The organism is Brevundimonas lenta (genome assembly GCF_014196335.1).
Lineage (GTDB): Bacteria > Pseudomonadota > Alphaproteobacteria > Caulobacterales > Caulobacteraceae > Brevundimonas > Brevundimonas lenta.
This window is the reverse complement of sequence record NZ_JACIDM010000001.1, coordinates 1,218,195-1,274,423: the sequence shown is the minus strand read 5'-3', so window position 1 is coordinate 1,274,423 and position 56,229 is coordinate 1,218,195. Positions and strand designations below refer to the sequence as shown.

The following is a 56,229-nucleotide window of genomic DNA, read 5'->3' as shown; positions in this document are numbered from 1 at the left end:
AAACGGGGGGTCGGGGAGAGCGCCGGCGCGGCGGTCCGCGAGGAGGACCTGCGCTTCGACACCTATGTGAACGACGCCCGGGCATGGGCGGGCGCGACGGCCGCCCGGACGGGTCAGGACTGCGTCTGGCTGATCGGGCATTCGGAAGGCGCACAGATCGCGGTGAAGGCGGCGGAGACACGCAGAGACGGCATCTGCGGCCTGATCCTGCTGTCGGGTCTGGGCCAGCCGGCCAGCGCGGGGCTGCGGCTGCAGCTGGAGGCGGCGCCGATGCCGGAGGCCCTGCGGGAACAGGCGCTGACGGCGTTGGCCGAGCTGTCGGCCGGGCGGCCCACCACGTCCCCGGCGGGGCTGGAGTCGCTGTTCCGACCGTCGGTGCAGCCCTACCTGATTTCGTGGCTGCCGCTGGATCCGGCGGCGGCGATCCGGGGCTGGCGGGGGCCGGTGTTCATCGGTCAGGGCTCGACCGACATCCAGACCAGCGTCGCGGACGCCGAAGCCCTGGCGGCGGCCCAGCCGAACGCGAAACTGGTGATCTGGGACGGCGTGAACCACCTGCTGAAGATCGCGCCGGCGGACCGGACGGCCAACGCGGCCACCTATGCCGATCCGACCCTGCCGCTGGCCCCCGGCGTCGTCGACGACGTGGCCGGGTTCATTCTGCAGGCGCGCTAGACCAGCGTCTCCTGGAAGCGCACCGGGCGGCCGTGGGCCGTGCCCTGGAGTTCGCCGTCGCGCATGACGATGCGGCCGCGGACGATGGTGGCCATGGCCTTGCCGGTGGCCTCGAAGCCGTCGAACGGGGTCCAGCCCGAGCGGGTGGCCATGTCCGCGTGCCTGAGCACGTGCTTCTTCTTCAGGTCGACGATGGTCAGGTCGCCGTCGTAGCCCTCGGCCATGCGGCCCTTGCCGGCGATGCCGAAGACGCGGTTGGCGCCGTGCGAGGCCAGGTCGATGAAGCGGTCCAGCGTCAGGCGGCCGTTGGCGACGTGGGTCAGCATGACCGGCACCAGGGTCTGGACGCCCGGCATGCCCGAGGGCGAGGCCGGATAGGGCCGCGCCTTCTCTTCCAGCGTATGCGGGGCGTGGTCGGAGCCGAGGACGTCGGCGATGCCCTGTTCGATGCCGCGCCACAGGCCGGCGATGTGCGGCGCGTTGCGGATCGGCGGGTTCATCTGGGCAAGGCCCTTGAGCCGCTCGTAGGCCTCGTCGCCGTCCAGGGTCAGGTGCTGGGGCGTGACCTCGACGGTTGCGACGTCCTTGTGGTGGGCGAGGAAATCGATCTCATCCGCCGTGGTGACGTGCAGGACGTGGATGCGGGCGCCGGTCTCGCGCGCCAGGCGGACCAGGCGGCGGGTCGACATGATGGCGCTCTCGGGATCGCGGACCTCCGGGTGGCTGGTCCAGTCTCCGGTGCGGGCGAGCGGGCGGCGCTCGACGAGGCGGTATTCGTCTTCCGAGTGGAAGGTGGCGCGGCGCTTCACATGACGCAGCACTTCGCGCACGCCGTCGTCGTCGGCGACCAGCAGGGTGCCGGTCGAGGCGCCCATGAAGACCTTCACGCCGCAGCAGCCCGGCAGGCGCTCCAGCTCGGCCAGGTATTTCGCGTTCTCGTGGGTGCCGCCGATGTAGAAGGCGTGGTCGGTCCACATGCGGTCGCGGGCGCGCTCCAGCTTGTCGGCGAGCGTGTCGGGGTCGGTGGTGTTGGGCTCGGTGTTCGGCATTTCGAACACGGCGGTGACCCCGCCCAGGGCGGCGGCGCGGGATCCGGTCTCCAGATCTTCCTTCCACTCGAGACCCGGCTCACGGAAGTGGACCTGGGTGTCGATGACGCCCGGCAGCACAGTCAGGCCCGTGGCGTCGAAGCTTTCGCCAGCGCTGTGGCGCGACAGATCGCCGATGAAGGCGATCTTGCCGTCGATGATGCCGACGTCGGCGAGGCCGCGTCCGGCGTGGTTGGCCACCTCGCCGCCACGGACAATCAGGTCAAAGGTCTGGTGCACGGAAGACTGGGTCATGGGGCGTCTGAATAGTCCGAAAGCTGGCCGCTGACAGGATCGGAGAGCAAAAAAACAGTCTCACGAGTCTCGAGTCTCACCGCCGCCCGTCGACAGGACGCATCCTGCCACGCCGGTACGTCAGTTGCGGACGTAGATCAGGCCCGTTCAGCCAGCAGCTTGAGGGCCGCCTTCAGCATGCGGTCCGCCGAGACCTCGTTCATGTGCTGGATGGCCTGGTTGAGGCCGGGGTCGATCTTGCGGAACTCCTCGACCGAGCGGGGGCCGCGCACGGCGATGCCGTTCCAGGGGCCGCGGACAGTGTCGTCGGACGGGCCGAAGGCGGCCACGACGGGCGTCCCCACGGCCGTCGCCAGGTGGGTCCAGACCGAGTCCCCGCCCAGGTACAGGCTGGCATGGCTGAGCAGGGCGGCGGCCTGCAGCTTCGTCAGCTTGCCCTGCAGTTCGACGGTGCGGTTGCGCGGCAGGGCGAGGCGGATGGTGTGGGCGGCGTCACGGTCGGCGTCCTCGCCGATGACGACGACGCGACCGCCGGCCAGCGGACCATCGGCGGCGGTCAGGGTGGAGGCGATCTTGGCGTAGCGCTCGGCGGGCCACTCCTTGCCCATCCAGTCGGCGCCGGGAGCGACCGCGAGGATGGGGCCTTCGCCCGGAGGCAGCAGGGCCTCGGCGCGGGAGACGGTCATGTCGGACACGAAGATGCGCGGCGGCGGGACCTCGTCCAGCTGCAGGACGCGGGCGGCCAGCTCGACCTTGTGGACCCCGGCCTCGTCCTTCGAGCGGATGGCGCGCTTCTGGCGGCTGAGCTTGCCGGAGAAGGTGGTGCCGCGCATGTCGACGACCAGGCCCCATTTGATCGCCCGGACCTGGTTCCACAGGCCCAGCCATTCCAGCCGGCCCTCGCGGTCGAGGACGATCAGGCGATCCAGACGGGGCGTGTCGGCGAACAGGGGCGCGGTCACGGGCGAGCCGACGACCGTGAAGGACGCCTGGGGCATGGCCTCGACCAGGTAGGCGAGCACGCCCGACGACAGCAGCGCGTCCTCGGCGTCCGCCTCGGCGAGGTACAGAATGGGGAAAGGTCCCGCCATGGGACGAACCGTATACGGATTCTCGGCGGGTGAAGGGGCGCAACCCCGGTGGAGGCGGGTTTTCGCAACCAGGTTGTGGACGGTCTCGCTTCCGCGACACGTTGACGTTCGATGCGGTTTCCTGGAGGGGTCCCGGATGTCCCTCCCCCTCCTGCCCGGTCGCGAATGCGGCGGCTGCGTCGAGTGCTGCCGGGTGATCCCGCTGAACCTGCCGGAGCTGGCCAAGCCGACCGGCCAGCTATGCGCCTATTGCGTCGACGGCGCGGGGTGCGGGGTGCACGCGATCCGGCCGCAGACGTGCCGGACCTGGTTCTGTCTGTGGCGCGTGGTCGAGCTGTCGGACGACTGGCGGCCGGACCGGTGCAGGATCGTGGTGCGTCCCGACGGGATCGAGGACGGGGTGATCACCCTGTTCGTGGTCCGGCGCAGCGACTTCCTGGCCTCGCTGGAGCTGTTCGGGGTCGTGGCCGGCTGGCTGGCCGAGGGGATCGAGGTGGCGCTGAGCGTGCCCGGTCCGGTCGGGACCTATCCGGCGAGGGCGGTGGTGACGGAATGGCTGCGGCCGGCGGTGGAGGCCGGTGATCCCGAGGACTTCGCCCGGCGGGTGATCCAGTCGCTCGACCGGCTCGAGCAGCACGACTGGCAGTCGGACGGGATCACCGCGCGGTATGCGGTCGAGGAACATCCGTTCACGCCGCCGGAGCCCTGACCCGGCGGGCATGCACCGGCTCTGCACCGCTTTCCCTCTGCAACTCCACGAGACCTGACGGCCGCGCCGGCGCACATCCCATGCGGGATGAAGCATCAGCCGAGAGATGAGATGAAGGGCCGCGGTGTCGTGATCTGGGTGCTGGTCATTGGGCTCGCCCTGTGCGCCGGCTGGTCGGCGAGAACCTTCCTCGCCATGTACGACTGTCTCGACGCCGGTGGACGATGGTCCGCGCGCGATCAGTGCGAGAGCGTGTTCAGCGAGATGTAGGGCGGCGAGAGCCCGCCTTGGCCGTTCGCGGGAACGCACCCTATGTAGGCGCCATGACCACCCGCATCGCCCGCCTGCCCTCCCGCGCCCTGATCCGGGTCGCCGGGCCCGACGCCCGGCCGTTCCTGCACAATCTTCTGACCCAGGACGTCGAGACGCTGGCGGAGGGCGAGCTACGGTTCGGGGCGCTGCTGTCGCCGCCGGGGCGGCTGCTGTTCGACCTGTTCTTCCAGGGCGAGGCGGACGGCGTGCTGCTGGATGTGGCGGCGGACCGGCGCGACGCGCTGATGCAGCGGCTCTCGATGTACCGGCTGCGGGCGCAGGTGACGGTCGAGGCCGACGACGCTGCCGTGTTCGTGTGCTGGGACGGACCGGCCGAAGGCTTCGCGCCCGATCCGCGGACGCCCGTTCTGGGCAGGCGACGCTATGGCGGGGCGGTCGAGACCAATGCGGACGAGGACGACTGGCAGGCGCACCGGCTGGCCGTCGGCGTGCCCGATCCCGCGGCCGACGCGCCGTCGGACAAGACCTATCCGATCGAGGCCGATTTCGACCTGCTGAATGGCATCGACTTCGCCAAGGGCTGTTTCATCGGCCAGGAGACGACGTCGCGGATGAAGCGCCGGGGTTCGATCAAGAATCGCATGCTGCCGCTGGAATTCGAAGGCGCTCCGCCGCCGTTCGGGGCCGAGGTGCTGAACGGCGAACTGCGTGCGGGCGAGGTGCTGACAGGCCGCGACGGCGCAGCCATGGCGCTGGTGCGGCTTGACCGGCTGGAGGGCGATCTGACCGTCGACGGGCGTTCTGTGCGGGTGCGGCGGCCGGACTGGCTTCCCGCCGCAGACTGATTGTGCAGTGCGGCATGCGGTCTTGCGCGGGACTGTGAAAGGGACGATCTAGCGGCCGAACGTTTTCTTTCTGGATTGTCTCTCCATGTCCGATCCCGTCGTCATCTGCTCCTTCGCCCGCACGCCCATGGGCGGCTTCCAGGGCGCCCTGTCGGGCGTGAAGGCCACTGAACTGGGCGCCACGGCGGTGAAGGCCGCCGTCGAGCGCGCCGGCGTCGCTCCCGAGAAGGTCGAACAGATCTACATGGGCTGCGTCCTGCCCGCCGGCCTGGGCCAGGCTCCGGCCCGTCAGGCGGCCATCGGCGCCGGCCTCGGCAAACACGTCGAGGCGACGACCGTGAACAAGATGTGCGGCTCGGGCCTGCAGGCGGCCATGATGGCGCACGACGCCCTGGTCGCGGGCACCGCCGACATCATCGTCGCGGGCGGCATGGAGTCGATGACCGGCGCGCCGTACCTGATGAACAAGCACCGCGGCGGGGCCCGGATCGGCCACGACGTGATCTCGGACAGCATGTACCTGGACGGGCTGGAGGACGCCTACACGCCCGGCAAGCTGATGGGCGCATTCGCCGAGGACTCGGCCGGGACCTACCAGTTCACCCGCGAGCAGCAGGACGAATACGCCATCGAGAGCCTGAACCGGGCCCGCAAGGCGATCGAGAGCGGCGCCTTCGTCAGGGAGATCGTCCCGGTCGAGGTGACCACCCGCAAGGGCGTCGAGACGGTCAGCCAGGACGAGCAACCCGGCAAGGCTATGCCGGAAAAGATCCCGACCCTGAAGCCCGCCTTCTCGAAGGACGGGACGATCACGGCCGCCAACGCCAGCTCGATCTCGGACGGCGCCGCCGCCCTGGTGATGACGCGCGAGAGCGTGGCCAAGGCCATGGGCCTGCCGATCGTCGCCCGCGTGGTCAGCCACGCCGCCCACGCCCACGAGCCGGGCCTGTTCACCACCGCCCCGGTGCCGGCGATGAAGAAGGCCCTGGCCAAGGCCGGCTGGTCGGTCGAGGACGTCGACCTGTGGGAGGTCAACGAGGCCTTCGCCGTCGTCGCCATGATCGCCATGCAGGAGCTGGGCATCGACCGGGCGAAGCTGAACGTCAACGGCGGCGCGACGGCCCTGGGTCACCCGATCGGCGCCTCGGGCGCGCGGGTCCTGACCACCCTGCTGGCGGCGCTGGAAGCGCGCGGCGGCAAGAAGGGCGTGGCCAGCCTGTGCATCGGCGGCGGCGAAGCCGTGGCGATGGCGGTGGAGCTGGCCTGACCCGCCCGCTCAGGCCGCTACCGCGCCCTCTGCAAACATCTGATCCAGGCGAGCGTAGCCGGCTTCCATGCCGCTGCTCATGCCCGACACCTTGACCGCGCCGTCGCGGGCTTCCTGCGACGCATAGAGGATGTGCGTCCGCAGCAGCGTGCCGCCGTCGACGTCGTGCAGGGTCTGGGTGACCAGGGTCTCGCCGCCGGTCCAGTCCTCGTCGAACAGCTCGGTGGCGACCATGCGCTCGTCGGGGACCAGCTCCTTGAACACGCTGGTCAGGCCCATGACGCGGCCGTCCTCATGGGCCCATTCGTACCGCAGCCGGCCGCCGACGCGCAGGTCGACCGTGCACACCGGCATCGACCAGCCGGGCGGGCCCAGCATCCAGCGCTGCATCAGTTCGGCCTCGCTGATCGCCCGCCAGACCTGGGCGCGGCTGGCGTCGAAGCGGCGCTCGATCACGACCTCGCGGTCGCCGGACGTGGTCATCTTCAGCGGTTCGGGCATCGGTCGTCTCCTCTCCATCACGCGCCGGGGGCCTTGGCCCCGGTCGTCTTGAGCTCTTCCAGCACCGCGTCGAGCGCGGCGTAGCGGGCCTCGAACAGGGTGCGCAGTTCGATCAGAAAGTCGTTGGCGATCACGAGAGCCTCCGGTTCCAGCTTGCGCGGGCGCCGCTGGGCGTCCTGGCCGGTCGAGATCAGGCCTGCGCGCTCCAGCACCTTCAGATGTTTGGAGATGGCGGGCTGGCTCATGTCGAAGGGCGCCGCCAGTTCGCTGACCGAAGCCTCGCCCTGGGCCAGGCGGCGCAGGATGGCGCGCCGGGTCGGGTCGGCCAGGGCGGCGAAGGTCTCGTCCAGTTTGAGGGCGGCGGCGGGCATGGTCGATAACCTCAGTGTTGTATAACTGTTTGGTTATTTTCCGTGCGATTGTCAAGCGGCTAGCCTTCCTCGCAGGAGGGCCTTCCATGATCCTGAACCGCAGAGGCGCGCTGGGCCTCGCCGCAGCCGTCACGACGCCGCTTCCGGCGCTGGCGATGACACCGGTGTCGCAAGTCGCACCGGCCGATCCGGCGGAGACGATCCGGCTGTGGCCGGCCGGGGCGCCCGGCGGCGAGCGGGTGACGGTGACGCCGAAGGTGGTCGAGTGCTCGACCGATCCCGCCTTCCACGACCGCTTCGCCCAGTACACGACCGATCCGATCCTGACGGTGATGCGGCCCGAGCGGCCGAACGGGGCGTCGCTGCTGCTGATCCCGGGCGGCGGCTACAGATGGGCGGTGGTGGACAAGGAGGGCCTGGACGTCGCGCGGGTGTTCGCGGCGGCGGGAGTGACCTGTTTCGTGCTGCGCTATCGCCTGCCGGGCGACGGCTGGGCGGCCGGGCCGGATGCGCCGCTGCAGGACGCGCAGCGGGCGCTGCGGCTGGTGCGGGCCCAGGCGCCCGATCCGGCGCGGGTGGCGGTGCTGGGGGCCTCGGCCGGCGGACACCTGGCGGGGATGCTGACGGCGCGGACGGACGCGACCTATACGCCGGTCGATGCGGCGGACTCAGGCTCGTTCCGGCCGGACCTGTCGTTCCTGATGTATCCGGTGGCGACCATGGCGGATCCACACGTGCATGCGGGGTCGCGCAAGGAGATGCTGGGCGAGACGCCGTCGGCTGAGATGATCGCGCGCTATTCGCTGGAGCGGATGGACTGGGCGGGCCGGCCGCTGGTGTTCCTGCTGCACGCCATGGATGACGCGGCGGTGCCGGTGGAGAACAGCCTGCAGCTGCTGACGGCGCTGAAGGCGGCCGGCGTACCGACGGAGGCGCATCTCTTCCAGGAGGGCGGGCACGGCTTCGGCATCCGCCTGATCGCCGGCAAGCCCGCAGCCGTGTGGCCGGAGCTGGCCCTGGCCTGGGCCGCGCGGCACGGGTGGATCACCCGGCCGTAGGCAGCCGTCAGTTTGCGGGCCGGGAGTCGTTGGCGGCGGGGCGGGCCTGGAGGTCCCTGACCTGCGATACGGTCTGTCTACTGACGGGATGTTGCGAAGGTTCGTCCCGCCGCATGAGGCGTGCCAGGGATGCGGGGCCTGTGGTCAGCACGATCATGGCCGACTCCTGCAATTGCGAACCGTTAGCAGGTTTGCGCAACTCGCCCGGACTGGCAAGCCCCGATATGGTGGGAACAGCCAAGGGAGCATCAGCAATGCGTGACGACGGAAAACTGGATTATCTGGAGCTTCCCGGCGGGGATCTGGCCGCCAGCAAGGCCTTCTACGGCGCGGCGTTCGGCTGGACCTTCCAGGACTATGGGCCGGAGTACGCCGCCTTCGATCAGGGGCTGGACGGCGGCTTCGACGCCCAGGCGGACGCCACGCGCACGCCCCTGCCCGTGCTCTACGCCCACGACCTGGAGGCCATGGTGGCGAAGGTCGAGGCGGCGGGCGGCGCGATCGTAAAGCCGATCTTCGACTTCCCCGGCGGGCGGCGGTTCCATTTCCGCGACCCGGCCGGGAACGAGCTGGCCGTCTGGTCCGAGGGCTGATCCGCTAGCGGATGTCGACCGACTGGGCGATGCGCTCGGCGAGCGCCCGGTCGGCGCCGTCCAGCGTCATGGTCCAGATGTGGATTTCGCGCGGGGCGTCCGGACGCTGGAACAGGTGTTCGAGCGCGTGCCGCTGGCCGTCCTCGGTGGCGACGACGCTGGCGCGGCCGCCGGCCTCGATCATCTCGCCGGTGTAGATCGGAAACTGCGAGGCGGGCCCGGCGTAGACCATGACGAACGAGCGCCCGTCGCGGCGGATCGTATAGATCCGGAAGTCCGGGCCGGGGCGGCCGGTGACGATCTCGAAGCCGCTGGGCAGGTCGACCGTGAAGGGCAGCTGGGCCCGCGCGGCGGCGTCCAGCACCGTCGTGGTCGTGGCTGAGGGCGGCGGAGGCGCAGCGGTCGCGGGCGTGGCCGGCGCGGCGGTCGTCCCTGCGGCCGGAGCCGGCGTCTCGCGGCGCACAGGCGGCGGCGCGGCGGGCGGCGGAGACGTGGTTCCCGGCGCGGGCCGGGGCGCCGGGATGGGCGAGGCGCCGATCGGCGCGATGGGCGCGGGGCCCGTGGGCGCAGGCGCGGCGGCGGCCGGACCGGTTCTGGACGGCGCGGCGGTCGAGGGCGCGGCGGCCGGCGGACGGGTCGCCGTAGCGCCTGACGCCGACGAAGGCGCAGCCGTGGAAGGTGCGGCGACGGGCGGACGAGGCGTCGAGGCGCCCGGAGCCGTGGCGCGTGCGCCGGTCGCCGGGGTCGGGCTGCTGGGGAGCGGCACGGGCGGCGGCGGAGTCGACGGCGCGGGCGGCGTGGATCGCGGCGTACTGGCGCCGATGGGCGGCGAGGTCGAGGGGCGCGCGGTCGACGGCGCGGCGGCTCCCGCGGCCGGACGCTGCGGGGTGGCGGCGGGCGGCGGGGCCGAGGTCGAGGGACGCGCGGTCGAGGGCGCGGCGGCTCCGGCGGCCGGACGCTGCGTGGAGGCGGCCGGCGGCGGGGCGGCGGAGGTGCGGGGCGCGGCGGCCGGGGCGGCCGATGATGCAGCGGGCGGCTGGGTCGCAGCGGGCGCGGGCGGCGGGGCGAGATACTGGGCCGGGCGCGGCGGTCCGCTGTTCAGGTCGCGCGTCAGGTCGCTGGCGGGCTCCTGGGCGGCGGGCGGCGGCGTGGTGCGCGCCGGAGGCGGCGTCGTCTGGGCGACGGCGGAACCTGCGATCAGGAAAGCGACTGTAGTCAGGGCGACGGTTTTCATGAGGCGAAGCTTCGTCCCTCAGCCCGCGAACGGCAAGGCCCTGAGCGTATAAGCGACCACCGCGGTGAGCGCCGAGGCGGCGACGGCCAGGCCCGCGAACCAGAGCAGGCGCTTCCACAGCGGGCCAGGGGCCTCGCCAGGCTCCGGCGGGGGGACGGGTCTAATGATGATAGCCGGACTCCTCGTCGACCTTGCCGCGGAACACCCAGTAGACCCAGCCCGAGTAGATCAGGATGAGCGGCAGGATGACCGCCGTGCCGACCAGCATGAGGCCCAGGGCGTTGTCAGGCGCCGCGGCCTGCCGGAAGTTCAGCGCATAGGGCACGACATAGGGCGTGAAGCTGGCGGCGAGCCCCAGGTAGCCGGACAGGAAGACCACGAGCGCCCCGACGAAGGGCCAGCCGTGGGAGCCCTTGCGCGCCATGACGAACACCAGGCCCAGACCGACGAGGCCGAGCGCGGGGATGAGCAGCAGGGGCGCCAGGGTGCCGAAATCGACCGAGGAGCCGGCGCTGAGGTCGAAGCCCCAGCGGTGAGCGATGCGCGGATGGATCAGCAGGGTCGCCACGCTGACCGCCGCCAACAGGACTGTGACGAGAGCCCCCGAAATGAGGGTCCAGCGCTTCGCGTCGCCGTGGAGATTGTCCTTGGTCTTCAGCATCAGCCAGGCCCCGCCCAGCAGGGCGTAGCCGGCGACCAGACCGGCCGCGACCAGAAGGGTGTAGGGCGTGAGCCAGTCGAAGGGGCCGCCGGCGAAGCGGTCGTCGCGGACGGTGACGCCCTGGATGAATCCGCCGAGGATCAGCCCTTGCGCCACGGCGGTCAGGATGGAGCCGCCGGTGAACATCTGGGTCCAGAATTTGCGGCCCCGGTTGCGGGCGCGGAAGCGGAACTCGAAGGCCACGCCGCGCAGGATCAGCCCGGCCAGCATCAGCAGCACCGGCAGGTAGAGGGCGGGCATCAGGACCGAATAGGCGGTCGGGAAGGCCGCCAGCAGGCCGCCGCCGCCCAGCACCAGCCAGGTCTCGTTGCCGTCCCAGACCGGGGCGACGGTGTTCATCATCACGTCCCGCTCTTCCTTCGACTTCGCGAAGGGGAACAGGATGCCGACGCCGAGGTCGAAGCCGTCGAGGACGACGTAGAGCAGGACGGCCGTGGCGATCAGCCCGGCCCAGATCAGCGGCAGGTCCAGCATCACGCGCCCTCCCCGTCATTCGAGCCCGGCGTCGTGTCCTCGGGCGCCCTGGCCAGGGCCGAACCGGGCGCGCGGTCCTGACGCGGAGCGGGTTCGGCCAGGGCCGCGACCGGCCCCTCGGCCATCAGGCGCAGGATGAAGATGGCCCCGGCGGTGAACACCACGGCGTAGACGAGGATGTAGGCCAGCAGACTGGTCGCCACCTCGCCCGTGGTGACCGGGGAGACCGCGTCGCGGGTGCGCAGGACGCCGTAGACGACCCAGGGCTGGCGACCGACCTCCGTGACCATCCAGCCGGCGAGGACGGCGATGAAGCCGGTCGGCCCCATGGCGACGCAGAAGCGCAGAAACCAGCCGGTGTCGAACAGCCGTTTGCGCCAGTGGAGGATCACGCCCGCCGTCCCCAGGACGATCATCAGCAAGCCCAGACCCGCCATGATGCGGAAGGCGAAGAAGGGGATGAAGGGCGGCGGCTGGTCCTCCTTGGGCCAGGCGTCGAGACCCTGGATGACCTCGTCCTTCGGGACGTTCTGGACGAGGTTGCCGACGCCGGGGACCGAGAGCTCGTAGTGGTTCTTTTGCGCGTCGCGGTCCGGGATGCCGAAGATGTGGAACGGCTGGTCCGAGCGCGTGGTCCAGTAGGCCTCGATCGCGGCCGTCTTCGACGGTTGGTAGTGGTGCGCGACCTCGCCCGACCAGTGCCCGGCCAACAGTTGCAGCGGGGCGAGGACGGCGATCAGGCCGAGCGCCATGACCAGGGAGATGCGGCTTTCGGTCCAGCCCTGGACTGCGCCCTTCCTGCGCTCCTTCAGCACCCGGTAGGCCGATGCGCCGCCGACGACGAGACCGGTGGTCAGGAAGGCCGCCAGCAACATGTGGACCAGGCGCGAGGGGAAGCTGGGGTTGAAGATGACGGCCATGAAGTCCGTCGCCTGCATGCGGCCGTCGGGCAGGAATTCGAAGCCCTGGGGCGTCTGCATCCAGCTGTTGGCCGACAGGATCCAGAAGGCGGAGATGGTGGTGCCGACGGCGACCAGCACGGTGGCGAGGAAATGCAGCCGGTTGCCGACCTTCTTCCACCCGAACAGCATGACGCCGAGGAAGGAGGCCTCCAGGAAGAAGGCCGTCAGGACCTCATAGGCCAGCAGCGGCCCGATGACGCCGCCGGTGATGCGGATGAACTCGGACCAGTTGGTGCCGAACTGGTAGCTGAGCACGATGCCGGAGACGACGCCCATGCCAAAGCTGAGGGCGAAGATCTTGACCCAGAACAGGTACAGGACCTTGAAGGCGTCCCGCTTGGTCCAGAGCCAGAGCCCCTCGAGAACGGCGAGGAAGGCGGCCAGGCCGATCGTGAAGGCCGGGAACAGAATATGGAATGAGATGGTGAAAGCGAACTGCAGTCGCGACAGCAGCAGCGCGTCGAGTTCCACGGCCGGCCCCTTAGAATAGCCCTACGATGCCTGAGGGCTTATGCCTGCGGCGACGCTTGGTCGAATACGCATCCCGCCGCGCGTCGGAACGCCGCACACGCGAAAAGGGTCCGTCAGGCCGAGGGCAACTCGACCCAGAAGGTGGCGCCTTCGCCCGGCGTGGAGATCACGCCGATGGAGCCGCCCTGCAGTTCGACCAGGCGTTTGGCCAGGGCCAGACCGATGCCGTGGCCCTCGACAGCCGAGCGTTCGAGGCCCAGGCGGTTGAACGGTTCGAACAGCTGGGCCTGCTTTTCGGGCGTGAGGCCGGGGCCGCGGTCGATGACCTCGATCCGGACGCCGTCGTGGATGCGGCAGGCGCGCATGATGACCACGCCGCCCTCACCGCCGTATTTGACGGCGTTGGAGGCGAGGTTGCCGACCACCTGGACCAGCCGCTGGGAGTCGGCCAGGGCGATCAGGCCGTCGCCTTCGTTGACGACTTCCATGCGGATGTTCTGGGCCTCGGGCCGGAGCATGGCGGCGCGGCGGACGTCTTCCAGAACACCGGGGACGTCGGTGGGACGCAGCTCGACCTTCACGGCGCCGGACTCGGCCCGGGCGACATCCAGCAGGTCATGGGCCAGCGCCTCGACCTGACGAGCGGTCTTGACCAGCATCTCGGCCATTTCGGCCTGGGTCGGAGTTACCGGACCCAGCTGGCCCGCCTTCCACAGTTCGCCGATGCCGATGACGCCGCCGACCGGGCTCTTGATCTCGTGGGCGACGTTGGCGAGGAGGCGGGACTTGGCCTCGGACGCCCGCTCGGCCCGGATCTGGCCCATGCGGGCGCGATCCGACAGGCGGTCGCGCTCTTCCAGCAGGGCGGCGACGAGCATGATGGGCAGATAGCCGAACAGGACCAGCAGCTGGGCCATCATGGCGCGATCCGGGCCCTGGAACGCCCCTGAGTACGGGCCGTAGCCCGACATGGTCCCGCCGACCGCGAAGATGGTGATGATGACCAGTCCGGCGGTGACGCCGAGCAGGCGCAGACGCACGGCGATAAGCAGCAGCAACGGCAGGGTGACGAAGCCGATGGGGAGGCTCTGGCGCGTGAAGACGGTGATACAGACGGAGGCCAGCAGCAACAGCAGCACGACCGCCTCGATGGCGCGGGTGGGTGAGCGGAAGCGGACCAGCTCGCGCTTCGTGAGCGTCAGGGTGAAGCTGCCGACGACGGCGATGCTGAGGGCGTGGCCGAACCACCAGGTCTGGGCCGCATCGAGGAAGTTCGCCCCGTCCAGCCACATGGCGACGCCGACGAGCAGGGCCGCCGGCAGGGGCGCGGCCACCGCCGCGCTGAGCATGAAGCGGCAGGCGCCCTCGACGCTGGCGAGGTTCAGGGTCGGTGCGAAACGGCGCGCCAGCAGCACCGCGCCGTAGATCTCGAGCATGTTGGCGGCGGTGAACAGCGCCGTCAGCGAAAGCGGATTGCCGGCCAGCAGATTGCCGGCGGCGATGCCGAGGGCGACGAGGCCGCCGAACGAAAGGTCATAAAGGGGGCCGCGCGAGGTCCGCAGCCAAACGGCGACAGCAAGGCCACCCGCTCCCCAGAGCGCAGCGACCATGCCCGCGGAACGGGCGAAGGTCAGCGCCAGCACGGTCAGGACCAGCACCGCGATGGCCGTGAAGAACGGCGACATCGGCTGTCCGATCCCCGTCGTAGCCGGGGCGCGGGCCGCAGCCGCGCGCGCCGGCGTCGGTGCGACGACCTGGTCGGCCTGCGGAGTGTCGAGCGCGCGGCTCATGGGCATGATCGGGTCCGGAACGGCGGGGGTCCCGTCGTTCCTAAACCGGCGCTTCCTAATATCCCCTGAAAGTCAGAAAGCGGCCGCCAGCACCTGATCGAGCTCGCGAACGGCGCCTGCAGGACCTGCCGGATGGGTCCAGACGGCGGCGCTGACGGCGACGAAGTCGGCCCCCGCCCGCGCCAGGTCGGCGGCGTTCCCCGCCGTGATCCCGCCGATGGCGACGCACGGCGTTTCGACCGTCTCCTGCCAAATGGTCAGGATCTCGGGCTCGGGGCGGTGGACGGTTTCCTTGGTCGAGGTCGGGAAGAAGGCCCCGAAGGCGACGTAGTCGGCGCCCGCCTCGGCCGCGTCCATGGCCAGTTCGCGGCTGTCATGACAGGTCACCCCGATCATGGCGTCGGGCCCCATGGTGCGGCGCGCCTCGGCGTAGGAGGCGTCGGACTGGCCGACATGGACACCGTCACAGCCGGAACGGGCGGCGAGGTCGGGCCGGTCGTTGAGGATCACGGCGACACCGCGCGCCTGGGCGACCGGCCGCAGCGCGGCGACCGCGGCGAGGATCGCGGCGTCATCGACGTCCTTGAGCCGGATCTGCAGCGCCGCCACCGGTCCGGCGTCCAGCGCCTCGCCCAGCAGGGACGCGAAGGCGGTCAGGTCCGGGATCGCCGGCGGCGTGATCAGGTACAGCGCACAGGGCGGACGCGGGGGGACGACGGGTTCTCTGGCCATGTGCGGGGAGTGCGACGACCCGGCCGCCAGGTCAATCCTTGTGCGCGCCCGCCACGCCCGGGGCGAAGTCGACGCGGGCGACCTCGCGGATCTGGCCGTCAGCCTCCTGGCCCTCGACCAGTTCGTAGCCGAGCAGGGCGAAGATGCGGCCGTCCATGAAGATCGGACGGGAGTCGCCGTACCAGTCGAGGCAGGAAGCGGTGCAGCCGTCGTTGGCGGCCTGGCCCGGCGCGGATTCCAGCGTGCCCAGTGGTGACAGGGCCCGGTTCTGGCGGCGCAGGAACAGCATGTCGGCGGTCTGATAGAACTGGTCGGTGCGGCCGTTGCCGAGGTCGCGCATGACCGGCAGCCCCATCAGCCCGGTGGCGCCGTCGCGGTTGTCGGCGCGGAAGAAGAAGCCGTGGCTGCGGGTTTCGGTCTCTTCGGCGCCGGGCAGGACATAGCGGCTGCCAAGACGCGGCGGGCCGCGGCTGAGCTCGATGGTGGTGAAGGCGACCGCGTCGTCAGAGCCGACCACCAGGGCGTCGGCTCCGATCTGCTCGATACGGCCGACGGGCTCCTGCAGGTTGAAGACGCGGACGTCGTCGACGGCGATGCGCGAGATGACCAGGACGCCGTCCTCGTCGCTCCCGGCGAACTGGGTGCCGGCGATCAGGACGTGGTCGCCGACGAAGCGGTTGATCAGGTCGATGCTGTGGTTCGGCAGGGCCGGCAGCAGGCGATAGTCACGCGCCAGGGCCTGACGCGTGCCGTCGCCGAAGCGGTCGAACGGCAGGCGCAGCAGGGCGGCGGCGCCGTCGGTGAACTCGGCGTTCCACATCGCGTCGCCATAGCCTTCGGACCAGACGACGACGTTCAGGACGCCCGCGTCGGCGTCCTCACGGAAGGAGAACTGGTCCAGCGGCGCGCCGCGGGTGCGGATCGCCTGCGGACGGCGGCCGTCCAGCGGGATGCGATAGAGGGAGGCGTGGGGGTCGCGGTCGGTCTCTTCCTCGCCGTAGACGGGCCAGCCCTCCTCGGAGGTCCAGAGATAGACGGCCTCTGAAGAGACATAGAAGTTGCGCGACTCCGGCCCCAGCACGCCCGTGGCGTGACAGTCCATGGCGGCGGCGGCGAGGTCGCAGCGGATGACGGTGTGCAGGGCCTCGACCGGCGCGCCGGTGTCGCGCAGATGCGGCGAGACATAGACGTCGGAGGCGCTGACGATGCGGCGGAAGGGCGCCTTCTCGTCACCGGTCCAGCGCCGCAGCGACGGCAGGGAGCGCAGGGCGTCGTCGCCGTAGTTCAGCGTCAGCGGCGTATAGACGATCAACTGGTCGCCGATCAGGCGCGCGGCGTAGTTGCGCGACGAATAGTAGTCGTTGGACCGCAGGTGATAGGCGTCCTCGAAGGTCAGCTGGCCGTCGGGGGACAGGCGGAAGCGGTTGATCTCGGTGCCGCCGCGTCCGTAGCTGTAGCCCAGGACGATGACCCGATCGCCGGCGATCAGCATCTCGTCGTACCAGTCGTCGCTGGCGTCGACGCCGGGCGCGAAGGCGTCGATGGCGTCCACCGGGCGCAGCGAACGGTCGGCGACGGAGACGGTGAACAGCTTGCCGCGCCGCAGGACGACCAGATAGTCGCCCCACCGTTTGACGATGCCGCCCTCGTCGACGCCGGCCTCCTGGGTGTTGGTGATCGAGGGGACGATGCGGCTGCCGGTGACGACGATCTCCTCGACGCAGGCGGGCTCCTCGTCCGCGGTGCAGCCGGCGCCGAAGGCGGCGGGGGCTTCGGCCCGCTCCTCGATGAAGGCCACCAGCGCCTCGTCGGAGGCGAAGGGGGTCAGGCCGGGCTGGGCCGATTGGGCGAGCGCGGGCGTGGCGAGGATCGCCGTCAGCACCGCCGTGGCCATGATCACGCTTACCTTCGCCAGCGTCCTGATCATCCCTCGCCTCCCTCGCCCGGAAGCAATCTTCACCAGAAGAGGGGCCGCGACAACCAATCTCGGCCCAAAGCCTGCGAACGACTTGCATTCGCCCCGCTCAGGCTGATATAGCGAACCATTCTCAGTATCAGGTCGGATCGCCTTGTACGTCTGTAACTGCAACGGTCTTCGCAAGCGTGACGTCGCCTCGGCCATCGAGGCGGGCGCCGTGCGCCCCCGTGACATCTTCGTCCGCAATCAGTGCACCGCCCAGTGCGCCAAATGCGTGTGCGAAATGCGTGAAATGATTCAGGAAAGCCGCCAGGCCTTCGCCCTCGCCGCCGAATAGGCGACCGCCCGTTTGCACGGGAAAATCATTCGCATTTTCAATATGATGAGAAGTGCTCGCAAGTGAACACATCGCGTTCTTTCGTGTTATGACACGGTGGAACGACGGGTGATTCAGGACGTCAGACCGACTCCGCCCCGCCAACGGGAAGAACGACCATGAAGGGCGATCCGGCGATCATCCGCACGCTCAACGCGGTGCTCACCAACGAGCTGACGGCGGTCAACCAGTACTTCCTGCATGCGCGCATGTTCGAAAGCTGGGGCCTGAAGCACCTCGGCCAGATCATCTACGACGAGTCGATCGGCGAGATGAAACACGCCGACAAGCTGATCAAGCGGGTGCTGTACCTCGACGGCCTGCCGAACCTGCAGGACCTGCACAAGCTGAAGATCGGCGAGACGGCGGTCGAATGTCTGGGCGCCGACCTGCAGCTGGAGATCGGCGGACGCGAGACCCTGCTGGGCGGCATCGCCCAGTGCGAGGCGGCCCGCGACTACATCAGCCGACAGATCCTGACCGAAATCCTCGCCGACACCGAGGAGCACATCGACTTCCTCGAGTCGCAGCACTCGCTGATCCAGCAACTGGGCGAGCAGAACTACCTGCAGTCGGCCATGACCGAGATCGCCCCGGACAAGAGCGCGACCGGGAACTGAGGCTAGTCGGAGAAGACCCGCCAGCCGTCGCCGTTCTTGAGGGCGACGTAGCAGTAGTACGGATCATTGGGCGTCTTCGCCCAGACGCTCATTTCCCGCCGAGGCCATTCGGGGGCGTCGTCGACCTTGCTCAGGCATAGGTGAGCTTCTTGCCCGGCCGGCTTGAAGCTCGCCTCCTCAGCAACCAGCACGGCCATGGCTTCCGTGATCGGGCGGTCGTCATAAAGAGCGACGTCGGCGCGATAGGCGGCCTGCACTTCGGTTGAAATGTCGGCCGATGCCAGCGTGAGCGATCCATATCGCCCGTCCAGGACCAGCCCGTCATTGGACATAAGGCGCCTATGAACAGCGCGAACCTGCAGCCCGCTCCAGGTCGTCGCCCGGTCCGTGCACAGGACCTCGTCCTGTATGTCGTCGACCGGCTCCTCGGGAGGCCATGGACGGCGCGTCAGGCAGGATGGGTCGAAGACGCCCTCCGCAGTGATCACTGAAAAGCGAAACGCCTCCTCCATCCCACGCGACACGACGGGCCTGTACCGTGCGTCTGACGGCCCGGCCCGATCCTCCTCGCTCATGAAACTGTCGAACGAGATGCGCAGGCACCGGCGATATTCCTCGGTCGCGGGCGTCATGTCCTCGGGGCAGATCGAGCAGACGAAGCCGTAGCAGGCGTCCACCTGCCCGCGCATGCGCAGGGTTTGGCCGCCGAAGCGCTCGGGATCGGCGAGAACGTCGGCGATGCTGGTCTCAACGACGGCCGACGGGTCGGACAGCGCCAGCGTGGCGGCGATGATATGCAGCATGAAGGCCCCTCCTCCGTGACGATGGCGCGACCTGCGGAGGGCGGCAAGGGAACAGCCGAGCTTTCGTCATCCCGTCGAGCGCGCCCCGGGATGACGAAAGCAGGTTTGCGGAACTGACACCCGCGCCGCCCATTCCGCACCCGACGACTGGAGAACCGGATGGCCGTGATCGAAGACGCCCTGGACGACGCACGCGACGCCGCGACGGGGTTCCTGAACGCCGAGGGGCGAAATCCTGGATATGTGCTGCTGGGCGTGGCGGTGACGGTCGGGTTCGCGCTGGCGGCCACGGTGCTGGCGCGACGGACGATCCGGCCGAACCCGCAGCATCTGGCGGACGACGACGCGCCGATCACCGAGCGCCCGCGCGGACCGTTGAGCCTGATCCTGCCGGCGGTGTTCTCGGTCACCACCCTGTCGGCCGTGCGGGTCTGGAACGCGCCAAAAGCCCCGGAACGCAACCTGGCCATGGGCCTGTGGGCGGCGGCGCAGGCGCTGAACGCGGTGTGGATCGCGATGCGTCCGGCCAGCCGGCACCTGCAGATCGCCGCGGCGATGTCGACGGCGGGCATGGCGGCCGCCTTCGCCCATGAGGCGCGCAAGCTGGATGCGCGCGCCGGCAAGTTGGCTGCCCCGACCGGCGGCGCCGTCCATCTGGCCAATATGGTGCAGGGCAAGTCGGCCGGACATCCGACGGTTCACTGACCGCCCGCCTTGCCTGATCGCCCGGCTTCCTCTAGGGAGAGCGCCCGATTTCGCGCGCGCCGGACAGTCCGTTGTTGCGCGCTCCAAAACTCCGGAATTCCATGAAGATCAACGGCAACACCATCAAGCCCGGCATGGTCCTGCAAGTGAACGGCGGCCTGTGGGTCGTCACCAAGGCCAGCCACGTCAAGCCGGGCAAGGGCGGCGCCTTCGCCAACGTCGAGGCCAAGAACCTCGAGACCGGCAACAAGCTGAACGAACGCTTCCGGTCGGAAGACAAGGTCGAGCGCGTCACGCTGGAACAGCGCGACTACTCCTACCTGTTCGACAACGGCGACAGCCTGGTCTTCATGAGCGACGAGACCTACGAGCAGATCGAACTGCAAAAGGACTGGGTGGGCGAAGAGCGCATTCCGTACCTGCAGGAAGGCATGAAGGTCGTGATCGAGTCCCATGAGGACCGTCCGATCGGCCTCGAGCTGCCGGAACAGGTCACGCTGGAAGTCGTCGAGACCGAGCCGACCGTGAAGGGGCAAACCGCCTCGTCGTCCTACAAGCCGGCCATCGCCAACAACGGCGTGCGCATCATGATCCCGCCGTACATGTCGGCCGGCGAGCGCATCGTGGTCGACACGACCACCGGCGAATACGTCCGCCGCGCGGACTAAGACGAGTGATTAGTGGTTAGTGGTTAGTGGGTCTCGCGGCGACGCTTGAGCCAGCAATCACTAATCACTAGCCACTAACCACTCGGCCCCATCCGGGGCCGTTGAACTTCTCCGCCTATCCGGGCCACAGCGCCTTTTCAGGATAGCCGGACCAGGAGATTCCCGATGGCCCTCGCCTCCGCCCTGCTGCAAGTCATGACCGATGCGGTTCGCAAGACCGCCCGCCCGATGCTGCGCGACTTCGGCGAGGTCGCCCATCTGCAGGTGTCGCGCAAGGGACCGGGCGACTTCGTCACGGCCGCCGACATCAAGGCCGAAGACACCCTCTACGAACTGCTGATGAAGGCCCGCCCGGGCTACGGCTTCCTGGGCGAGGAACGCGGCATGGTCGAGGGGACCGACAAGTCCCACACCTGGATCGTCGACCCGATCGACGGCACCACCAACTTCATGCACGCCATGCCCCACTTCGCCATCACGGTGGGGCTGGAGCGTCGCGCGCCTGACGGCACGTCCGAGATCGTGGCAGGCGTCACCTACAACCCGGTCATGAACGAGATGTTCTGGGCCGAAAAGGGCAAGGGCTGCTATCTGAACGACGCGCGCATCCGCGTCGCGGGGCGCAAGGACCTGTCGGAAAGCCTGATCGCCACGGGCCTGCCGTTCATAGGCAAGACCGGCCATGCGCAGTCGATCAAGGACATCCATGCTGTCGGCCAGCGGGTGGCGGGCATCCGTCGCCTGGGCTCGGCGGCGCTGGACTTCGCCTGGGTCGCGGCGGGCCGTTTCGACGCCTACTACGAGCGCAATCTGAACCCGTGGGACGTGGCGGCGGGCATCCTGTTCGTCACCGAGGCGGGCGGCGTGGTCACGACCATCGACGCCGACGGCGATCCCAAGAACGGCAAGCAGATCCTGGCCGCCAACACCGACGTCCACGGCCAGCTGCGCAAGATCCTCCAGGCGGCGTAGTCTTCGCTCCGGGAAGAAATTTTTCGTCTGTTATCAGATCGTTTTCTGACCGTTTGTCATAAACCAGTCACACGGACTTTACAAAGTCGTCACGTGGCGCATTATCGTCCTAACTCTGACGTTTTTCAGAGTGGGAGGATCATGACTCATGACCAGGAACGCCCTGATCGCCTGCGCCTTGTTCGCCGCGACCGCCGCTCCCTCCTTTGCTTCCGCCGGTGAAGCGCCCCGTCCGGACACAGATGCGCAGGTCGCCGTGACCCTGTGCGAGCGCGACGCCCTGACCCAGGCGGCCTTCCGCCGCAATCACGGTCCCAGCCCCGAATTCGTCACCGCAGCCGACGTGATGAGGGCTCGTGAGGCCGGCGAGCGCTGGGCCGAACCGAAATGCATCTCGGTCCGTCAGCAGCGGGAGCTGAACCGGATGTTGGGCCAGCGCACGTCGCGCTGAGGCGTTCGCCTGTCACCAGGACGTCATCGCCCGGGCCCTATTCAGGAGCCATGGGATCCAACCTCTCTGCGCGCCAATGAGCGCTCCCCTCGTCATCGCTCATCGCGGCGCCTCGGGCGACCGGCCCGAGCACACGCGCAGCGCCTATGAGCGCGCCGTCGAACAGGGCGCCGACGCGATCGAGCCGGACCTGGTGATGACGCGGGACGGCCAACTGGTCGTCCGCCACGAGAACGAGATCGGCGGAACCACCGACGTCGCCGACCATGCCGGATTCGCCGACCGCCGCGTGACCCGCACGGTGGATGGGCAAGCGGTCACCGGCTGGTTCACCGAAGACTTCACACTGTCCGAACTGAAGACGCTACGCGCACGTGAGCGCCTGCCGGCGCTGCGGCCCGGCAATGCAGCCTTCGACGGGCAGGAGCCGATCCTGACCTTTCAGGACGTCATCGACATCGCCCGGGCGGGATCGACGCGAACGGGGCGAACCATCCGGATCGTTCCCGAACTCAAACATCCCGGCCATTTCACCTCCGCCGGCCTGCCCATGCTGCCGCCCTTCCTCGCGGCGGTGCGGGCGAACGGGCTCGACACCGCGGACGCGCCGATCATCGTTCAATGCTTCGAGGTCGGACCGCTGGAGGCGCTGGCCGCCGGGATCGACGCCCCGCTGATGTTGCTGATCGCCAACGGCGGAGCGCCGGCGGATCGACCGGACCTGACCTGCGCGGAGATGACGTCGCCGGAAGGCCTGGGAGGGATTGCGGCCTACGCGGACTGGATCGGCGTGGAGGCCGGATTGATCGAACCGGCCCCTGGTGAACCGACGCGACTGATCACCGACGCCCATACCGCCGGCATCAAGGTCGCCGCCTGGACCTTCCGCGCCGAGAACGTCTTCCTGCTGCCAGCGGACCGCGTAGGTGAGGATCCAGCGGGGCACGGCCGCATGGGCGCGCGCGTGCGCCGCTTCGCCGGCTATGGCGTGGACGCCGTGTTCTCGGATCACCCCTTCCTGGCGCGCGAGGGTCTGGCGCGCGAGGGTCTGGCGGGCGAGGGTCTGGCGGGCGACTAGCCGATCAGGGCCCGGGCGGCGGCGCGCGCTTCGTCGGTGATCGTCGCGCCGGACAGCATGCGGGCGATCTCTTCGCGGCGGTGGGTCTCGTCGAGGGCGTCAACCGTGGTGGTGGTCAGGCCGCCGGCGTCCGACTTGCGGACCTTCCAGTGGGCATGGCCGCGGGCCGCGACCTGCGGGCTGTGGGTCACGACCAGCACCTGGGCCCCGCGCGACAGGCGCTGCAGGCGGGTCCCGACGGCCTCGGCCACGGCGCCGCCGACGCCCTGATCGACTTCATCGAAGATCATGACCGGCTGGCGCTGGTCCTCGCGACCGGCCAGGGCGGCCTTCATGGCCAGGGCGAAGCGCGCGAGTTCGCCGCCCGAGGCGATGGCGTCCAGCGGCCCGAAGGCGGCGCCGGCGTTGGTGGCGATCTCGAAGCGGACGGTCTCGACGCCCAGCGGGCCGCGGCGACCGTCGGCGACAGGCTCGAAGGCGACGCGGAAACGGGCGCGCTCCAGCTTCAGCGGGCCCAGTTCGCCCATCACCGAGGACGTCAGGCGGTCGGCGGCGGCTTCGCGGGCGGAGCTCAGCAGCATGGCGGCGAGGTCGTAGGCCTCGCGCGCGGCGCCGGCCTCGCGCTCGGCGGCGACGATGGCGTCGGCACCGTCCTCGATCAGACGGAGCTGGTCGCGAAAGCGTTCGCGCAGAATGGGCAGGAGCTCGACCGAGGTGTTCAGCTTGCGGGCGGCGGCGCGCAGGGCGAACAGCCGCTCCTCGGCCTTGTCGAGGCGGCCGGGCTCGAAGTCGAAGGCGTTGGCGGCGGCGTCGACACAGGCCAGCGCCTCATCGGCCTCCACCAGGGTGCGGTCGATGGCTTCGGCGGCGGCGGTCAGCTTGATCAGCAGCGGATGGTCCGCCTCGGCCCCCGACTGGGCGGCGCGCTGGCGGGCGTGCTCAACAGCGCGCAGGGCGGCGGACAGGTTGCGGGACAGCTTGTCCCCGCCCAGCGAGGCGCGGGCGTCGGACAGGTCGGCCATGGCCTTTTCGGCCGCGCCCAGCAGGGCGCGTTCGCCCGCAAGCTCGGTCTCCTCGTCGGCGCGCGGATCGAGGGCGTCGAGATCGGCGAGGTTCTGGGTCAGTTCCTCGGCATGGGCGGCGGCGTCGGCGGCGGCGGCGCGCAGGTCGGCGACCTTGCGATCGGCCTCCTTCAGCTTGTCAGACGCAGCGGCGACGCCGGCCAGCTGCGGCTGCAGGCCGCCGTAGTTGTCCAGCAGGGCGCGGTGGGTCTTCCAGTCCAGCAGGCCGACGGTCTCGTGCTGGCCGTGCACCTCGACCAGGGCCTGGCCGATCTCGCGCAGGGCGGTGACGCCGGCGGGCTGGTCGTTGACGAAGGCGCGGCTGCGGCCGTCGACAGCGACGGTGCGGCGCAGGATCAGCTCCTCGCCGGGGGCGACGTCGAAGCCCTTTTCGGCGATCAGCTCGATCAGGGCGGGGTCGTCGGGGGCGGTGAAGACGGCGGTGGCCGAGGCCTGTTTGGCCCCCGCGCGGACCAGGCCCGCGTCGCCGCGCGCGCCGAGGGCGAGGCCGAGGGCGTCGAGGATGATCGACTTGCCCGCCCCGGTTTCGCCGGTCAGCACGGTCAGGCCGTCCTCGACCTCGAGGTCGAGCACATCCACCAGCACGATGTCGCGGATCGACAGGGCGGTCAGCACGGGACGGCTCCGCCGGGGCTCAAGGGACCGAAAACGCGGTGATGAGGGTGGAGCAAGACGAATCGATCTCTCGGGCGACGCCGGAGAATGCTGGCTGTTCGCCCCCCGGGTAAAGCCCGAGGTTAGCGGAACATATCGGAAACGTCAGCCCGGGATGATCCGGCGCAGCCAGCTTTCGCGCTCGCCGGTCGGGGCGACGCCCGGCTGGGAGCCTTCCTCGGTCAGCAGGGCGTAGGCCTCGGCGTACCAGGGGCTGCCCGGATAGTTGTGGCCCAGCACGGCGCCGTTGCGGACGGCTTCGTCCTTGAGGCCGAGGGTCAGATAGACCTCGACCAGACGATAGAGGGCTTCCGGCGTGTGCGAGGTGCGCTGGTAGGCTTCGTTGTCGATGACGGCCTTGTAGCGGTTGATGGCCGCCAGCGGCTGGTTGGCGCGCTGATAGTAGCGGCCGATCGACATTTCCTTGCCCGCCAGCTGGTCGTTGACCATGTCGATCTTGACCATGGCGTCGATGGCGTAGGGCGTGCCGGGGTAGCGGCGGGCGACATCGCGCAGACCGTCCAGGGCCGCCTGGGCGAAGCCCTGGTCGCGGCCGACGTCGGTGATCTGCTCAAAGTTGCTCAGCGCCTTCATGTAGAAGGCGTAGGGCGCGCTGGGATTGCCCGGGAACAGGGCGATGAACCGGTCCGAGGCGGCGATCGCTTCCTGATAGTGGCTGTCCTGGTAGTAGGCGTAGATCTGCATCAGGATCGCGCGACGCGACCATTCCGAATACGGATGCTGACGCTCGACTTCCTGGAAATAGTCGATGGCGTCGCCCCAGCGCTGCGCCTGCAGGCGCTGGTAGCCGGTGTTGTACAGCGCCTCGACCGGACGTTCCTCATAGGCCAGCTTCGGTCGGTTGGCGCCACGGTTGCAGGCCGTGACGGACAGCGCCGATGCGGCGACAACCGCCAGAATCAGGCCGGTGCGAATCTTCGAAGCAGACAAGGACGACCTCAAACTTGCAGGCCGGCGGGCTGTTGCCCGTCGGCGCCCCCGGAAACGAGACGCGATCTCTATACCAGCGAACATCGCCGCGCCAATGCGCGAAGAAGAGGCTTAAAAAGACGTCGTGCGCCTTGTGGCCCCGCCATCCCCTGATATGTAGCGCGCCAACGCCACGGCCGCATGCAGCCGGGCGATGACGGCGAAAGGATGACCGGACATGAAGCTGCTCTCTGGCAACTCGAACCGGGTCCTCGCGGGGGCGATCGCCGCCCACCTCGATATGCCCCTCACCAAGGCCCAGGTGAAACGCTTCGCGGACAACGAGGTGTTCGCGATGATCGAGGAGAACGTCCGCGGCGAGGACGTCTTCGTCATCCAGTCCACCAGCTACCCCGCCAACGACAATCTGATGGAGCTGCTGATCCTCACCGACGCCCTGGTGCGGGCCTCGGCGAAGCGGATCACGGCGGTGGTGCCCTACTTCGGCTATGCGCGTCAGGACCGGAAGACGGACGGCCGCACGCCGATCTCGGCCAAGCTGGTCGCCAATCTGATCACCCGCGCCGGCGCCGACCGCGTGCTGACGATGGATCTGCACGCCGGCCAGATCCAGGGCTTCTTCGACATTCCGACCGACAACCTGCTGGCCACCCCGGTGCTGGCCCAAGACATCAAGGAAAACTACCCGCGCGACAACCTGATGATCATCTCGCCCGACGTCGGCGGCGTGGTGCGGGCCCGCTCGCTGGCCAAGCGGCTGGATGCGGACCTGGCCATCGTCGACAAGCGCCGCCCCAAGGCGGGCGAGAGCGAGGTCATGAACATCATCGGCGACGTCGAAGGCCGCCGCTGCATCCTGTTCGACGACATCGTCGACTCGGGCGGCACCCTGGTGAACGCCGCCAAGGCCCTGATGGACAAGGGCGCGACCGAGGTTTCGGCCTACATCAGCCACGGGGTTCTGTCGGGCCCGGCGGTCCAGCGCGTCGCCGACGGCCCGCTGAAGGAACTGGTGATCACCGATTCGATCGAACAGCCTGACGAAGTTTTGAAGTGCCCGAAAATCCGCCGCGTTTCGGTCGCTCCGCTGATCGGTGAGGCTATCCGCCGGATCGCCAACGAGGAATCGGTCTCCAAACTCTTCGACTAGTTCGCGGGAACAACCTCAAGCCCGCCTCATTAGCGCCTGATCGTTCGGTCCTGCTGGGACCGGATCTTGAAGGAGTCCTGATGAGTTCGGCTGTCCTGCGCCGCGGTCTGACCGTGGCAGCCCTCGTATCCGCCGCCCTTCTGGCGAGCTGCGCCAACACCGAAGCCGAACGGCAGGCCGAGGCCGCACGCATGGCCGAAGAGGCCGCCATCGCCGCGCGCACGCCGCCGCCGATCAGTCTGAACGAGAGCGTGGCCGAAGCCGCCTCGATCTATGTCGCGTTCAGCCGCCAGATGGCGGCCGTCGAGGGCGGTTTCGCCGATCCGGAATCCATCCAGGCCGCGCTGCGTCAGGGTTCTGCCTATGAGCCGGCGCAACTTTCGCGGGGCCTGATCGCCTATGCGTCGATCGTCGCGCTGCAATCGCCGGAGTTCGTCACCGGCGTGCGGCAGTACGCGGTTGACCGGGAAACACGAGAGAAACTGGTCGCCGACATCGTGCGCGATCCCCGCTACGCCTCCTACCTGCCGGGCGCCGATGCGGCGGCGGGCCTGATCATGTCGACGCTGCGGACCGATATCGACGCGCTGAACCGGGCCGCGAACTCCGTCGAGAACGACGCCTATGCGATCCAGGCCGCCTATGACCCGCGCCGGTCATGGGGCGTGGCCCAGGTGACCGACCGCGAGGGACGGCTGCAGGGCGCCAAGGACCTGTCGACCCGCGACATGCTGCCGTCAGCCGAGGATGCGACGCGCCTGTTCGCCGCCGCCCACAGCGGCACGGGCCTGAACGTCTCCTCCACCAGTCGCCCGCGCGAGGCCCCCTACCCGCCCGTGGTGCAGAATGCGCTGGCGATCGCGGCCCTGGCCGCCCTGGGCGCGGCCGGCGACAACGGCGTGGCCAACACCAACGCCCTGACCAACGAGCCGAAGAACCAGCACTGCCTGGAGATGTCCAAGCTGATGCTGTTCCAGTGCCTGGCCGCGTCGCGCCCCAGCTACGAGGACATCTTCTGCGTCGGACGGCACATCGTGCGCGATCTGGGGACCTGCACCCGCGGCTCGGCCCTGCCGGCGTCGGTGGCCATCGTCTCGGATCTGACCACGACCGGCCCGGCCGAGGCTCCGCCCGCTCCGCGCATCACGCCGGCGCCGATGGAGCCCGGCGCCGCGCCCCCGCGGCCAGCCATTGTCGTTGAACAACCCGCACGGTCGGTGACCGAGCAGCTGAACGCAACGCCGCGGGATCCCGCCGTTACGCCGCGCCGCCCGGACGTCGTGACGACCCGTCCGGCGACTTCGGTGACGGAGCAGCTGAACACCACGCCCGCGACGCCCCGGGAGTGAGCGAAATCGGCAACGGCGGACGGCGCATCCTATTGCCAAGCTTGGATTAACGCTCGGCGAACTGTTTTGCCCGCGATATAAGCGAAGGTCAGTCATTTGCGCCGTGCCGACGGGGCGCCGCGGGTCGCTGGGGGTCTGTATGATTGAAGTCAAAATGCGCCGTGGTCTCGCGCTCGCCGCCGTAGCCGTCGCCGCCGCACTGGTCGGCTGCGCCACCGATGAGCCGCCGCCCGCGCCTCCCCCGCCGCCGCCGCCGCCTCCGCCGCCGGTGACCATGAACGAGGGCGTGGCGCAGGCCGCCTCGATCTACGTGTCCTTCATCCGCGAGGCCGGCACGATCCCGCCGGGCGGCTTCCCGGACGCCGAATCCATCCAGGCCGCGCTGCGCAAGGGCGCCGCCTACCAGCCGGACCAGATCTCGCGCGGCATGATCGCCTACGGTTCGATCCTGGCGCTGCAGTCGCCGGAGTTCGTGCAGGGCGTCCGCCAGTACGCCGTCGACCCGACGATCCGCCAGGAAATGATCCGGCGCATCATCGCCGACCCGGCGACCGCCGCCACCCTGCCGGGCGCCGACGCCGCCGCCGGCCTGATCATCGAGACCCTGAGCCGTGACGCCGCAGCCATGCATGTCATCGCCGAAGCGGTCGAGGGCGACGCCTACACCATCCAGGAACGTCGCGACCCGCGCCGTCGCTGGGCTGTCGCGCACGTTCCGAATCGTGAAGCGCGCCTGCAAAGCGCCAAGACGCTGTCCGCCGCGGAGATGCTGCCCTCGCCCGAGGAGTCGTCGCGCCTGTTCGCCGCCGCCAACTCCGGCACCGGCCTGTCGCTGAGCGGTTCGCGCTCGGGACCGCCGTACACCCCGGCCGTCGTTCGTTCGCTGGCCCTCGCCGCCCTGGCCGCCCTGGGCGCCGGTGGAGACGAGGCCCGGGCCAATACCGAAGCCATGACTGTCGATCAGGCCAGCGAGTTCTGCTTCAACATGTCGAAGCTGATGCTCTTCCAATGCCTGGCCGCGTCGCGTCCGGCCTATGAGGACATGTTCTGCGTCGGCCGCCACGTCGCCCGCGACCTGTCGACCTGCACCACCCAGAACATCACCCCGATTCCGCCCGAGCTGCCGATGACCGCTGTCGCGGGCGCGGACGCCCCGGCAGACGCCGTGCAAACGCCCGTGGCCGCTGAAGCCGCGGGCGCGGCGACGGCCTCCGCCACCACCACCGCCGCCCTGAACAGCGGCCGGTAAACGAAGCGGGTCACACTGAACGTCCGTGGGCGGTTGCGTCCACGGCCGTCAGCGTGTAATAGCCCGCGCTCTTGAATTCGAGGGTTCATGACCCCCGCCGCGCGGGCCCAGGTTGGCGCGGCGTTTCTGTTTGTTATTGAGGCGAGCCAGATGGCCGAGATCATTCTGAACGTCGACGTCCGTGACGGCGTGGGCACCGGTGGCGCCCGCGCGGCCCGCCGCGCCGGCATGGTGCCGGGCATCCTGTACGGCGGCGACAAGGCCCCCGTCGCCATCTCGGTGAACGAGAAGGACTTCCGCAAGTCGCTGTACACCGGCAAGCTGCTGGGTCACCTGGTGACGCTGAAGTACGGCGACGAGAGCCAGCCGGTCATCGCTCGCGATGTCCAGTTCGACCCGGTGTCGGACCGTCCGCTGCACTTCGACCTGATGCGCGTCGACGAGAAGCAGACCATCAAGATCGAAGTGGCCGTGCACTTCATCAACCAGGACCAGTGCGAAGCCTTCCGTCAGGGCGGTTCGCTGGAAGTCGTCCGTCACTCGGTCGAAGTGAAGGTCCGCGCGGATCACATCCCGGAAGACCTGATCGTCGACCTGGCGAACCACAAGATGGGCGACACCATCCGCTGGACCGACCTGAAGGGCACGCAAGACGTCGAGCCGACCATCACGGACCGCGACTTCGTGATCGCCTCCATCAAGACCTCTTCGGCCGCCAAGGCTGCTGACGAGATCGAAGAAGCGATCGCCGAGGAAACCGCCGCCGCCGCCGAGGCCGCTGCGGACGAGGTTCCCGCCACCGAACAGGCCGAAGGCGAAGAAGCCGCCGCCGCCGAGGGCGAAACGACCGAGGGCTAAACCCTTCGATCGACTGTATCTGGAGCGGCCCCTTCCGGTTACGGATGGGGCCGTTTCCTTGTCCGGAGCATGCCATGATCATCGTCGCCGGCCTGGGCAACCCGGGTCCCAAATACCAGGGCAACCGCCACAACATCGGCTTCATGGCCGCTGACGAGATCGCGCGCCGCTGGTCGTTCGGACCGGAGCGGGCGAAATTCCAGTCGGTGATCCGCGAGGGCGAGGTCCAGACCGCCAACGGGCCGGTCAAGGTCCTGCTGATGAAGCCCCAGACCTATATGAACGAGAGCGGCCGGGCCGTCGGCGAAGCCGCGCGCTTCTACAAGGTCCAGCCGTCGGGCGTGATCGCCTTCCACGACGAGATCGATCTCGCCCCCGGTCGTTTCCGCATGAAGACCGGCGGCGGCGCCGCGGGCCAGAACGGCGTGCGCAGCCTGATCAGCCAGCTGGGCGCCGACTTCCGCCGCGCCCGCATGGGCATCGGCCACCCGGGCGAGCCGCAACTGGTGCACGGCTATGTGCTGGGCGACTTCCACAAGGCCGAGCAGCCGTGGCTGGAGGCCATGCTGAACGCCTGCGCCGACGCCCTGCCCTTCGCCCTGGCCGGCGACGACGACCGCTACCAGGCCGAGGTCATGCGCCTGGCCCCCGCGCCGAAATACAGCCCGCGGCAGGCGGCGCGGGGCGAATAGCCGCGCTTCCCCAATGCGGGGCAAGCCGCTAAGGGCCGCGGGTGACCCGCACACAGGCCGACAACTGGTCGATCGCACGCTCGCTGGCCTTCCTGGCCGCGACGTTCGCCATCGTGCTCGGAACCCTGTTGCCGTTCGGGGCCATGGCCGCGTCGCGTCCCGGCGAGACCCTGGTGCTGTGCTCGGCCGAAGGGCCGTTGACGGTCCAGGTCGGCGGCGACGTCGACGGTCCGGGCAAGAAGGCCTCGCCCGCGAAATGCGCCGCCTGCGTGATGCCGCTGGCCGCCGCCCTGCCGGTTCCGCCGGTTCCCGAGCCCTGCAAGGTCGCCGCCCCGGTCGAGAACGCCGACTGGGTCGCCGCCAGCGTCAGCCCGACGCCGCCGGCCCGCGCGCCGCCGCGACCGCCGTCCACGGCCCCTCCCCTCGTCTGAAGCAGCCCGGTGCGACCCCGCGCCCTGACCCGCGCGCCGCCCGGCGACGCGGCCTGTTCCTGTTTCAGAAAGACCGACCATGTCCTTGTGGACCACCGCGGCGCCCTGCGCGCTGCTGCTTGCGGCCGTCGCCGCACCTGCCTTCGCCGAACCCGCCGCTGAAGATCCCGCTGTACTGGACACGGTGATCGTCACCGGGCGGCGCGATCCTGAAGACCCGGCGGTCGTCGCCGGGGCTCGCGCCCGCCTGTCGCGCACGCCGGGCGCCGTCAGCGTCATCTCGGCCGAATCCTATGCCGACCGCTACGCCGCCGATCTGTCGGGCGTGCTGCGCGACGCGCCGGGCGTCTATGCGCAGCGGAAGTGGGGCGGGGACATCCGGCTGTCGATCCGGGGATCGGGGATCGGCAACTCCAGCCACAACCGCGGGACGCTTCTGGCCCAGGACGGGGTGCCGTTCAACGAGGCGGACGGATATGGCGACTTCCAGCTGATCGACCCGCTGAACGCCCGCTACACCGAGGTCTACAAGGGCGGCAACGCGCTGCGCTTCGGCGGCTCCCTGCTGGGCGGCGCGGTCAATCTGGTGACGCCGACGGGTCGCACGGCCGGCTCGGACCTGGCCTTCCGCGTGGACGGCGGGTCGTACGGCGCCCTGCGCGGCCATGCGGAAGTCGCGGGCGCGACCGGCGACTGGGACGGCTTCGCGGCGGTCACCGGCATGCGCAACGACGGGTGGCGGGACCAGAGCGAGGGCCAGGCGCAGTACGGCTCGGTCAACCTCGGCCGGCGCTTCGGCGAGGACCGCGAGGTGCGGCTGCTGGTGTCGGGCGGCTATGTGCATCAGGAGATCCCCGGCAGCCTGACCCTGGATCAGGCCCAGACCACGCCGCGCCAGGCCAATTTGGCCAACAGGACGCTGAACTATCAGCGCGACATGGCGGCGGTGCGCACCACCCTGCAGACCCGCTGGCGCATCGACGCCTCGACCGTGTTCGAGGGCGGGCTCTACGGGACGTGGAAGGATCTGGATCATCCGATCTTCCAGGTCGTCGACCAGCAGAGCCGCAACCGGGGCGCCTTCGGACGGTTCGACTGGCAGGGCGAGCTTGGTGGGATGCGGGCCGACGCCTTCTACGGCGCTTGGTATCGCGAGGGTGATCTCGACGCGAAACAGTGGGTCAATCTGGCCGGATCGCGCGGCGCGCTGAGGGCCCGCAGCTTCCAGAACGCCACCGGCCTGGACGTGTTCGCCGAGGGCCGGCTGTTCGTCACCGACCAGCTGGCTGTGGTGGCCGGCGGAACCTGGGGCCGGGCCGGACGCGACTATCAGAGCTATGCCGTGCCGGGCGTGGCCGGGACCTTCGATCTGACGGCGGATCGCACCTGGGAATGGTTCGCGCCGCGCGCGGGCCTGCTGTGGGAGGCGGAAGACGGCTCGCAGGTGTTCGCCAATGTGACCCGTTCAGTGGAGCCGCCGAATTTCTCGGCCCTGTCGCCGACGGCGAACGGCTTCCAGCCGCTGGTTCCGCAGGAGGCCGTGACGGCCGAGGTTGGTGCGCGCGGTCGTCGCGGGGCTTTCACCTGGGACGTGACGGCGTATCGGGCCGAGCTGGACCACGAGTTGCTGAACTTCGCCGTCCGCCCCGATCTGGGCATCCCGGCGGCGACCTTCAACGCGGGCCCCACTGTGCACCAGGGGATCGAGGCCGCGCTGGACTGGCGGATCGCGTCGTCCCTGCGGCTGCGTCAGACCTACGCGCTGTCCGACTTCTTCTTCGACGGCGACAAGATCTATGGCGACAACCACCTGCCGGTCGTGCCGCCGCACCTGTATCGCGCCGAGCTGCGTTACGATCATCCGGCCGGCTGGTTCGTGGCCCCGTCTGTGGAATGGTCGATCAGCGACGCCTGGGTCGATTACGCCAACACGCTGAAGGCGCCGTCGTACGCGGTGACCTCGCTGAACGCCGGGTGGACCGTCCGCAAGGGCGTCAGCCTGTTCGCCGAGGCACGCAATCTGTTCGACACGCGTTACGTGTCCAACGTCAGCGCCGTGACCGACGCCCGAACGGCGTCGACGGCTGTTTTCTTCCCCGGCGACGGGCGCGCGGTTTTCGCGGGCCTGCGAGTGACCTATTGAGGACGACCATGATGATCCGCACCCTGCTCCCCCTCGCCGCCCTGTCGCTGCTGGCCGCCTGCGACGCGCCTGAAAAGGCCGCCCCCGTCAGCGACATCACCGTCACCGTGACCGACGCCCTGTGCCGCCCGACGCCCGTCGGACGGCAGATGACCGGCTGCTACATGACCCTGACCGCCAGCGGCGATGATCGCCTTGTGTCGATCGCCAGCCCCGTCGCCGGCCGCATCGAGATCCACGAGAGCAAGATCGAGGGCGGCATGATGATGATGACCGAGATGGCCAACGGCGTGCCGTTGCCGGCCGGTCAGGCGGTCGAGCTGAAGCCCGGCGGCAACCACATCATGCTGCTGGCCGTGGCCGACCCGCTGACCGTCGGCGAGACCGTGCCGCTGACGCTGACCTTCGCCTCGGCCGCCCCGGTCGAGGTCGCCGCGCCGGTGGCCCAGCCGCCGGTCGCGATCGGCGCCGCGCCGGCCGCTCACTGAACACCGACGAAGCCCGAGCCTGACAAACCGGTTCCGACCGGCTAAAGGCTCGCGCTCACCAAGGAATACCCAGCCCCCATGGCCCTGAAAGTCGCGATCGTCGGCTTGCCCAACGTCGGCAAGTCCACCCTGTTCAACGCCCTGACCAAGACGGCGGCGGCGCAGGCGGCGAACTATCCGTTCTGCACCATCGAGCCGAACACCGGCGACGTGGCCGTGCCCGAGCCGCGCCTCGACGTGCTGGCCGCCATCGCGGGCTCGAAAGAGATCATTCCGTCGCGCATCACCTTCGTCGACATCGCCGGCCTGGTGCGCGGCGCGTCGAAGGGCGAGGGCCTGGGCAACCAGTTCCTGGCCAACATCCGCGACTGCGACGCCGTGGCTTTCGTGGCCCGCTGCTTCGTCGATGACGACATCACCCACGTCGAAAACCGCATCGACCCCATCTCGGACCTCGACATCATCGAGACCGAGCTGATGCTGGCCGACCTCGAAAGCCTCGAGAAGCGGGTCGTCAACGTCGAAAAGAAGGCCAAGGGCGGCGACAAGGAAGCCCAGACGACCCTGCGCCTGATCAACATGGCCCTGACCCCGCTCCGCGCCGGCAAGCCGGCTCGCGTGGTCAAGGTCGACAAGGAGGACGAGAAGGCGTGGCACATGCTGCAGCTGCTGACCTCCCTGCCCGCCCTGTACGTCTCGAACGTCGACGAGGGCTCGGCCGACAAAGGCAATGAGCTGTCCGACCAGGTGGCGAAGCGCGCCGCCGAAGACAACGCCAACGCCGTCGTCATCTCGGCCAAGATCGATTCCGAACTGGCCGTGCTGGATCCGGAAGAACAGGCCGAGTTCCTGGAGAGCCTGGGTCTGGCCGAGCCGGGCCTGAACCGTCTGATCCGCGAAGCCTATTCGCTGCTGGGCCTGCAGTCCTACTTCACCGTGGGACCGAAGGAAGCGCGCGCCTGGACCATCCACGTCGGCGACACCGCGCCCCAGGCCGCCGGGGTCATCCACACCGACTTCGAGAAGGGCTTCATCCGCGCCGAGACCATCGCCTACGAGGACTATGTCGCGCTGAAGGGCGAGGCGAAGGCCCGCGAGGCCGGCAAGCTGCGCGCCGAAGGCAAGAGCTACGTCGTCAAGGACGGCGACGTGATGAACTTCCTGTTCAACTAGGCGGCTGCGGCTCCGCCGCCGGCGTCGGACAGCGCGTCAGAACCACCACCGCGTCGTTGCGATTGAGCCATGTCAGGCGCAGCGACTCGCCTTGCCGGGAGAGGCGGATGCGTTCGCGCGCATTCGTCCCCTCTGCCTGGCAGGCGAGCGTGGCCTCATAGCCGTCGGCGACCTGGTCCAGCGAGGTGATGGCGCAGCTGTTCTCATAGCCTTCGAAGCGCATGGTCGTGATGGTGATCGCCCGGCGATCGCCCGTCGTACTGGCGCACCAGCCGGCCTCGGCCGCCCATCGTCCGACGAAGGTCGCCGGACCCGAACCGGGCATCGCGGGATTGGACGCGGGATCGCCCGGAGGCGGCGCCGCGGTGACGCTTTCGGGGGCCGTGACCGGAGCCGCGGGCTCGGTCGGCGGGTTGACCGACTCACCCTCGCAGGCGGTCAGCAAAAACAGGGACAGCGAAGCGAAAATTCCGGGGCGCGGCATGATCATGGGTAGAAAACGCCCCTTTTCCCCATCGGCTCCGCTTCTCCTCGATCACGAAATCGCGGCTACGCTTGCATCCTGCGGGAGTTTTTGCGACCGCTTCGCCTGTGTCGAGAACGAGGGGGTGTCCCGAATGACTCTGAACACCAATCCGTGGGCAGCGCAGATCGACCCGTTGGCGCAGGACGTCGCAGCGGTGCTGAAACGCATGGGCGGCTCCGCGCATCAGCGCGATGTGGTGCAGTGCGTCGCGGCGATGAAGCGACAGCGCGGCGAGATGGTCGCCCAGGATCTGGCGAACAAGATCGTGGAAGTGTTCGAGCGCTACCGCGACCTGTTCTTCAAGCCGTTCGGCGAAGGATCGATGCGCTGGGCCCTGCAACCCGGCGTCGCCTGAAACCACCGATCGAAGCCTGACGAAAAAGGCCCGCGACGTGATCGTCGCGGGCCTTCGTCGTATCTGACGTCAGCTTAGAAGTTGCGGACGTACATCATCGAGAAGGAGTCGAAGCCGCCTTCCAGGTCTTCGTACTCGTGACGGGTCACGTCGAAGCGGACGCCGTTCTTGTCATCCATGAAGTACTGGCCGCCGAGACCGAAGGTCGGGCCGCTGTAGGTCCGGCTGGTGCTGCTGCCGCCGTAGCTGACCTCGAACTCGGTCTCGCCGTAACCGACGCGGGCGATCAGGTCGGCGTTTTCCGCGACCGGCCAGTAGCCGACGACGTGAACGCCGACGTTGCTGTTCATCTTGATGTCGACGCCGTCGATGTCCGACTCGACCAGGCCGTAGCTGACGTCGGCTTCGACGCCGACATACTGATGGAAGCGAAGCGAGCCGCGCGCGGTGACCGAGCTGCCGTTGAAGCCTTCGGTGCCGTCGTCGAAGAGGCTGAAGCCGCCCGAGATGGAAGCCTCAGGGCTGGTGAAGGATTGAGCCGCCGCAGGCATGGCGATGGCGGATGCGGCCACAGCCGCGATGATGAAGAGACGCATTACTACCCCGATAGGTCCTGTCCTTGTGACAGGGGGGCGCCTCATTCGCCGATTCCGCCCGAAGGCGGAGCGGGATTCCACATAAGGCGGCAGTACGTAACGCTTGCGCCAAGAAGTGTCGCTTCGACGACACGTTTATTCCCGCACCGGTAGAGGGCCCGCCTCGCGGCGGGCCCTTTCCGATCAGAAGCGACGGACGTAGCTCAGTCCGTAGGTGTCGATCTCGCCGCCGTCGTCCTGGAAGTCGCGACGGGTCCAGTCGGCGCGCAGGCCGTTCTTGCCGTCGAGGTACCAGTTGGCGCCGGCGCCGTAGTTGATGCTTTCACCATCGGTGCTGGCGGTCGCGCCGGCCACGTCGGCCTTGATCGAGGTCGTGCCGTAGCCGAGGCGGCCGAACAGTTCGACGTTGTCGCTGACCGGCACGCTGGCGACGCCATAGAGGGCGGCGTCGTAGTCGTGCTCCAGCTTACCGTCGACACCGGCGATGGTGATGTCCTCATCCTTGACGCCGATGGAGGCTTCACCCTCGACGCCCAGATAAGGCGTGAATTTCGCGCCGATACGGCCGGTCACGGCGCCCAGGCTGCCGTCATCACCATCCAGATGAGTATAGCCGAGCGATCCGTTCCACTGAGGATTGGAAACACTCTGGGCGATGGCAGGCGCAGCAATCAAAGTAAGAGCAGCGGTAGCAAAAAGGACGTTACGCATAGTTTCTGTATCCCATTTGGATGTGGTGACTTCTGTGGTCACCAGCCCCATCCAGCGGGTCTACAAATGGTCTCGGGACAAAGCCGTTCCAGAGCCACATGCTGAACTTGGTTCAACCTGTGGGCAGAGCGACACATACACCGCTACGCGAACCTTGGCCGCATCGTGTTCTTGAAATGAACGCCAGATGACTAGCGGTCTTTTTCCCGTTCCGTCCCGGCGCGGGCGTGCAGGGCCGCCTGGGCCGCCGCCAGACGCGCGATCGGCACGCGGTAGGGCGAACAGCTGACGTAGTCGAGGCCGACCTCTTCGCAGAAGGCGATCGAGGACGGGTCGCCGCCATGTTCGCCGCAGATGCCCATCTTGATGTCGGCGCGAACGGCCCCGCCGCGCTCGGCGGCGATGCGGATCAGGTCGCCGACGCCGGCCTGATCGAGGCGAACGAACGGATCGGTCTCGAAGATGCCCTTGTCCATATAGGCCTGCAGGAAGCGGCCGGAGTCGTCGCGGCTGATGCCGAAGGTGGTCTGGGTCAGGTCGTTGGTGCCGAAGCTGAAGAACTGGGCGTGCTCGGCCAGGTCCCCTGCCCGCAGCGCGGCGCGCGGCAGTTCGATCATGGTGCCGACCAGGTATTCGACCGTGTCGCCGGTGTCGGCGAAGACGGCCTGGGCCGTGCGGTCGGTCAGCTCGCGCAGGTATTTCATCTCGAGGCCGAGGGCGACGAGCGGGTGCATGATCTCCGGGATCGGGGCGAGGCCGGACGCCTGCTTGACCTCGATGGCGGCCTCGAGGACCGCGCGGACCTGCATTTCGTAGATCTCGGGATAGGCGACGCCGAGGCGGCAGCCGCGGTGACCGAGCATCGGGTTGGTCTCGTGCAGTTCCTTCGCCCGACGCTTCAGCTTGGCGGCGTCGATGCCGGAGGCGGCGGCCAGCGCGTCCATCTCGGCTTCGGTGTGCGGAATGAACTCGTGCAGCGGCGGATCGAGCAGGCGGACCGTCACCGGCAGGCCGGTCATGATCGTGAACAGCTCGACGAAGTCCGCCTTCTGGAACGGCGCGATCTTGGCCAGGGCCAGACGGCGGCCGGCCTCGTCATCCGCGAGGATCATCTCGCGCACGGCGGCGATCCGGGTGTCGTCGAAGAACATATGCTCGGTGCGGCACAGGCCGATGCCCTCGGCGCCGAAGCCGCGGGCGGTCCTGGCGTCCAGCGGCGTCTCGGCGTTGGCGCGGACCCTGAGGCGGCGCACGCCGTCGGCCCAGGCCATCAGGGTCTGGAAGTCGCCGGTCAGTTCGGGCTCGATCATCGGCACGGCGCCGTCCAGCACCTCGCCCTTCGAACCGTCGATGGTGATCAACTCGCCGGCGCGGAAGGTGCGGCCGCGGGCGGTGAAGGTCTGGCTACGGTCGTCGATCGACAGCTCGTTGATGCCGCAGACGCAGGGACGCCCCATGCCGCGGGCGACGACCGCAGCATGGCTGGTCATGCCACCGCGGGCGGTGACGATGCCGCGCGCTGCGTGCATGCCGTGGATGTCTTCTGGCGAAGTCTCCTCGCGCACCAGGATGACCGCGTCGCCCATCTGGGCCAGGCGCTCAGCCTCGTCGGCGTCGAAGACGATCCTGCCGGTGGCGGCGCCCGGCGAGGCGGGCAAGCCGGCGGCCACGACGGTGCGCGCTGCGTTCGGGTCGAGGGTTGGATGCAGGAGCTGGTCGAGGGCGGCGGGCTCGACCCGGCTGACGGCCTCCTCCTGGGAGATGACGCCTTCGCTGGCCAGATCGACGGCGATCTTCAGCGCCGACTTGGCTGTGCGCTTGCCGTTGCGGGTCTGCAGCATCCAGAGCCGGCCCTGTTCGACCGTGAACTCGATGTCCTGCATGTCGCGGTAGTGGCTCTCCAGCCGGCCGACGACCTCGACGAATTCGCCGAACACCACCGGCATGGCCTCTTCCATCGAGGGCGCGTGCTCGCCCATCTCCTCGCGGCCCGCCCTGGTCAGCGATTGCGGCGTGCGAATGCCGGCGACGACGTCCTCGCCCTGGGCGTTGATCAGGAACTCGCCGTACAGCTTCGCTTCGCCCGTCGACGGATTGCGGGTGAAGGCGACGCCGGTGGCCGAGGTCTCGCCCATGTTGCCGAACACCATCGACTGGATGTTCACGGCCGTGCCCCAGCTCTCGGGAATGTCGTGCATGCGGCGATAGAATTTGGCCCGGTCGTTCATCCAGCTGGCGAAGACGGCGCCGACGGCGCCCCACAGCTGGTCGTGCGGGTCCTGCGGGAAGGCATGACCGAGGTTGCGCTCCACCACCGCCTTGTAGTCGGCGACGACCTTCTCCCAGTCCTTGGCCGTCAGATCGGTGTCGACGGTGACGCCGAGGCGGTCCTTGTGGTCGTCCAGCACCTCCTCGAAATCGTCATGGCTGAGGCCCAGCACGACGTTCGAGTACATGGTGATGAAGCGGCGATAGCTGTCGAAGGCGAACCGGCGGTCGCCCGACAGGGCGGCCAGGCCCTCGACCGTCTCATCGTTGAGGCCGAGGTTCAGGACGGTGTCCATCATACCCGGCATGGAGGCGCGGGCGCCCGAGCGGACCGAGACCAGCAGCGGATTGGCGGCGTCGCCGAAGGTCTTGCCGACGATGCCCTCGACCTTCGCGAGGCCGGCGGCGACCTGGGCGGCGAGCTCGGCCGGATAGGCCTGCCCGTTGGCGTAGTAGTGGACGCAGGCCTCGGTGGTGATGGTGAAGCCCGGCGGGACCGGCAGCCCCAGCGAGGACATCTCGGCCAGGTTCGCGCCCTTGCCGCCGAGCAGGTTCTTCATCGACGCGTCGCCGTCGGCTGAGCCGCCGCCGAAACCGTACACCCACTGAGTCATCGCCAGGTCCCTGAGCCTTGGTCCGTCGCGGCGGATTCGCTCCGCCCGCGGTGCAAGGCCCCGCTTACCCCGACGGGTCCGGGAAGGCGAGGTCGAGCGCGTAACAAAACGTGAGCGCCTGTGACGGTTCCGGCTCCGGGCGCACGGCAAGGCTGTGCGGGACCATGGGTTCGCCCCTCAGGGTTTTCCCGGATGAACACGGACTGACGCGAGGTCCAGCTTGCCCCTCTGTCGGCAGGAGTTTTCGATGACGGCGCCGTTGATGAATTCGCTGAACACCTGGCCCATCTGGCTTTCGGGCGTGGTGATCCTGTTTCTGTGCCTTCTCGCGGCGTATGGCGGCTTGCGGCTACGCCGGCGAGACACAAGGCGGGATGAGGCCAGGGGAGAGGCCTACGACGACACCTATGAGGGCTACATCGTCTCCGGGGTTCTCGGTCTGCTGGCCCTGCTGATGGGCTTCACCTTCTCCATGGCCGTCGACCGGTATGACGCCCGTCGCTCCCTGGTGCTCGAAGAGGCCAATGCGATCGGCACCACCTATCTGCGCACCCAACTGCTGGAAGAGCCTCATCGCGCGCGCATCAGCGGCCTGCTGGTCGCCTACACCGACAATCGGGTCGCCATCTCGAAGATCCACCATCCCAATGACGACGCTCGCCGGCGGGTGGAGGAAAACGATCGCCTGATCACCGAGCTGTGGGCCGCGACGGCCTCGGCCTTCCAAACCATCAAGGGCATGGATTTCTCCAGCTCATATCTGGAGTCGATGAATTCGCTGATCGACCTCGACACCTCACGGAAGGTGGCGCGGATCGTGCGGGTGCCGGCCGAGGTCTTCCTGGTGTTGGCGCTGTATATGATCGTGACGGCGGGGGTGATGGGATATGTGCTCATCGGCCGACGCGGACAGTGGTCGGGCGTCTGGTTGCTGGTGCTGCTGACCATGGCGCTGATGCTGATCATGGACATCGACCGGCCCGGTCGCGGGGGGATCGGCGAGAGCCAGAGACCGCTGGAGGCGCAGTTGGCCTCCATGAAGTCCATCCCGACCACCGCCTACGACCGATACCTGACCCAGGACACGACCGCGCAATCGGCAACGCAGCTAACGCGGCCTTAACCGCAATGATTCACCAATCCCCCTTCAAGCTGAGCGGGATCGCGTATCATGTCCGAGTTGAAGACCGACGTCGTTCTGAGGGGCGACTGCATCGAGGTGCTGAAGGGCCTGCCCACGGCGTCCGTCGACATGGTCTTCGCCGACCCGCCCTATAACCTGCAGCTGGGCGGCGATCTGCTGCGCCCGGACAACAGCGTGGTCGACGCGGTCGACGACGATTGGGACAAGTTCGACAGCTTCGCGACCTATGACGCGTTCACCCGCGCCTGGCTGGCCGAGTGCCGGCGCGTGCTGAAGCCGGAAGGCTCGATCTGGGTGATCGGCAGCTATCACAATGTCTTCCGCCTCGGCACGGCGATCCAGGACCTGGGCTTCTGGGTGCTGAACGACATCATCTGGCGCAAGTCGAACCCGATGCCGAACTTCAAGGGCACGCGCTTCACCAATGCGCACGAGACCCTGATCTGGGCCGCCCGCAGCCGCGACCAGAAGCGTTACACCTTCAACTACGACGCCCTGAAGGCCTTCAACGAGGACACGCAGATGCGGTCCGACTGGACCCTGGCGCTGTGCACTGGCGACGAGCGGATCAAAGACGCCGACGGCAAGAAGGCCCATCCGACCCAGAAGCCCGAGGCCCTGCTGCACCGCGTGCTGCTGTCGGCCACGCGGCCGGGCGACGTGGTGCTGGACCCCTTCTTCGGCACCGGCACCACCGGCGCGGCGGCCAAGCGGCTGGGCCGCCATTTCATCGGCATCGAGCGCGACGAGACCTACGCCAAGGTCGCCGAGAAGCGCATCAAGGCGGTGATCCCGGCCGCGCCCGAAGATCTGATCGTCACCGGCTCCAAGCGCGCCGAGCCCAAGGTGCCGTTCGGCGCCCTGGTCGAGGCCGGCCTGCTGCAGCCGGGCGACCGCCTGTACTGCCCCAAAGGCGAGCGTGAAGCCCGCGTGCGGGCCGACGGTTCGCTGGTGGCCGGTTCGCTGAGCGGCTCGATCCACAAGCTTGGCGCCCTGTTCGAGAACGCCCCGGCCTGCAACGGCTGGACCTACTGGCGCTTCAAGTCGGACCAGGGTCTGCGTTCCATCGACGCCCTGCGCGCCGAAATCCGCGCCGGAATGCAGTAAAATTCCACAAGCTTGACGATTGGCGGACGGCCCCGTCCGATCTAACACGGTTACCGGTCATGTCGCGCAGGGGAGCGCCTCGATGTCGGAAGCCGCACATCCGATCGCCGTCACCAGCGGACGCCTGCGCCTGCTCAAGGCGTTGGCCCTGATCATCATGCTGGTCTCCGTGGTGCACGACGGCATGTACGTCCTCACCGGCCTGCCGTTCGACAAGGGGCTTAGCACCCTGGGACTAAGCGCCGGCGCCGCAGTCGACAAAGGCTACATCCAGGTTGACGGGGTCACGCCGGACGGCGCCGCCGAAGCGGCCGGCATTCGCACCGGAGACTGGGTCCGGTTCGATCGTCCGAGCGATGCCTACCGCGGTCGCGTCGCGCCTGGCGAACGCTTTGAGGTGAGCGTCCGCGCGGACGAGGGCGTCCGCAAGGTCCAGCTGGTCGCACCGCCCTCACGGGCGAACAGTCTGCGGGTAGAGACGATATTGTCGGGGGCGACGAATATTCTTCTTGCCCTGGCGGGCGGTCTGATCGCGCTCAGGAGCCCCCGGCTGTCCGGTGTGGTTCTGGGCGCCGCGCTGGGGGCCATGGGACTCGTCGGCACCTACACCTTCCTCTGGGAGAACCACCCGGCGCTACAGATCCCGCTCATCCTCCTGTTCTCGGTGATCATGAGCGCGAGCCCGGTCCTGCTTATCGCCTTCGCCCTGATGATGCGGCGCGAAGCCTTCGGCCGGCCCGTCGGCGTTCCGTGGCGCGTCATGCTCTGGGTCTACGCCGGAGCCCAGCTTGCGACGCTGGTGGTGCAGAGCTGGGTGAGCCTCGCCTTCACCACCCTGCCGCTCCTCGGCGACGGCTTTCTCGTCAACGTCCTGTCGCAGTGGGCCGGTTTCCTGATCGCTCTCGTCGTTCTGGGCCTTGGCTGGCGCGAGGCGACCGGCGCTGAACGCACGCGCTTCGGCTTCCTGTTTGTCGCTCTCACCCTGCTGTTCATGGCCGGCAGCGGCGTGGGTCTCCTGATCAACCTGACGGGCAATGACTTCTCGCTGGGCAACCCTCTCGCGGTGGCCAGCCATGTCTTCATGGCGGGCGGCATCGCCGCCTTCCTCTACGCCTCGCTGCGCCACAAGGTCGTCGACATGGGCTTCGCGGTGAACCGCACGCTCGTCTTCGGCGCCCTCTCGACCGCCCTGCTGTTCGCCTTCTTCTTCGCGGAATGGGGCGCGGAACAGGTCATCCCGGCCGAGATGCGCGAGGCCAGCCTGCTGGCCAGCGCCGGCATCGCCTTCGCCCTGTTCCTAGTCTTCCACAAAATCCGCGACTGGGTCGAAAAGGGCGTCGAAACCGTCTTCTTCCGGCGCTGGCGGGACAATGAAGCGGAGCTTCGGCGGTTCGTGCGCCAGGCCGCCTTCGTCACCCGCCCCGACGCCCTGCGGCAGTCGACGGTCACGGCGTTCAGCCGTTTCGCCGGCGGCGCAGACGTCGCGCTCTACAGCCAGGCCACGACCGGTTACGAACTCTCGGCCGGGATCGTTCCGGGCCTTCCGACAGCGCCCGACCCGGACCTGCAACTGCTGGTGCGCCTCCGCGCGGACCGCGAGGCGCTGGAGGACGAGTTGCCCCTCGGCGTCGCCCTGGCCCTGCCGACCCTGCACAGGAACGAACTTTCGGGCTTCTTCGTCCTGGGGCCGAAGCCGGGCGGCGAACTCTACCGTCCCGACGAGATCGAGGCCCTGGCGGAAGCCGCCCTGCGGATCGGCCTGGACCTTCACGCCCTGCGCGTCGAGGCGCTGGAGGCCGAGAGCCGCGAACAGCGCCAGCGCGCCGAATTGCTGGAGCAGCAGGTCCAGCGCGCCCTGATGGCCGGGGCGGCCCGGGCATGACGGACCATGCTCCCGCGGCGCCAGGCCCCGGCGAACGTCCGCTGCGCCCGGTCTGGATCTGGCTGGCCCTGATCTTCACCGCGCTGTGCGTGATCCAGGGCGGGCATCAGATGTGGCAGTCCTCGGGTCTCCCGACCGGGCTCAGCCGGGTGGGCCTCAACCCGGGCGCCTGTGCAGGAACGACGTACTGCCGGATCGAGGCGGTGCAGCCGGGCAGTCCCGCACACAAGGCCGGAATTCGCGCCGGCGACATGATCGCCGTGGAGCGGCCCCTGGACTTCAGACGCGCGCTCGCTCCGGGCGATACCCGGACCTACCTCCGGCTTGAGCCAACGGGGGAGCGTCGGATCACGATAACCGGACAGTCCAGGCTCGGTCAGCCGATCCCCGAGTATGTGGTATCCAGCATCATCCTGATGCTCGCCGGCGTGATGGGCGGTCTCGTCATCGCCCGCAGCGAGGGGCGACGCGCCGTCGTCCTGATCGGTCTCGCCTACGCCTCCTACGCCATCACGGGGCAGTGGCCACGGCTGTGGCAGGCGCTGGGTGACCTCTACGCATGGTTCTACGTGGTGCTGACCGTCATCTACTACGGCTCGCCGCTGCTGTTTCTGGCCGGCGCCCGGGCTCTGCGGCAGGAGGTGTCGGGCCGCGATCCCATCGGCATGGGGCTGGCGTTCTGGGCCCTCATCGCCGCCCAGGGCGCTCTGCTGGCCTGGCAGCTTCACGCGGAGATCACGGGGCGCGAAGGGCTGTTCGGCGACAACGCCTTCCTCGCCTACACCCTGCCCGTCTTCATCGGCTACGCCCTCGCGGCGGTCGTGCTGGCGCTGGCGTGGCGCGAGGCGCCGCCCGAGGCGCGATCGCGCTACGGCATGATGCTGATCGCCATCGGAGCGACCTTCCTGTCGGGGGTGTTCGACATGGGCATCCTCATCACGGGGAATGACTACACCAGCATCTCGCCGCTGCTGATCGCGTGGTACGTCGCTTTTGTGGGCGGTACGGCCCTGTTCGGCTACGCCATCCTGCGTCACCGGGTGGTCGATCTGGGCTTCGCCGTGAACCGCACCCTGGTCTACGGCGTACTGTCTTCGACCCTGCTGTTCACCTTCTTCTTCCTCGAATGGGGCGCCGAGCAGGTCATCCCGTCGGGCATGCGCGAGGCGAGCCTGCTGGTCAGCGCCGGCATCGCCCTGATCCTGTTCCTCGTATTCGAACGAATTCGGCACTGGGTGGAAGGCGCGATCGAGACCCTGTTCTTCCGTTCGTGGCGGGAAAACGAAGCCCGGCTGCGCCGCTTCCTCAAGGACTCCGCCTTCATGGGCCGGGCCGAGACCCTGAGGACCGCCGCCGTCGCCGAGATCCGACGTTTTTCCGGCGGAGCGGAAACAGCGCTGTACGGCATCGAGCCGACCGGGGCCGTGTTGAACGAAGGCGGGCTGAGGGGCGGCGTCGCGAAACTGGATCTGGACGATCCGGCGCTGGTGCGTCTGCGTGCGGACCGCGAGCCGATCCAGGACGAAACGGCCGCCGGACTGGGAGCCGTACTCATCCTGCCGATGATGCAGCGGTTGGAGGTGATCGGCTTCATCGCCCTGGGCCCCAAGCCCTGTGGCGAAGACTACCGGCCCGATGAAACAGCCCTGCTGGTGGAAGCGGCGGCGAAGGTCGGTCTGGACCTCCACGCCCTGCAGGTCGAGGAGTTGCGGCGCCAGGTCGGAACTCTCGACGCCCAATTGAAAATGGCTCTCGGGATGGCGCGGAAGCCAGTCCTGACCTGAGTCAGCGGCGCCGTACCAGGCCCAAGCGCTTCAAACAGTTGGCGCACCGCCCTCATGCCGGGCACGAACCAATGCGCGATCAGATGTAACTCTGTAAACGGCTAAGTTTGCAGGAAAAAACCTCCGTTACCGGAACTTCGCACTTGCGAGATCGGTTCATCATCCCGCCGCATGTCGCGCCGGGAGTCCCGAGTCATGAAGATCGCGCAAGTCACGCCGCTGTACGAAGCCGTTCCGCCGAAACTGTATGGCGGCACGGAGCGGGTGGTTGCGCACCTCACGGACGCCCTGGTCGATCTCGGTCACGAGGTGACCCTCTTCGCCAGCGCCGACGCCGAGACGCGGGCGCGGCTGATCCCGGTGCGGGATCAGGCGATCCGGCTGGATCCGGCCCCGCTGAAGTCGGACCTGGCGGCGCATATGACGATGCTGGCCGAGGTGCTGAAACGTGCCGACGACTTCGACGTGATCCATTTCCACACCGACATCATCCACTTCCCGTTCTTCTCGGCCTGCGCCGACAAGACGGTGACGACCCTGCACGGGCGGCTGGATCTGAAGGATCTGCCGGGCGTCTACGAGCGCTGGCCCGAGTTCGGCCTGGTGTCGATCTCGGACGACCAGCGCAAACCCCTGCCCTTCGCCAGCTGGAAGGCGACCGTGCATCACGGCATGCCGGCGGAGCTTTACCGCTTCTCGCCGAAGTCCGAGGGCTACCTCGCCTTCCTCGGCCGCATCTCGCCGGAGAAGCGGCCCGACCGGGCCATCGAGATCGCCACCAAGCTGAACAAGCCGCTGAAGATGGCCGCCAAGGTCGACGCCCAGGACAGGGTCTATTGGGAGACGGTCATCCGCCCGATGGTCGAGAACAATCCGCTGGTCGAGTTCATCGGCGAGATCGGCGACCACCAGAAGTCGGCCTTCCTCGGCGGGGCTGAGGCCCTGCTGTTCCCGATCGACTGGCCCGAGCCGTTCGGCCTGGTGATGATCGAGGCCATGGCCTGCGGCACGCCCGTGGTCGCCTTCCGCTGCGGCTCGTCACCCGAGATCGTCGAGGACGGGGCGACCGGCTATCTGGTCGATACGATCGAACAGGCCGTGGCGGCCGCAGGGCGGGTCCACCTGCTGGATCGTGAGGCGATCCGGGCGCGATACGAGCTGCGCTTCTCGGCCACGGCGATGGCTCGCCGGTATCTCGACGTCTACGGCGACCTGCTGGCCAGACGACCGTTCGCGGAGGAGCCGATGGACGACGTGATCCTTCCGCTGCGCGCCCATGAGGACCGGACTTTCGCCTTCCGGGCCTGAACTCACCGGGAGTTCGCCCATTACCGTACACAGCGGCCATCAAGCGTCCGCATTCGGGTGACAGGCTTGGGACGTTCCTGACGCCCCCGCGAGGAGATCGATGGACGACGCCTATTCGGTTCAGGTCACGTCCGCGGATTCCCAGGAATCCGACGGACTGGAACGGCTGCTGGCGCTCAAGGACGCGGACACCTTTCTGGTGGCTGACGGCTGGGGCGACCTGAAGGGCGGCGCGGACGGGCTGTTCGATCATGACACCCGCCTGCTGTCCCGCTGGGTGCTGACCGCGGGCGGAGCGCGGCCGTCGCGGCTGAGCTCGGGCGTCAGCCAGGACAACGTCTTCTTCACATGCGACTCCACCAACCGCCCGCTGCCGCCCATGGGCGGGCGTTCGGCGCCGGCGGGGGTTCTGCACATCGAACGGCGGCGCTTCGTCCGCGACCGGCGGATGTTCGAGCGCGTCCGGATGACCAACCACGGCATCGAAGACGTGCTGCTGCCGCTGGCCTTCGACTTCGCCGCAGACTTCGCCGACATCTTCCAGGTGCGCGGCACCCTGCGGGTCCAGCGCGGCGTGTCCGACCCGCCGACCCAGGACGGGCGGCGGGTGACCTTCCGCTACACCGGGCTGGACGGCCTGGTGCGGACCAGCTGCCTGGCCTTCTCGGAGCCGCCGGCCCGCCTGAGCGGGACCCGGGCCGAGTTCATGTTCAGCCTGCCCATGGGCCGGCGCATCGACCTGTTCGTCGAGTGCGGAAGCGAAGCCTGCGACGCGCCGGACGAGACCCGCTTCCGGCTCCACGCCCTGGCGGCGCGGGTGGCGATGCGGACACGGCGGCGGCGCGGCGCCTCGCTGCGGGGCCCGCGCAGCCCGCGCTTCAACGACTGGCTGGACCAGAGCCGCGCCGACGTGGCGCTGCTGACCACCGACCTGCCGACGGGGCCATACCCGTATGCCGGGGTGCCGTGGTTCTCGACGCCGTTCGGGCGCGACGGGATCATCACCGCCTGGCAGATGCTGTGGCTGGATCCGTCGCTGGCCAAGGGCGTGCTGACCTATCTGGCGGTACGGCAGGCGACCGAGGTGTCGGCCTTCCAGGACTCAGCCCCCGGCAAGATCATGCACGAGACCCGGCGCGGCGAGATGTCGGCCCTGGGCGAGGTGCCGTTCGGCCTCTACTACGGCGGGGTCGACACCACCTGTCTGTTCGTGGCCCTGGCCGGCGCCTACGCCCGACGCACCGGCGATTTCGACCTGATCCGCAAGCTTTGGCCCAACCTCATCGCGGCCGTGGGCTGGATGAAGAACTATGGCGACATCCGCGGCGACGGTCTGATCAGCTACCAACGCGGCGCCGACACCGGCCTGTCCAACCAGGGCTGGAAGGACTCCGAGGACTCGATCTTCCACACCGACGGCCACTTCCCGAAGGGGCCGGTCGCCCTGCTGGAGGTGCAGGGCTACGCCTACGCCGCCTGGCAGGCGATGGCGGACCTGGCGGAGACGATGGGCGACGAGCGCCAGACCGAATGGGCCCAGCAGGCCGAACGGGTGCGCGCGCTGGTCGAGGACCGCTACTGGATGGAGGACGAGGGCTTCTATGCCATCGCCCTGGACGGCGACGGGGCGCAGTGCCGGTCGATCGGTTCCAATGCCGGGCACCTGCTGTTCACCGGCCTGCCGTCCGCCGACCGCGCCAGGCGTGTCACCCAGCGCCTGCTGTCGGCTGAGTTTCGGTCCGGCTGGGGCGTGCGGACCCTGGCGACGGGCCAGGTCCGCTTCAATCCGATGAGCTATCACAACGGTTCGGTCTGGCCGCACGACACGGCGATGGCGGCCGCCGGGATGGCCCGCTACGGCGAGCGCCGGGCGGTGTCGTTGCTGCTGGGCGAAATCTATGCGGCGGCGGCCCATTTCCACCTGCGCCTGCCCGAACTGTTCTGCGGCTTCGAGCGCCTGCCGGGCGAACCGCCGATCGCCTATCCGGTCGCCTGCCTGCCCCAGGCCTGGGCGGCGGGCTCGGTGTTCCTGATGCTGCAGGCCGCGCTGGGCGTCAGCATCGACGCCGTGCGTGGGGTGGTCGAGATCGACGATCCGGTGCTGCCCGCCGGCATCGACCGCCTGAACGTCACCAATCTGAAGGTCGGCGACGGGACGGTGGACATCAGCTTCCAGCAGATGGGACTGCACACGGTCGTGGTGCCGCGCCGGCGCGAAGGGCCGGTGTCCGTGCGGACGCTGGCGTGACGCCCCCCTGACCGCTCATCCCCGCGAAGGCGGGGACCCAGTACTTTCGTTGGAACGCCGGCGTTTCGGGACAGCGGTCTCGGCCATGACGGCTACCGCCAATCACCCGAAACACTGGGTCCCCGCCTTCGCGGGGATGAGCGGATGAGGAAGGAACTAGGCCAGACCGCGCTCCAGCGCCTTGCGGAACACGGTCGGCAGGGCTTTCAGCGCCTCCTGTGGCTCGACCCAGACGAAATCCCCTTCTCCCTCGGCCGCCTGGACGGACAGGGTCAGGGCGAAGTGGGTGAAGACGTGCTCGATCGCGCCCGCCTCCCGCCATTCGGCGACGACCGGCGGCGCGGCGTCCGGCGCAGCGGACCAGTCCGACGTCGGCAGGCCCAGCATGCCGCCCAGCAGCCCCTTGTCCGGCCGGCGGACCAGGGCGACACGGCCCAGATCGTCGCGCAGCACCCAGGCGACGCCGCTCCGGCGCGGACGGTCGGCCTTCTTCGTCTTCAGCGGATAGCGTTCCGGCGCGCCCGTGCGAAAACCGGCGCACCAGGCGGTCAGCGGGCAGACCTCGCACAGGGGTTTGCCGGGGCGGCACACCGTGGCCCCGAGGTCCATCAGCGCCTGGGCCCAGTCGCCGGGGCGATGATCGCCGACCAGGGAAGCGGCCAGCGACTTCAGTTCGGGCTTTGCGGCGGGAAGCGGCGTCTCGACCGCGCACAGCCGGGCCATCACCCGCTCGACATTGCCGTCGACGACGTTGGCCGCCCGGTCGAAGGCGATGGAAGCGACGGCGGCGGCCGTATAGGCGCCCACGCCCGGCAGGGCCAGCAGGGCCGCCTCGGTGTCCGGGAACACGCCCTCATGCTCGCCAGCGACGGCGCGCGCGCAGGCCAGCAGGTTACGGGCGCGGGCGTAGTAGCCGAGGCCGGCCCAGGCGGCCATGACGTCCGCATCCTCGGCCGCCGCCAGATCGGACACGGTCGGCCATCGAGCGGTGAAGGCGAGGAAATAGGGCGTGGCGTGCGGGGTCGTGGTCTGCTGCAGCATCACCTCTGACAGCCACACCCGGTACGGATCCGGCCGCGCCGTCGATCCCGGCCCATGCCGCCACGCCAGGGCGCGCGCATGGGCGTCGTACCAGTCCAGCAGGGCGGAGCGGATTGCGGGGACGTCTGCGGGGACGGAAGGCATCAATCGCGCTATAGACCGGAAATGCGCCGCACGCTGCCCACCGACGCCGAAGTCCGCGAAATCCTGTCGCGCCGTCGCACGCGCCCGGCCCCGCGGCCGGCGCCCAAGGCCGGGCGGGCGCTGCAGGGTCTGATCAAGGAGCTGGACGCCAAACTGGGCCGGGGCGCAGGCGCGCTGGAGCCGCGCTGGCGCGAGATCGTCGGCGAGCGGCTGGCCCGGGTGACGCGGCCGCAAAAGCTGACCCGGGGGCGGGACGGCGCCGGCGGAACGCTGGAGCTGCGCGTGGCGGGCCCGGCGGCCCTGCTGGTTCAGCACCAATCCGAAGACATCCTGCAGCGGGTGAACCTGTTCCTCGGCGCCGGCAGTGTCGACAAGCTGCGCATCGCCCAGGGACCGGTGAAGCCCCTGCCCGACGCCTCGACCCCGACCGCGCGCCGGTCCGTCGCGCCGCCGCCCCTGGCCGCCCACGCCGAAGCCGAGTTGAAGGCCTCGATCAACGATGCGGCCGACCCGCTGAAGGGTCCGCTGGAGCAACTGGGCCGCGCGGTTCTTGGGGACCGCGGCGACCGGCGCCGTTGACAAAACTTCGCCGCTTCTGTTCTCGAAAAGCTTGAACGCGCGACTTTGCGGGGAATCGCGCGATGCTCCTGAATCCCGTGCCAGTGAGGAAGACGCCATGAGCGCCAGCAAGTCGAAATACGCCGCCATGAGCCGCCGCGCGGCGATGACCGCCGCCGCCATGGCAGCCCTTGCGACCCTCAGCGCCTGCGGCGGTGGTGGAACGGGCGGCAAGGCCGCCGGCGACATGGCCATGGGCGCGCCGGAAGGCGCCAAGGTCACCGTCGTGGAATACGCCTCGGTCACCTGCCCGCACTGCGCCGCCTGGCAGGAAGAAACCTGGCCGGCGTTCAAGGCCGCCTATGTCGACAACAACAAGGTCCGCTACGTCTTCCGCGAGCTGCGCACCCCGCCGGCGAACGTCGCCTCGGCAGGTTTCGCCATCGCCCGCTGCGCCGGCGAGGACAAGTATTTCCAGGTCGTCCACGAACTGATGGCCAACCAGCAAGAAATGCTGTCGCCGGGCGCCGACCCGCGTCCGACCCTGTTCCGCATCGGCAACGGCGCCGGTCTGTCGAACCAGCAGATCGAGGACTGCATCAAGGATCCGGCCAACCTGAAGGCCAGCGACGAGCGTGACGAAGCCGCCCGCCGCGCCGGCGTCACCGGCACGCCCGCCTTCTTCGTCAACGATGTCGAAGTCGTCAGCCCGGGCGGCGAAGGCGCCTCGATGGCCGACCTTTCGCGCGCCATCGAAGCCGCGCTGGCCAAGTAAGGCTCACGTGACGGCGCGGCGGCGATCCCTGTTGATCCTGGCGCTGGCGATGCTGGCGCCCGTCGCCGCGGCGTCGGCGCCCGCCGTCGCGACCGAACAGGTCGCGCCGGTGACGGCGGCCGATCGTTCGATCGGTCGCGCCGACGCGCCCGTGACAGTGATCGAATACGCCTCGTTCGGCTGCAGCCACTGCGCCGACTGGCACCGCTTCGTCTATCCGCTGTTCAAGCAGCGCCTGATCGACACCGGTCAGGTGCGGTACGTGTTCCGCAACCTGCCGACCCAGCCCGAGCAGATGTCGCTGTCGGGCGCGGCCCTGGCCCGCTGCGCCGCGCCGGAGAAATTCTTCGAGGTGACCTCCATCCTGATGTACGGCCAGCAGGCGGTTCACGGCGGCGGGACCCTCGACGCCTGGTACGCCCCGGCCATCGCCGCCAGCGGCCGCACCCGGGCCCAGATCGATGCCTGCGTCTCGACCGAGGCGACCCGCGCCGCCATCCAGCGCGACATCGCCAGCGCACAGGCCGCCGACGTGCACGGCACGCCGAGCTTCTTCGTCAACGGCCGCCGCGTGAACGACAGCAGCCTGGGCGGGCTGGAGGTCGCTGTCCGGGCGGCCGCCGCGGCACGCTGAGGACCAGAACCGGGTGCAGTTCCAGCGCCTCAGACTCGTCGGTTTCAAGTCCTTCGTGGACCCGTCGGAGTTCCACATCGAACCCGGCCTGACCGGCATCGTCGGCCCCAACGGCTGCGGCAAGTCGAACGTGCTGGAGAGCCTGCGCTGGGTCATGGGCGCCAACTCGGCCAAGGCCATGCGCGGCCAGGGCATGGACGACGTCATCTTCGCCGGCGCCGCCAACCGCCCGCCCCGCAGCCACGCCGAAGTCCAGCTGACCATCGACAACGCCCAGCGGAAGGCGCCCCAGCCCTTCACCGACAGCCCCGTGCTGGAGGTGTCGCGCCGCATCGACCGGGGCCAGGGCTCGACCTATCGCATCAACGGCAAGGAGGTCCGCGCCCGCGACGTCCAGCTGCTGTTCGCCGACGCCTCGACCGGCGCCAACTCGCCCGCCTTGGTGCGCCAGGGCCAGATCAGCGAACTGATCGCCGCCAAGCCGCAGAACCGCCGCCGCATTCTCGAGGAAGCGGGCGGCGTCGCGGGTCTGCACACCCGTCGCCACGAGGCCGAGCTGCGCCTGAAGGCGGCCGAGACCAACCTCGAACGCCTCGACGACATCGGCCGCGAGCTGGAGACCACTCTCACCCGGCTGAAGCGCGAGGCGCGGCAGGCGGAGAAGTACAAGAAGATCAGCGCCGAGATCCGCGCCCTGCAGGCGGCGCTGGTGTTCGTCCGCTGGAACGACGCGAAGGTGGCGGCCGAGACGGCGGCGCGCGAACTGGCCGAGGCCGACCGCGCGGTGCTGGAGGCCACGACCGCCTCGGGCCGGGCCCAGACCGCCTCTCTGAACGCCCAGGAGGCGCTGAAGCCCGCCCGTGAGGAGGACGCCGTCGCCGGCGCCCTGCTGCATCGCGCCTCGCTGGAGCGCGACCGCCTCGACATGGCCGAACAGGCCGCACGGGCCGAGGTCGACCGGCTGAAGGCCGAGGGCCAACGCATCGCCACCGATATCGAACGCGAGACCGGCATGGCCGGCGACGCCGAGAGCGAGCTGGCCCGCCTGACCGCCGCCTTCGAGACCCTGACGGCCGAGATCGCCGCCGCCCCGGCGCGCGGTCCTGAACTCGACGCCGCCCTGGCCGCCGCCGAAGACGCCCGCAAGGCCGCCGACGCGGAGGTCGAACGCGTCGCCGGCGCCGTCGCCGCGGTCGAGGCCCGCGTTTCGGCCGAGAACGCCCGCAAGCGCGACGCCGAGGCCCGGGTCGAACGCGCCGAGGCCCAACTGGCGTCGGCGAAGCGCGAGCGCGAGGCGTTGGGCCCGTTGGAGACGCCCGAGATCGAGGCCGCGAAGGCCGCGCTGGAGCAGGCGCAAGGCCAGCTGACCGCAGCCCGCGCCGCTGTGGAAACAGCCGAAGTGGATCGCGGCGACCGCGCCCGCGCCGAGCAGGAAGCCCGTCAGACCGCCCGCACGACCGAGGACCGCCTCGGCCGTCTGCAGACCGAGGCCCGCGGCCTCGCCCAGCTGCTGGTGCAGGGCAAGCGCGAGCATCCGCCGGCGCTGGACAAGGTCCAGGCCGACAAGGGCTATGAGGCGGCGCTGGCCGCCGCCCTGGGCGACGATCTGGACGCGGCGCTGGACGCCCGGGCCGCAGCCCACTGGGCGGGCGCCGAAGCCCCCGCCCCGTCCTGGCCGAAGGGCGTCGAGCCGCTGGCCGACCATGTCTCGGCGCCGGACCAGCTGAAGGCGCGCCTGGCCCTGTGCGGCGTGGCCGACAAGGGCGAGATCGCAAGTCTGGCGAAGGGCCTTCCGGTCGGCGCGCGCCTGGTGACGAAGGACGGCGACCTGTGGCGCTGGGACGGCTTCGTCCAGCGCGCCGAGGCCCCGCGCCCGGCCGCCGTCCGGTTGGCGCAGCGCACCCGCCTGTCGGAGCTGGAAGCCGAGATCGATCAGGGCAAGCCGGCGCTGGAAGCGGCCCAGGCCGCGCTCAAGGCTGCGACCGAGGCCTTCCGCGCGTCGGAAGAGACCGTGAAGACGGCCCGCCTGGCGCCGTTCGCCCTCGACAAGGCCGTCACCTCGGCGCGCGACCGGGTCGAAACCCTCGGCCGCGAACAGGCGCGCAAGGAAGCCCGCGCCCAGGCGCTGGACGAAACCCTCGCCCGACTGGCGACAGAGGTCGAGGCGGCGCAGACCGCCCTCGCCGAAGCCCAGGGGACCGAGGCCCCATCCGAAACGCTGGAAGCCCTGCGCAACGACCTGACCGCCGCCCGCTCGGCCGCCGACGCCGCTCGCGGCGCGGCCGCCACCGCCCGCGTCGAGCGCGACGCCGAAGCCCGCGAGGTCGCCGGCCGTCAGTCGCGCATCGAGGGGCTGGCCCGCGAGCGCGACGGCTGGGCCGGCCGGGCGAAGGACGCCAAGGCGCGCGTCGTCGCCCTGGAGAAGGACGCCGCGACCACCGCCGCGAAGCTCAAGGCCGCCTCCGACGCGCCGGAGCAACTGGCGGCCCAGCGCTCGACCCTGCTGGACGCCCTGACCACCGCCGAGACCCGCCGCAAGGCCGCCGCCGACGCCCTGTCCGTGGCCGAGGGCCAGGCTGGTGAAGCCGACCGGGCCGCCCGCGCCGCTGAATCCGCCGCCTCATCCGCCCGCGAAACCCGCGCCGGACTGGCCGCCCGCGCCGAGGGGGCCGCCGAACGCCTCACGGACGCCGAAGCCGTGCTGCGCGAGACGGCGCAGATGTCGCCCGAGGAGCTGGGCCAGAAGCTGAGCGACGACGCCATCGCCCGCCCGCCGGACGCCGCCGGCGCCGAGAGTCTGCTGTTCGGCCTCGAGCGCGAGCGCGAGCAGCTGGGCGCAGTCAACCTTCTGGCCGAGGAAGAGGCTAACGAATACGGCGACCGCCTGCAGACCATGAAGGTCGAGCGCTCGGACCTGACCAGCGCCATCGCCCGCCTGCGCGACGGCATCGACGAACTCAACGCCGAGGGCCGCGAGCGCCTGATCGCCGCCTTCGACATCATCAACGAGAATTTCCGCACCCTGTTCGAGGCCCTGTTCGGCGGCGGCCAGGCCGAGCTGAAACTGGTCGAGAGCGACGATCCGCTGGAGGCCGGCCTCGAGATCTTCGCCTGCCCGCCCGGCAAGCGGCTGTCGGTGATGAGCCTGATGTCCGGAGGAGAACAGGCCCTGACCGCCACGGCCCTGATCTTCGCGGTGTTCCTCGCCAACCCTGCCCCGGTCTGCGTGCTGGACGAAGTCGACGCCCCGCTCGATGACGCCAACGTCGACCGCTACTGCCGCATGCTCGACGAAATGCGCCGCCGCACGGACACCCGCTTCATCGCCATCACCCACAACCCGGTGACCATGAGCCGGATGGACCGCCTGTACGGGGTGACGATGCCGGAGCGCGGGGTCTCGCAGCTGGTCAGCGTCGACCTGACCCAGGCCGAGACGCTGGTGGCGTAACATTGAATGTTCCTCCCCCACAGGGGGAGGTGGCGCGACGCGTCAGTGTCGTGACGGAGGGGGCGGGGGGGGGGGGGGGGGGGGGGGGGGGGGGGGGGGGGGGGGGGGGGGGGGGGGGGGGGGGGGGGGGGGGGGGGGGGGGGGGGGGGGGGGGGGGGGCTG

General features: G+C 69.3%; 53 protein-coding genes (1 of these 53 cut by a window edge). 35 read left to right on the top strand and 18 right to left on the bottom strand.

What is annotated here, in order from left to right; all coding sequences use genetic code 11:
• Positions 1–675, top strand: the 3' portion of a protein-coding gene (locus tag GGR12_RS06280) for an alpha/beta hydrolase (RefSeq protein WP_183203485.1). 255 nt of this gene lie to the left of the window's left edge; only the last 675 of its 930 coding nucleotides appear in the window; its start codon lies off the left edge, out of view; it ends in the stop codon at positions 673–675.
• Here the strand turns inward: GGR12_RS06280 and GGR12_RS06275 are convergent.
• Positions 672–2,003 carry a dihydroorotase gene (locus GGR12_RS06275; RefSeq protein ID WP_183203801.1) on the bottom strand — a complete coding sequence of 444 codons (1,332 nt, stop codon included), beginning with the start codon at positions 2,001–2,003 and terminating at the stop codon, positions 672–674. The genes GGR12_RS06280 and GGR12_RS06275 overlap by 4 nt on opposite strands.
• Before the next feature lie 152 nt (positions 2,004–2,155).
• Positions 2,156–3,109 (bottom strand): glycosyltransferase family 9 protein, encoded by a 954-nt coding sequence (locus GGR12_RS06270; RefSeq protein WP_183203484.1) that lies wholly within the window; start codon positions 3,107–3,109, stop codon positions 2,156–2,158.
• A 136-nt stretch (positions 3,110–3,245) separates the two neighbouring features.
• On the opposite strand from GGR12_RS06270, the gene GGR12_RS06265 reads away from it, so the two are divergent.
• From GGR12_RS06265 to GGR12_RS06250, 4 genes are all read left to right on the top strand, one after another.
• Positions 3,246–3,818, top strand: coding sequence for a hypothetical protein (locus tag GGR12_RS06265; RefSeq protein ID WP_183203483.1), 573 nt, complete (start codon positions 3,246–3,248; stop codon positions 3,816–3,818).
• A gap of 111 nt (positions 3,819–3,929) precedes the next feature.
• Entirely contained in the window at positions 3,930–4,088 is a 159-nt protein-coding gene (locus GGR12_RS06260) for a hypothetical protein (RefSeq protein ID WP_183203482.1), read from the top strand.
• A gap of 53 nt (positions 4,089–4,141) precedes the next feature.
• Positions 4,142–4,936, top strand: coding sequence for a CAF17-like 4Fe-4S cluster assembly/insertion protein YgfZ (ygfZ, locus tag GGR12_RS06255; protein WP_183203481.1), 795 nt, complete (start codon positions 4,142–4,144; stop codon positions 4,934–4,936).
• 85 nt (positions 4,937–5,021) lie between these two features.
• Positions 5,022–6,203, top strand: a complete 1,182-nt coding sequence (locus GGR12_RS06250; RefSeq protein ID WP_183203480.1) for a thiolase family protein — start codon at positions 5,022–5,024, stop codon at positions 6,201–6,203.
• Positions 6,204–6,212: 9 nt separating this feature from the next.
• Here GGR12_RS06250 and GGR12_RS06245 read toward each other — a convergent pair whose 3' ends face one another.
• The gene (locus tag GGR12_RS06245; RefSeq protein WP_183203479.1) at positions 6,213–6,704 is read right to left on the bottom strand and encodes an SRPBCC family protein; all 492 of its coding nucleotides are present in this window, start codon (positions 6,702–6,704) and stop codon (positions 6,213–6,215) included.
• 17 nt (positions 6,705–6,721) lie between these two features.
• Entirely contained in the window at positions 6,722–7,075 is a 354-nt protein-coding gene (locus tag GGR12_RS06240) for an ArsR/SmtB family transcription factor (protein ID WP_183203478.1), read from the bottom strand.
• An 86-nt stretch (positions 7,076–7,161) separates the two neighbouring features.
• Between GGR12_RS06240 and GGR12_RS06235 the strand changes: the two genes are divergently transcribed.
• Positions 7,162–8,133 carry an alpha/beta hydrolase gene (locus tag GGR12_RS06235; RefSeq protein WP_183203477.1) on the top strand — a complete coding sequence of 324 codons (972 nt, stop codon included), beginning with the start codon at positions 7,162–7,164 and terminating at the stop codon, positions 8,131–8,133.
• 254 nt (positions 8,134–8,387) lie between these two features.
• The gene (locus GGR12_RS06230; protein WP_183203476.1) at positions 8,388–8,726 is read left to right on the top strand and encodes a VOC family protein; all 339 of its coding nucleotides are present in this window, start codon (positions 8,388–8,390) and stop codon (positions 8,724–8,726) included.
• Between the two features lie 4 nt (positions 8,727–8,730).
• Here GGR12_RS06230 and GGR12_RS06225 read toward each other — a convergent pair whose 3' ends face one another.
• On the bottom strand, positions 8,731–9,090 hold the full coding sequence (locus tag GGR12_RS06225; protein ID WP_183203475.1) for a hypothetical protein: 360 nt from the start codon (positions 9,088–9,090) through the stop codon (positions 8,731–8,733).
• On the opposite strand from GGR12_RS06225, the gene GGR12_RS06220 reads away from it, so the two are divergent.
• Positions 9,053–10,012 carry a hypothetical protein gene (locus GGR12_RS06220; RefSeq protein WP_183203474.1) on the top strand — a complete coding sequence of 320 codons (960 nt, stop codon included), beginning with the start codon at positions 9,053–9,055 and terminating at the stop codon, positions 10,010–10,012. The two genes, GGR12_RS06225 and GGR12_RS06220, sit on opposite strands and share 38 nt — an antisense overlap.
• A 108-nt stretch (positions 10,013–10,120) precedes the next feature.
• On the opposite strand, the gene cydB is transcribed toward GGR12_RS06220, so the two are convergent.
• From cydB to GGR12_RS06195, 5 genes are all read right to left on the bottom strand, one after another.
• Positions 10,121–11,155 carry a cytochrome d ubiquinol oxidase subunit II gene (gene cydB, locus GGR12_RS06215; RefSeq protein WP_221212209.1) on the bottom strand — a complete coding sequence of 345 codons (1,035 nt, stop codon included), beginning with the start codon at positions 11,153–11,155 and terminating at the stop codon, positions 10,121–10,123.
• Entirely contained in the window at positions 11,155–12,588 is a 1,434-nt protein-coding gene (locus GGR12_RS06210; RefSeq protein ID WP_183203472.1) for a cytochrome ubiquinol oxidase subunit I, read from the bottom strand. Before GGR12_RS06210 ends, cydB begins: the two co-directional genes overlap by 1 nt.
• 113 nt (positions 12,589–12,701) lie before the next feature.
• Entirely contained in the window at positions 12,702–14,384 is a 1,683-nt protein-coding gene (locus GGR12_RS06205) for a sensor histidine kinase (RefSeq protein ID WP_183203471.1), read from the bottom strand.
• Between the two features lie 66 nt (positions 14,385–14,450).
• Positions 14,451–15,110, bottom strand: coding sequence for a thiamine phosphate synthase (gene thiE, locus GGR12_RS06200; RefSeq protein ID WP_183203470.1), 660 nt, complete (start codon positions 15,108–15,110; stop codon positions 14,451–14,453).
• Positions 15,111–15,141: 31 nt separating this feature from the next.
• The gene (locus GGR12_RS06195) at positions 15,142–17,037 is read right to left on the bottom strand and encodes a beta-propeller domain-containing protein (protein ID WP_183203469.1); all 1,896 of its coding nucleotides are present in this window, start codon (positions 17,035–17,037) and stop codon (positions 15,142–15,144) included.
• A 142-nt stretch (positions 17,038–17,179) separates the two neighbouring features.
• On the opposite strand from GGR12_RS06195, the gene GGR12_RS06190 reads away from it, so the two are divergent.
• On the top strand, positions 17,180–17,365 hold the full coding sequence (locus GGR12_RS06190; RefSeq protein WP_183203468.1) for a (2Fe-2S)-binding protein: 186 nt from the start codon (positions 17,180–17,182) through the stop codon (positions 17,363–17,365).
• 158 nt (positions 17,366–17,523) lie between these two features.
• Entirely contained in the window at positions 17,524–18,024 is a 501-nt protein-coding gene (gene bfr / locus GGR12_RS06185) for a bacterioferritin (RefSeq protein WP_183203467.1), read from the top strand.
• Between the two features lie 2 nt (positions 18,025–18,026).
• Here bfr and GGR12_RS06180 read toward each other — a convergent pair whose 3' ends face one another.
• On the bottom strand, positions 18,027–18,827 hold the full coding sequence (locus GGR12_RS06180) for a hypothetical protein (RefSeq protein WP_183203466.1): 801 nt from the start codon (positions 18,825–18,827) through the stop codon (positions 18,027–18,029).
• Positions 18,828–18,986: 159 nt separating this feature from the next.
• On the opposite strand from GGR12_RS06180, the gene GGR12_RS06175 reads away from it, so the two are divergent.
• The 5 genes from GGR12_RS06175 to GGR12_RS06155 all read left to right on the top strand — a co-directional run bounded on the left by GGR12_RS06175 (position 18,987) and on the right by GGR12_RS06155 (position 22,701).
• Complete coding sequence (locus GGR12_RS06175) at positions 18,987–19,532, top strand: tryptophan-rich sensory protein (protein ID WP_183203465.1); 546 nt, start codon at positions 18,987–18,989, stop codon at positions 19,530–19,532.
• A 101-nt stretch (positions 19,533–19,633) separates the two neighbouring features.
• Positions 19,634–20,200, top strand: a complete 567-nt coding sequence (efp, locus tag GGR12_RS06170) for an elongation factor P (RefSeq protein WP_183203464.1) — start codon at positions 19,634–19,636, stop codon at positions 20,198–20,200.
• 165 nt (positions 20,201–20,365) lie between these two features.
• The gene (locus GGR12_RS06165; protein WP_183203463.1) at positions 20,366–21,172 is read left to right on the top strand and encodes an inositol monophosphatase family protein; all 807 of its coding nucleotides are present in this window, start codon (positions 20,366–20,368) and stop codon (positions 21,170–21,172) included.
• 148 nt (positions 21,173–21,320) lie between these two features.
• Positions 21,321–21,623 carry a hypothetical protein gene (locus GGR12_RS06160; RefSeq protein WP_183203462.1) on the top strand — a complete coding sequence of 101 codons (303 nt, stop codon included), beginning with the start codon at positions 21,321–21,323 and terminating at the stop codon, positions 21,621–21,623.
• Positions 21,624–21,699: 76 nt separating this feature from the next.
• Positions 21,700–22,701, top strand: coding sequence for a glycerophosphodiester phosphodiesterase family protein (locus GGR12_RS06155; RefSeq protein ID WP_183203461.1), 1,002 nt, complete (start codon positions 21,700–21,702; stop codon positions 22,699–22,701).
• Here GGR12_RS06155 and recN read toward each other — a convergent pair.
• On the bottom strand, positions 22,698–24,398 hold the full coding sequence (recN, locus tag GGR12_RS06150) for a DNA repair protein RecN (RefSeq protein ID WP_183203460.1): 1,701 nt from the start codon (positions 24,396–24,398) through the stop codon (positions 22,698–22,700). The genes GGR12_RS06155 and recN overlap by 4 nt on opposite strands.
• 144 nt (positions 24,399–24,542) lie before the next feature.
• Complete coding sequence (locus GGR12_RS06145) at positions 24,543–25,388, bottom strand: outer membrane protein assembly factor BamD (RefSeq protein ID WP_246328741.1); 846 nt, start codon at positions 25,386–25,388, stop codon at positions 24,543–24,545.
• Between the two features lie 217 nt (positions 25,389–25,605).
• Here GGR12_RS06145 and GGR12_RS06140 point away from each other — a divergent pair, with 217 nt between their 5' ends.
• The 9 genes from GGR12_RS06140 (at position 25,606) to ychF (ending at position 34,921) form a co-directional block, all read left to right on the top strand.
• Complete coding sequence (locus GGR12_RS06140; protein ID WP_183203458.1) at positions 25,606–26,538, top strand: ribose-phosphate pyrophosphokinase; 933 nt, start codon at positions 25,606–25,608, stop codon at positions 26,536–26,538.
• 80 nt (positions 26,539–26,618) lie between these two features.
• On the top strand, positions 26,619–27,887 hold the full coding sequence (locus tag GGR12_RS06135; protein ID WP_183203457.1) for a hypothetical protein: 1,269 nt from the start codon (positions 26,619–26,621) through the stop codon (positions 27,885–27,887).
• Positions 27,888–28,041: 154 nt separating this feature from the next.
• On the top strand, positions 28,042–29,136 hold the full coding sequence (locus GGR12_RS06130; protein ID WP_221212208.1) for a hypothetical protein: 1,095 nt from the start codon (positions 28,042–28,044) through the stop codon (positions 29,134–29,136).
• A gap of 150 nt (positions 29,137–29,286) precedes the next feature.
• Positions 29,287–29,994: a 50S ribosomal protein L25/general stress protein Ctc gene (locus GGR12_RS06125; protein ID WP_183203456.1), complete on the top strand. Its 708-nt coding sequence runs from the start codon at positions 29,287–29,289 to the stop codon at positions 29,992–29,994.
• A gap of 74 nt (positions 29,995–30,068) precedes the next feature.
• Positions 30,069–30,686, top strand: a complete 618-nt coding sequence (gene pth / locus GGR12_RS06120) for an aminoacyl-tRNA hydrolase (RefSeq protein ID WP_183203455.1) — start codon at positions 30,069–30,071, stop codon at positions 30,684–30,686.
• 41 nt (positions 30,687–30,727) lie between these two features.
• Positions 30,728–31,117 (top strand): hypothetical protein, encoded by a 390-nt coding sequence (locus GGR12_RS06115; RefSeq protein WP_183203454.1) that lies wholly within the window; start codon positions 30,728–30,730, stop codon positions 31,115–31,117.
• 79 nt (positions 31,118–31,196) lie between these two features.
• Positions 31,197–33,260, top strand: coding sequence for a TonB-dependent receptor family protein (locus tag GGR12_RS06110; protein ID WP_183203453.1), 2,064 nt, complete (start codon positions 31,197–31,199; stop codon positions 33,258–33,260).
• An 11-nt stretch (positions 33,261–33,271) separates the two neighbouring features.
• Positions 33,272–33,748, top strand: coding sequence for a copper chaperone PCu(A)C (locus GGR12_RS06105; protein ID WP_343053113.1), 477 nt, complete (start codon positions 33,272–33,274; stop codon positions 33,746–33,748).
• Positions 33,749–33,826: 78 nt separating this feature from the next.
• Positions 33,827–34,921 (top strand): redox-regulated ATPase YchF, encoded by a 1,095-nt coding sequence (gene ychF, locus GGR12_RS06100; protein ID WP_183203451.1) that lies wholly within the window; start codon positions 33,827–33,829, stop codon positions 34,919–34,921.
• Here the strand turns inward: ychF and GGR12_RS06095 are convergent.
• A complete protein-coding gene (locus GGR12_RS06095) occupies positions 34,914–35,411 on the bottom strand; it encodes a hypothetical protein (RefSeq protein ID WP_183203450.1) in 498 nt (165 codons plus the stop codon). The genes ychF and GGR12_RS06095 overlap by 8 nt on opposite strands.
• A 127-nt stretch (positions 35,412–35,538) precedes the next feature.
• On the opposite strand from GGR12_RS06095, the gene GGR12_RS06090 reads away from it, so the two are divergent.
• Positions 35,539–35,802 (top strand): hypothetical protein, encoded by a 264-nt coding sequence (locus tag GGR12_RS06090; protein ID WP_183203449.1) that lies wholly within the window; start codon positions 35,539–35,541, stop codon positions 35,800–35,802.
• Positions 35,803–35,876: 74 nt separating this feature from the next.
• Here the strand turns inward: GGR12_RS06090 and GGR12_RS06085 are convergent, their stop codons facing one another.
• The 3 genes from GGR12_RS06085 to ppdK all read right to left on the bottom strand — a co-directional run bounded on the left by GGR12_RS06085 (position 35,877) and on the right by ppdK (position 39,991).
• On the bottom strand, positions 35,877–36,398 hold the full coding sequence (locus tag GGR12_RS06085; protein ID WP_183203448.1) for a porin family protein: 522 nt from the start codon (positions 36,396–36,398) through the stop codon (positions 35,877–35,879).
• 183 nt (positions 36,399–36,581) lie between these two features.
• Positions 36,582–37,109: a porin family protein gene (locus GGR12_RS06080; RefSeq protein WP_183203800.1), complete on the bottom strand. Its 528-nt coding sequence runs from the start codon at positions 37,107–37,109 to the stop codon at positions 36,582–36,584.
• 191 nt (positions 37,110–37,300) lie between these two features.
• Positions 37,301–39,991, bottom strand: a complete 2,691-nt coding sequence (gene ppdK, locus GGR12_RS06075; protein ID WP_183203447.1) for a pyruvate, phosphate dikinase — start codon at positions 39,989–39,991, stop codon at positions 37,301–37,303.
• A 247-nt stretch (positions 39,992–40,238) separates the two neighbouring features.
• Between ppdK and GGR12_RS06070 the strand changes: the two genes are divergently transcribed.
• The 6 genes from GGR12_RS06070 to GGR12_RS06045 all read left to right on the top strand — a co-directional run bounded on the left by GGR12_RS06070 (position 40,239) and on the right by GGR12_RS06045 (position 49,464).
• Complete coding sequence (locus GGR12_RS06070) at positions 40,239–41,114, top strand: bestrophin-like domain (protein WP_183203446.1); 876 nt, start codon at positions 40,239–40,241, stop codon at positions 41,112–41,114.
• A gap of 48 nt (positions 41,115–41,162) precedes the next feature.
• A complete protein-coding gene (locus GGR12_RS06065; protein ID WP_183203445.1) occupies positions 41,163–42,242 on the top strand; it encodes a site-specific DNA-methyltransferase in 1,080 nt (359 codons plus the stop codon).
• Between the two features lie 82 nt (positions 42,243–42,324).
• Positions 42,325–44,124: a hypothetical protein gene (locus GGR12_RS06060; protein ID WP_183203444.1), complete on the top strand. Its 1,800-nt coding sequence runs from the start codon at positions 42,325–42,327 to the stop codon at positions 44,122–44,124.
• Complete coding sequence (locus tag GGR12_RS06055; RefSeq protein ID WP_183203443.1) at positions 44,121–45,908, top strand: PDZ domain-containing protein; 1,788 nt, start codon at positions 44,121–44,123, stop codon at positions 45,906–45,908. Before GGR12_RS06060 ends, GGR12_RS06055 begins: the two co-directional genes overlap by 4 nt.
• 195 nt (positions 45,909–46,103) lie before the next feature.
• On the top strand, positions 46,104–47,216 hold the full coding sequence (locus GGR12_RS06050; protein WP_183203442.1) for a glycosyltransferase family 4 protein: 1,113 nt from the start codon (positions 46,104–46,106) through the stop codon (positions 47,214–47,216).
• Between the two features lie 100 nt (positions 47,217–47,316).
• A complete protein-coding gene (locus tag GGR12_RS06045) occupies positions 47,317–49,464 on the top strand; it encodes an amylo-alpha-1,6-glucosidase (RefSeq protein ID WP_183203441.1) in 2,148 nt (715 codons plus the stop codon).
• Positions 49,465–49,620: 156 nt separating this feature from the next.
• On the opposite strand, the gene GGR12_RS06040 is transcribed toward GGR12_RS06045, so the two are convergent.
• Entirely contained in the window at positions 49,621–50,649 is a 1,029-nt protein-coding gene (locus tag GGR12_RS06040; protein WP_183203440.1) for an A/G-specific adenine glycosylase, read from the bottom strand.
• A 21-nt stretch (positions 50,650–50,670) separates the two neighbouring features.
• On the opposite strand from GGR12_RS06040, the gene GGR12_RS06035 reads away from it, so the two are divergent.
• The 4 genes from GGR12_RS06035 to smc all read left to right on the top strand — a co-directional run bounded on the left by GGR12_RS06035 (position 50,671) and on the right by smc (position 56,067).
• Entirely contained in the window at positions 50,671–51,228 is a 558-nt protein-coding gene (locus GGR12_RS06035) for a DUF721 domain-containing protein (RefSeq protein WP_183203439.1), read from the top strand.
• 97 nt (positions 51,229–51,325) lie between these two features.
• Positions 51,326–51,982 (top strand): thioredoxin domain-containing protein, encoded by a 657-nt coding sequence (locus GGR12_RS06030; RefSeq protein WP_183203438.1) that lies wholly within the window; start codon positions 51,326–51,328, stop codon positions 51,980–51,982.
• Positions 51,983–52,013: 31 nt separating this feature from the next.
• Positions 52,014–52,616: a DsbA family protein gene (locus GGR12_RS06025; RefSeq protein ID WP_246328740.1), complete on the top strand. Its 603-nt coding sequence runs from the start codon at positions 52,014–52,016 to the stop codon at positions 52,614–52,616.
• 13 nt (positions 52,617–52,629) lie between these two features.
• Complete coding sequence (gene smc, locus GGR12_RS06020) at positions 52,630–56,067, top strand: chromosome segregation protein SMC (protein ID WP_183203437.1); 3,438 nt, start codon at positions 52,630–52,632, stop codon at positions 56,065–56,067.
• The last annotated feature ends 162 nt before the right edge of the window (positions 56,068–56,229 follow it).

Coding starts and splice junctions, on each gene's coding strand:
- GGR12_RS06055 (WP_183203443.1), top strand. CDS start 44,121: ATGACGGACCATGCTCCCGCGGCGCCAGGCCCCGGCGAACGTCCGCTG.
- GGR12_RS06090 (WP_183203449.1), top strand. CDS start 35,539: ATGACTCTGAACACCAATCCGTGGGCAGCGCAGATCGACCCGTTGGCG.
- GGR12_RS06065 (WP_183203445.1), top strand. CDS start 41,163: ATGTCCGAGTTGAAGACCGACGTCGTTCTGAGGGGCGACTGCATCGAG.
- GGR12_RS06245 (WP_183203479.1), bottom strand. CDS start 6,704: ATGCCCGAACCGCTGAAGATGACCACGTCCGGCGACCGCGAGGTCGTG.
- GGR12_RS06205 (WP_183203471.1), bottom strand. CDS start 14,384: ATGCCCATGAGCCGCGCGCTCGACACTCCGCAGGCCGACCAGGTCGTC.
- pth (WP_183203455.1), top strand. CDS start 30,069: ATGATCATCGTCGCCGGCCTGGGCAACCCGGGTCCCAAATACCAGGGC.
- GGR12_RS06050 (WP_183203442.1), top strand. CDS start 46,104: ATGAAGATCGCGCAAGTCACGCCGCTGTACGAAGCCGTTCCGCCGAAA.
- GGR12_RS06250 (WP_183203480.1), top strand. CDS start 5,022: ATGTCCGATCCCGTCGTCATCTGCTCCTTCGCCCGCACGCCCATGGGC.
- GGR12_RS06265 (WP_183203483.1), top strand. CDS start 3,246: ATGTCCCTCCCCCTCCTGCCCGGTCGCGAATGCGGCGGCTGCGTCGAG.
- GGR12_RS06155 (WP_183203461.1), top strand. CDS start 21,700: ATGAGCGCTCCCCTCGTCATCGCTCATCGCGGCGCCTCGGGCGACCGG.
- GGR12_RS06040 (WP_183203440.1), bottom strand. CDS start 50,649: ATGCCTTCCGTCCCCGCAGACGTCCCCGCAATCCGCTCCGCCCTGCTG.
- efp (WP_183203464.1), top strand. CDS start 19,634: ATGAAGATCAACGGCAACACCATCAAGCCCGGCATGGTCCTGCAAGTG.
- GGR12_RS06095 (WP_183203450.1), bottom strand. CDS start 35,411: ATGATCATGCCGCGCCCCGGAATTTTCGCTTCGCTGTCCCTGTTTTTG.
- GGR12_RS06270 (WP_183203484.1), bottom strand. CDS start 3,109: ATGGCGGGACCTTTCCCCATTCTGTACCTCGCCGAGGCGGACGCCGAG.
- GGR12_RS06235 (WP_183203477.1), top strand. CDS start 7,162: ATGATCCTGAACCGCAGAGGCGCGCTGGGCCTCGCCGCAGCCGTCACG.
- cydB (WP_221212209.1), bottom strand. CDS start 11,155: ATGCTGGACCTGCCGCTGATCTGGGCCGGGCTGATCGCCACGGCCGTC.
- GGR12_RS06240 (WP_183203478.1), bottom strand. CDS start 7,075: ATGCCCGCCGCCGCCCTCAAACTGGACGAGACCTTCGCCGCCCTGGCC.
- GGR12_RS06110 (WP_183203453.1), top strand. CDS start 31,197: ATGTCCTTGTGGACCACCGCGGCGCCCTGCGCGCTGCTGCTTGCGGCC.
- GGR12_RS06180 (WP_183203466.1), bottom strand. CDS start 18,827: ATGCTGCATATCATCGCCGCCACGCTGGCGCTGTCCGACCCGTCGGCC.
- GGR12_RS06030 (WP_183203438.1), top strand. CDS start 51,326: ATGAGCGCCAGCAAGTCGAAATACGCCGCCATGAGCCGCCGCGCGGCG.
- GGR12_RS06260 (WP_183203482.1), top strand. CDS start 3,930: ATGAAGGGCCGCGGTGTCGTGATCTGGGTGCTGGTCATTGGGCTCGCC.
- GGR12_RS06135 (WP_183203457.1), top strand. CDS start 26,619: ATGAGTTCGGCTGTCCTGCGCCGCGGTCTGACCGTGGCAGCCCTCGTA.
- ygfZ (WP_183203481.1), top strand. CDS start 4,142: ATGACCACCCGCATCGCCCGCCTGCCCTCCCGCGCCCTGATCCGGGTC.
- ppdK (WP_183203447.1), bottom strand. CDS start 39,991: ATGACTCAGTGGGTGTACGGTTTCGGCGGCGGCTCAGCCGACGGCGAC.
- GGR12_RS06160 (WP_183203462.1), top strand. CDS start 21,321: ATGACCAGGAACGCCCTGATCGCCTGCGCCTTGTTCGCCGCGACCGCC.
- GGR12_RS06230 (WP_183203476.1), top strand. CDS start 8,388: ATGCGTGACGACGGAAAACTGGATTATCTGGAGCTTCCCGGCGGGGAT.
- GGR12_RS06125 (WP_183203456.1), top strand. CDS start 29,287: ATGGCCGAGATCATTCTGAACGTCGACGTCCGTGACGGCGTGGGCACC.
- GGR12_RS06165 (WP_183203463.1), top strand. CDS start 20,366: ATGGCCCTCGCCTCCGCCCTGCTGCAAGTCATGACCGATGCGGTTCGC.
- GGR12_RS06080 (WP_183203800.1), bottom strand. CDS start 37,109: ATGCGTAACGTCCTTTTTGCTACCGCTGCTCTTACTTTGATTGCTGCG.
- GGR12_RS06140 (WP_183203458.1), top strand. CDS start 25,606: ATGAAGCTGCTCTCTGGCAACTCGAACCGGGTCCTCGCGGGGGCGATC.
- thiE (WP_183203470.1), bottom strand. CDS start 15,110: ATGGCCAGAGAACCCGTCGTCCCCCCGCGTCCGCCCTGTGCGCTGTAC.
- GGR12_RS06105 (WP_343053113.1), top strand. CDS start 33,272: ATGATCCGCACCCTGCTCCCCCTCGCCGCCCTGTCGCTGCTGGCCGCC.
- GGR12_RS06085 (WP_183203448.1), bottom strand. CDS start 36,398: ATGCGTCTCTTCATCATCGCGGCTGTGGCCGCATCCGCCATCGCCATG.
- GGR12_RS06045 (WP_183203441.1), top strand. CDS start 47,317: ATGGACGACGCCTATTCGGTTCAGGTCACGTCCGCGGATTCCCAGGAA.
- GGR12_RS06175 (WP_183203465.1), top strand. CDS start 18,987: ATGGCCGTGATCGAAGACGCCCTGGACGACGCACGCGACGCCGCGACG.
- GGR12_RS06060 (WP_183203444.1), top strand. CDS start 42,325: ATGTCGGAAGCCGCACATCCGATCGCCGTCACCAGCGGACGCCTGCGC.
- GGR12_RS06130 (WP_221212208.1), top strand. CDS start 28,042: ATGCGCCGTGGTCTCGCGCTCGCCGCCGTAGCCGTCGCCGCCGCACTG.
- ychF (WP_183203451.1), top strand. CDS start 33,827: ATGGCCCTGAAAGTCGCGATCGTCGGCTTGCCCAACGTCGGCAAGTCC.
- GGR12_RS06195 (WP_183203469.1), bottom strand. CDS start 17,037: ATGATCAGGACGCTGGCGAAGGTAAGCGTGATCATGGCCACGGCGGTG.
- bfr (WP_183203467.1), top strand. CDS start 17,524: ATGAAGGGCGATCCGGCGATCATCCGCACGCTCAACGCGGTGCTCACC.
- GGR12_RS06035 (WP_183203439.1), top strand. CDS start 50,671: ATGCGCCGCACGCTGCCCACCGACGCCGAAGTCCGCGAAATCCTGTCG.
- GGR12_RS06070 (WP_183203446.1), top strand. CDS start 40,239: ATGACGGCGCCGTTGATGAATTCGCTGAACACCTGGCCCATCTGGCTT.